At 67.3% G+C, this 55,320-nt stretch carries 54 protein-coding genes and 3 pseudogenes (1 of these 57 cut by a window edge); 7 read left to right on the forward strand and 50 right to left on the reverse strand.

Features of this window, described 5'->3' with window-relative positions; all coding sequences use genetic code 11:
- Together ppc and secG are read right to left on the reverse strand one after the other, a co-directional pair.
- Positions 1–2,078 carry the 5' portion of a phosphoenolpyruvate carboxylase gene (gene ppc, locus HCA61_RS23335; protein ID WP_169690570.1) on the reverse strand. 679 nt of this gene lie to the left of the window's left edge, so only the first 2,078 of its 2,757 coding nucleotides appear in the window; it begins with the start codon at positions 2,076–2,078; the stop codon falls past the left edge of the window.
- 46 nt (positions 2,079–2,124) lie between these two features.
- Positions 2,125–2,358, reverse strand: coding sequence for a preprotein translocase subunit SecG (secG, locus tag HCA61_RS23340; RefSeq protein WP_054720914.1), 234 nt, complete (start codon positions 2,356–2,358; stop codon positions 2,125–2,127).
- 210 nt (positions 2,359–2,568) lie between these two features.
- Here secG and HCA61_RS23345 point away from each other — a divergent pair, with 210 nt between their 5' ends.
- Positions 2,569–3,480 (forward strand): tyrosine-protein phosphatase, encoded by a 912-nt coding sequence (locus HCA61_RS23345; RefSeq protein ID WP_247274649.1) that lies wholly within the window; start codon positions 2,569–2,571, stop codon positions 3,478–3,480.
- A gap of 79 nt (positions 3,481–3,559) precedes the next feature.
- Here HCA61_RS23345 and tpiA read toward each other — a convergent pair whose 3' ends face one another.
- The 25 genes and pseudogenes from tpiA to HCA61_RS23470 all read right to left on the reverse strand — a co-directional run bounded on the left by tpiA (position 3,560) and on the right by HCA61_RS23470 (position 28,721).
- Entirely contained in the window at positions 3,560–4,345 is a 786-nt protein-coding gene (tpiA, locus tag HCA61_RS23350) for a triose-phosphate isomerase (protein WP_169690572.1), read from the reverse strand.
- 1 nt (position 4,346) lies between these two features.
- On the reverse strand, positions 4,347–5,558 hold the full coding sequence (locus HCA61_RS23355; protein ID WP_169690573.1) for a phosphoglycerate kinase: 1,212 nt from the start codon (positions 5,556–5,558) through the stop codon (positions 4,347–4,349).
- Between the two features lie 28 nt (positions 5,559–5,586).
- On the reverse strand, positions 5,587–6,603 hold the full coding sequence (gap, locus tag HCA61_RS23360) for a type I glyceraldehyde-3-phosphate dehydrogenase (RefSeq protein WP_169690574.1): 1,017 nt from the start codon (positions 6,601–6,603) through the stop codon (positions 5,587–5,589).
- A 140-nt stretch (positions 6,604–6,743) separates the two neighbouring features.
- Complete coding sequence (gene whiA / locus HCA61_RS23365) at positions 6,744–7,721, reverse strand: DNA-binding protein WhiA (RefSeq protein WP_206040498.1); 978 nt, start codon at positions 7,719–7,721, stop codon at positions 6,744–6,746.
- Positions 7,718–8,743 (reverse strand): uridine diphosphate-N-acetylglucosamine-binding protein YvcK, encoded by a 1,026-nt coding sequence (gene yvcK, locus HCA61_RS23370; RefSeq protein ID WP_247274651.1) that lies wholly within the window; start codon positions 8,741–8,743, stop codon positions 7,718–7,720. Before yvcK ends, whiA begins: the two co-directional genes overlap by 4 nt.
- On the reverse strand, positions 8,740–9,663 hold the full coding sequence (gene rapZ / locus HCA61_RS23375; protein WP_169690576.1) for an RNase adapter RapZ: 924 nt from the start codon (positions 9,661–9,663) through the stop codon (positions 8,740–8,742). The genes yvcK and rapZ overlap by 4 nt, the downstream gene beginning before the upstream one ends.
- 134 nt (positions 9,664–9,797) lie before the next feature.
- Positions 9,798–11,819, reverse strand: a pseudogene (gene uvrC / locus HCA61_RS23380) (excinuclease ABC subunit UvrC); the annotation flags it as partial.
- Between the two features lie 10 nt (positions 11,820–11,829).
- Positions 11,830–12,303 (reverse strand): PH domain-containing protein, encoded by a 474-nt coding sequence (locus HCA61_RS23385; RefSeq protein ID WP_169690578.1) that lies wholly within the window; start codon positions 12,301–12,303, stop codon positions 11,830–11,832.
- Complete coding sequence (gene ribH / locus HCA61_RS23390) at positions 12,300–12,782, reverse strand: 6,7-dimethyl-8-ribityllumazine synthase (RefSeq protein ID WP_169690579.1); 483 nt, start codon at positions 12,780–12,782, stop codon at positions 12,300–12,302. Before ribH ends, HCA61_RS23385 begins: the two co-directional genes overlap by 4 nt.
- Positions 12,782–14,032: a bifunctional 3,4-dihydroxy-2-butanone-4-phosphate synthase/GTP cyclohydrolase II gene (locus HCA61_RS23395; protein ID WP_169690580.1), complete on the reverse strand. Its 1,251-nt coding sequence runs from the start codon at positions 14,030–14,032 to the stop codon at positions 12,782–12,784. Before HCA61_RS23395 ends, ribH begins: the two co-directional genes overlap by 1 nt.
- Before the next feature lie 74 nt (positions 14,033–14,106).
- The gene (locus HCA61_RS23400; RefSeq protein ID WP_169690581.1) at positions 14,107–14,712 is read right to left on the reverse strand and encodes a riboflavin synthase; all 606 of its coding nucleotides are present in this window, start codon (positions 14,710–14,712) and stop codon (positions 14,107–14,109) included.
- A gap of 37 nt (positions 14,713–14,749) precedes the next feature.
- The gene (ribD, locus tag HCA61_RS23405) at positions 14,750–15,766 is read right to left on the reverse strand and encodes a bifunctional diaminohydroxyphosphoribosylaminopyrimidine deaminase/5-amino-6-(5-phosphoribosylamino)uracil reductase RibD (RefSeq protein WP_169690582.1); all 1,017 of its coding nucleotides are present in this window, start codon (positions 15,764–15,766) and stop codon (positions 14,750–14,752) included.
- Positions 15,763–16,446 (reverse strand): ribulose-phosphate 3-epimerase, encoded by a 684-nt coding sequence (rpe, locus tag HCA61_RS23410; RefSeq protein WP_169690583.1) that lies wholly within the window; start codon positions 16,444–16,446, stop codon positions 15,763–15,765. Before rpe ends, ribD begins: the two co-directional genes overlap by 4 nt.
- A 316-nt stretch (positions 16,447–16,762) precedes the next feature.
- Positions 16,763–17,260: an SgcJ/EcaC family oxidoreductase gene (locus HCA61_RS23415; RefSeq protein WP_206040475.1), complete on the reverse strand. Its 498-nt coding sequence runs from the start codon at positions 17,258–17,260 to the stop codon at positions 16,763–16,765.
- Positions 17,250–17,762: a MarR family transcriptional regulator gene (locus HCA61_RS23420; RefSeq protein WP_206040476.1), complete on the reverse strand. Its 513-nt coding sequence runs from the start codon at positions 17,760–17,762 to the stop codon at positions 17,250–17,252. Before HCA61_RS23420 ends, HCA61_RS23415 begins: the two co-directional genes overlap by 11 nt.
- A gap of 230 nt (positions 17,763–17,992) precedes the next feature.
- A complete protein-coding gene (locus tag HCA61_RS23425; RefSeq protein WP_169690584.1) occupies positions 17,993–18,922 on the reverse strand; it encodes a 1-phosphofructokinase family hexose kinase in 930 nt (309 codons plus the stop codon).
- A 69-nt stretch (positions 18,923–18,991) separates the two neighbouring features.
- Positions 18,992–19,537: a dihydrofolate reductase family protein gene (locus HCA61_RS23430; protein ID WP_169690585.1), complete on the reverse strand. Its 546-nt coding sequence runs from the start codon at positions 19,535–19,537 to the stop codon at positions 18,992–18,994.
- 94 nt (positions 19,538–19,631) lie between these two features.
- Positions 19,632–20,878, reverse strand: a pseudogene (locus tag HCA61_RS23435) (glycerate kinase).
- Positions 20,879–20,933: 55 nt separating this feature from the next.
- The gene (locus tag HCA61_RS23440; protein WP_240960035.1) at positions 20,934–22,349 is read right to left on the reverse strand and encodes an SLC13 family permease; all 1,416 of its coding nucleotides are present in this window, start codon (positions 22,347–22,349) and stop codon (positions 20,934–20,936) included.
- 86 nt (positions 22,350–22,435) lie between these two features.
- Positions 22,436–23,095 carry a response regulator transcription factor gene (locus HCA61_RS23445; protein ID WP_169690587.1) on the reverse strand — a complete coding sequence of 220 codons (660 nt, stop codon included), beginning with the start codon at positions 23,093–23,095 and terminating at the stop codon, positions 22,436–22,438.
- Between the two features lie 4 nt (positions 23,096–23,099).
- A complete protein-coding gene (locus HCA61_RS23450) occupies positions 23,100–24,665 on the reverse strand; it encodes a HAMP domain-containing sensor histidine kinase (RefSeq protein WP_169690588.1) in 1,566 nt (521 codons plus the stop codon).
- Positions 24,655–25,092: a hypothetical protein gene (locus tag HCA61_RS23455; protein ID WP_169690589.1), complete on the reverse strand. Its 438-nt coding sequence runs from the start codon at positions 25,090–25,092 to the stop codon at positions 24,655–24,657. Before HCA61_RS23455 ends, HCA61_RS23450 begins: the two co-directional genes overlap by 11 nt.
- A 139-nt stretch (positions 25,093–25,231) precedes the next feature.
- Positions 25,232–26,668, reverse strand: coding sequence for a transcription antitermination factor NusB (locus HCA61_RS23460; protein WP_169690590.1), 1,437 nt, complete (start codon positions 26,666–26,668; stop codon positions 25,232–25,234).
- Positions 26,665–27,588 carry a methionyl-tRNA formyltransferase gene (gene fmt / locus HCA61_RS23465; protein WP_169690591.1) on the reverse strand — a complete coding sequence of 308 codons (924 nt, stop codon included), beginning with the start codon at positions 27,586–27,588 and terminating at the stop codon, positions 26,665–26,667. Before fmt ends, HCA61_RS23460 begins: the two co-directional genes overlap by 4 nt.
- Before the next feature lie 152 nt (positions 27,589–27,740).
- On the reverse strand, positions 27,741–28,721 hold the full coding sequence (locus HCA61_RS23470) for an alpha/beta fold hydrolase (protein ID WP_169690592.1): 981 nt from the start codon (positions 28,719–28,721) through the stop codon (positions 27,741–27,743).
- 126 nt (positions 28,722–28,847) lie between these two features.
- On the opposite strand from HCA61_RS23470, the gene HCA61_RS23475 reads away from it, so the two are divergent.
- Positions 28,848–29,267, forward strand: coding sequence for an NUDIX domain-containing protein (locus HCA61_RS23475; RefSeq protein ID WP_169690593.1), 420 nt, complete (start codon positions 28,848–28,850; stop codon positions 29,265–29,267).
- Positions 29,268–29,272: 5 nt separating this feature from the next.
- On the opposite strand, the gene HCA61_RS23480 is transcribed toward HCA61_RS23475, so the two are convergent.
- The 17 genes from HCA61_RS23480 to HCA61_RS23555 all read right to left on the reverse strand — a co-directional run bounded on the left by HCA61_RS23480 (position 29,273) and on the right by HCA61_RS23555 (position 47,009).
- Complete coding sequence (locus HCA61_RS23480) at positions 29,273–31,291, reverse strand: primosomal protein N' (RefSeq protein ID WP_247274663.1); 2,019 nt, start codon at positions 31,289–31,291, stop codon at positions 29,273–29,275.
- A gap of 18 nt (positions 31,292–31,309) precedes the next feature.
- Positions 31,310–32,524 carry a methionine adenosyltransferase gene (gene metK / locus HCA61_RS23485; protein ID WP_169690594.1) on the reverse strand — a complete coding sequence of 405 codons (1,215 nt, stop codon included), beginning with the start codon at positions 32,522–32,524 and terminating at the stop codon, positions 31,310–31,312.
- A 160-nt stretch (positions 32,525–32,684) separates the two neighbouring features.
- Complete coding sequence (gene coaBC, locus HCA61_RS23490; protein WP_169690595.1) at positions 32,685–33,956, reverse strand: bifunctional phosphopantothenoylcysteine decarboxylase/phosphopantothenate--cysteine ligase CoaBC; 1,272 nt, start codon at positions 33,954–33,956, stop codon at positions 32,685–32,687.
- Positions 33,953–34,255: a DNA-directed RNA polymerase subunit omega gene (gene rpoZ, locus HCA61_RS23495; protein WP_169690596.1), complete on the reverse strand. Its 303-nt coding sequence runs from the start codon at positions 34,253–34,255 to the stop codon at positions 33,953–33,955. The genes coaBC and rpoZ overlap by 4 nt, the downstream gene beginning before the upstream one ends.
- Before the next feature lie 91 nt (positions 34,256–34,346).
- Complete coding sequence (gene gmk, locus HCA61_RS23500; protein ID WP_169690597.1) at positions 34,347–34,958, reverse strand: guanylate kinase; 612 nt, start codon at positions 34,956–34,958, stop codon at positions 34,347–34,349.
- Positions 34,959–34,963: 5 nt separating this feature from the next.
- Entirely contained in the window at positions 34,964–35,284 is a 321-nt protein-coding gene (mihF, locus tag HCA61_RS23505) for an integration host factor, actinobacterial type (RefSeq protein WP_054720859.1), read from the reverse strand.
- A gap of 399 nt (positions 35,285–35,683) precedes the next feature.
- Positions 35,684–36,526 carry an orotidine-5'-phosphate decarboxylase gene (pyrF, locus tag HCA61_RS23510; protein ID WP_169690598.1) on the reverse strand — a complete coding sequence of 281 codons (843 nt, stop codon included), beginning with the start codon at positions 36,524–36,526 and terminating at the stop codon, positions 35,684–35,686.
- On the reverse strand, positions 36,523–39,861 hold the full coding sequence (gene carB, locus HCA61_RS23515; RefSeq protein WP_169690599.1) for a carbamoyl-phosphate synthase large subunit: 3,339 nt from the start codon (positions 39,859–39,861) through the stop codon (positions 36,523–36,525). The genes pyrF and carB overlap by 4 nt, the downstream gene beginning before the upstream one ends.
- A complete protein-coding gene (carA, locus tag HCA61_RS23520; RefSeq protein ID WP_169690600.1) occupies positions 39,861–41,045 on the reverse strand; it encodes a glutamine-hydrolyzing carbamoyl-phosphate synthase small subunit in 1,185 nt (394 codons plus the stop codon). Before carA ends, carB begins: the two co-directional genes overlap by 1 nt.
- The gene (locus HCA61_RS26705) at positions 41,042–41,164 is read right to left on the reverse strand and encodes a hypothetical protein (RefSeq protein WP_277352060.1); all 123 of its coding nucleotides are present in this window, start codon (positions 41,162–41,164) and stop codon (positions 41,042–41,044) included. Before HCA61_RS26705 ends, carA begins: the two co-directional genes overlap by 4 nt.
- A 4-nt stretch (positions 41,165–41,168) precedes the next feature.
- Entirely contained in the window at positions 41,169–41,660 is a 492-nt protein-coding gene (locus HCA61_RS23525) for a transporter (protein ID WP_169690601.1), read from the reverse strand.
- Complete coding sequence (locus HCA61_RS23530; protein ID WP_169690602.1) at positions 41,660–43,015, reverse strand: dihydroorotase; 1,356 nt, start codon at positions 43,013–43,015, stop codon at positions 41,660–41,662. Before HCA61_RS23530 ends, HCA61_RS23525 begins: the two co-directional genes overlap by 1 nt.
- Positions 43,012–43,953: an aspartate carbamoyltransferase catalytic subunit gene (locus tag HCA61_RS23535; protein WP_169690603.1), complete on the reverse strand. Its 942-nt coding sequence runs from the start codon at positions 43,951–43,953 to the stop codon at positions 43,012–43,014. Before HCA61_RS23535 ends, HCA61_RS23530 begins: the two co-directional genes overlap by 4 nt.
- On the reverse strand, positions 43,950–44,567 hold the full coding sequence (pyrR, locus tag HCA61_RS23540; RefSeq protein WP_169690604.1) for a bifunctional pyr operon transcriptional regulator/uracil phosphoribosyltransferase PyrR: 618 nt from the start codon (positions 44,565–44,567) through the stop codon (positions 43,950–43,952). The genes HCA61_RS23535 and pyrR overlap by 4 nt, the downstream gene beginning before the upstream one ends.
- A gap of 216 nt (positions 44,568–44,783) precedes the next feature.
- The gene (gene nusB, locus HCA61_RS23545) at positions 44,784–45,308 is read right to left on the reverse strand and encodes a transcription antitermination factor NusB (protein WP_169690605.1); all 525 of its coding nucleotides are present in this window, start codon (positions 45,306–45,308) and stop codon (positions 44,784–44,786) included.
- Entirely contained in the window at positions 45,309–45,872 is a 564-nt protein-coding gene (gene efp, locus HCA61_RS23550) for an elongation factor P (protein WP_169690606.1), read from the reverse strand. It abuts the gene before it with no gap.
- 36 nt (positions 45,873–45,908) lie between these two features.
- A complete protein-coding gene (locus tag HCA61_RS23555) occupies positions 45,909–47,009 on the reverse strand; it encodes an aminopeptidase P family protein (RefSeq protein ID WP_169690607.1) in 1,101 nt (366 codons plus the stop codon).
- Between the two features lie 92 nt (positions 47,010–47,101).
- Between HCA61_RS23555 and HCA61_RS23560 the strand changes: the two genes are divergently transcribed.
- The 4 genes from HCA61_RS23560 (at position 47,102) to HCA61_RS23575 (ending at position 49,703) form a co-directional block, all read left to right on the forward strand.
- Complete coding sequence (locus tag HCA61_RS23560; protein WP_169690608.1) at positions 47,102–47,710, forward strand: B-4DMT family transporter; 609 nt, start codon at positions 47,102–47,104, stop codon at positions 47,708–47,710.
- A gap of 77 nt (positions 47,711–47,787) precedes the next feature.
- Positions 47,788–48,216, forward strand: a complete 429-nt coding sequence (locus tag HCA61_RS23565) for a helix-turn-helix domain-containing protein (protein WP_169690609.1) — start codon at positions 47,788–47,790, stop codon at positions 48,214–48,216.
- Positions 48,213–49,049 (forward strand): alpha/beta fold hydrolase, encoded by an 837-nt coding sequence (locus HCA61_RS23570; protein ID WP_169690610.1) that lies wholly within the window; start codon positions 48,213–48,215, stop codon positions 49,047–49,049. The genes HCA61_RS23565 and HCA61_RS23570 overlap by 4 nt, the downstream gene beginning before the upstream one ends.
- Positions 49,050–49,112: 63 nt before the next feature.
- Entirely contained in the window at positions 49,113–49,703 is a 591-nt protein-coding gene (locus tag HCA61_RS23575) for a TIGR03086 family metal-binding protein (protein WP_169690611.1), read from the forward strand.
- A gap of 4 nt (positions 49,704–49,707) precedes the next feature.
- On the opposite strand, the gene aroB is transcribed toward HCA61_RS23575, so the two are convergent.
- The 5 genes from aroB to HCA61_RS23600 all read right to left on the reverse strand — a co-directional run bounded on the left by aroB (position 49,708) and on the right by HCA61_RS23600 (position 54,448).
- Positions 49,708–50,817, reverse strand: coding sequence for a 3-dehydroquinate synthase (gene aroB, locus HCA61_RS23580; protein WP_169690612.1), 1,110 nt, complete (start codon positions 50,815–50,817; stop codon positions 49,708–49,710).
- Positions 50,814–51,374: a shikimate kinase gene (locus HCA61_RS23585; RefSeq protein WP_169690613.1), complete on the reverse strand. Its 561-nt coding sequence runs from the start codon at positions 51,372–51,374 to the stop codon at positions 50,814–50,816. The genes aroB and HCA61_RS23585 overlap by 4 nt, the downstream gene beginning before the upstream one ends.
- A gap of 5 nt (positions 51,375–51,379) precedes the next feature.
- Positions 51,380–52,567, reverse strand: coding sequence for a chorismate synthase (gene aroC, locus HCA61_RS23590; protein ID WP_169690632.1), 1,188 nt, complete (start codon positions 52,565–52,567; stop codon positions 51,380–51,382).
- Positions 52,568–52,706: 139 nt separating this feature from the next.
- Positions 52,707–53,822 carry an RNA-guided endonuclease TnpB family protein gene (locus HCA61_RS23595; RefSeq protein ID WP_169690614.1) on the reverse strand — a complete coding sequence of 372 codons (1,116 nt, stop codon included), beginning with the start codon at positions 53,820–53,822 and terminating at the stop codon, positions 52,707–52,709.
- Positions 53,819–54,448, reverse strand: coding sequence for a prepilin peptidase (locus tag HCA61_RS23600; RefSeq protein WP_247274674.1), 630 nt, complete (start codon positions 54,446–54,448; stop codon positions 53,819–53,821). The genes HCA61_RS23595 and HCA61_RS23600 overlap by 4 nt, the downstream gene beginning before the upstream one ends.
- 153 nt (positions 54,449–54,601) lie before the next feature.
- Here HCA61_RS23600 and HCA61_RS23605 point away from each other — a divergent pair, with 153 nt between their 5' ends.
- Positions 54,602–54,961 carry a DUF1622 domain-containing protein gene (locus tag HCA61_RS23605; protein WP_169690615.1) on the forward strand — a complete coding sequence of 120 codons (360 nt, stop codon included), beginning with the start codon at positions 54,602–54,604 and terminating at the stop codon, positions 54,959–54,961.
- On the opposite strand, the pseudogene HCA61_RS23610 reads toward HCA61_RS23605, so the two are convergent.
- Positions 54,948–55,223 (reverse strand): annotated as a pseudogene (locus tag HCA61_RS23610) (RNA polymerase sigma factor); the annotation flags it as partial. The gene HCA61_RS23605 and the pseudogene HCA61_RS23610 sit on opposite strands and share 14 nt — an antisense overlap.
- Between the last annotated feature and the right edge of the window lie 97 nt (positions 55,224–55,320).

Below are 55,320 nucleotides of genomic sequence, written 5' to 3' on the forward strand. Positions count from 1 at the left end.
ACCCGGTACGCCGCCGGTGCGTCGGCTCCGAGACCTTCGACATCGAGGAGCGTCGACTCGAGCGTGGCGGCGACGAGCGCCTCCAGATTTCTCCGGGCCAGAGCGGGATCACGATACTTCGCGGAGATCACCTCGCCCTGCTCGGTCAAGCGCAGTGACCCGTTCACCGCGCCAGGTGGTTGCGCGAGGATGGCGTCGTAGCTCGGGCCGCCGCCGCGGCCCACAGTGCCGCCCCTACCGTGGAACAGCCGCAGCCGGATTCCGGTGGCGCGCGCAGCATCCACCAGGTCCAGTTCCGCGCGATACAGCGCCCAATTCGCGGCGAGATAGCCGCCGTCCTTGTTCGAGTCCGAATAGCCGAGCATCACTTCCTGCACGCCGTCGTGCGCATCGACGAGGCTGCGGAACTCCGGGATGGCGAGCGCCGCGGTCAGGGTCGCCGCTCCCCCACGTAGATCGTCGATGGTCTCGAACAGAGGTATCACCTGGACGGTGCACCGTGGATAGCCTGCGTCGAGATCGAGCAGCCCGACTTCCTTGAGCAACACCTCCACTTCGAGCAGGTCCGAGACCGACGTGCACATGCTGATGATGTAGTGCTCGATCGCGGTGGGACCGATGCGGCGCACCGCAGCCGCAGCGGCACGAAGGATCGCGAGTTCTTTGGCGGTCTCTTCGGTCAGGTGCGCCTCGGGCGTGCTCAATGGCCGGCGGACGCGCAGTTCTGCGGCGAGCAGTGCGACCCGGGCATTCTCGTCGAGCTCCTGGTAGCGGTCGGTCACCCCTGCCCAGGCGAACAACTCGGCCACGACGCGTTCGTGGACCTCCGAGTTCTGGCGCAGGTCGAGCGAGGCGAGGTGGAAGCCGTACACCTCGACAGCCCCGCGGAGCCGGGCCAGGCGGTCATCGGCGATCACCGCGCTGCCCGCGCCGCGTAACGAGACGTCGAGGATTCCGAGATCGGCGAGCAACTGGGCCGGCCTCCCGTAACCCACCGGGTCACCCTCGACGGTGTCGGCGAGTTCGAGTCCCGGATGCAGGCGCGTCACGGTCGTGGAGAGCCGGCGACGGATGCCGCGGACCGCTCGGCGGTACGGCTCGTCGCAATGGGCAGGGTCGTTGTCGCCGGAACCCTCCGCGAGCGCCGTCAGCTGTTCGGTGACCGGAGTGATCCGAGCCGACATCGACAGTTCGCGCTCGAGCGCCGCGAGTTCGCCGAGGTGGTGGCGCAACGCCGTCGCGCTGGCCCTGTCGCATGCTGTCGCCACGACGTCGGCGTCGACGTTGGGGTTGCCGTCGCGGTCACCCCCGATCCACGACCCGGGGCGCACCAGGGGCTGGGTGAGGATCGCTGCACTGGGCCAGCGGCGGCGCAGTTCGCGGCGGATCTCGGTGTTGAGCTCGGGGACGACATCGAACAGCGCGAGTTCGTAGTACCGCAGACCGTTCTCGATCTCGTCGCTGATCCGTGGCCGCGACAACCGGATCAACGCCGTCTGCCACAGCGTCAGGATCTGGCGGTGCAGATCTTCGTCGAGTGGCTCACGCGCGTGCGCGTCGGCGGCCATGTCGCGGCGGCGCATGAGTTCGGTGACGGCAGTCTGCACGTCGAAGATGGTGCGGCGACGGGTTTCGGTCGGATGCGCGGTGATGACGGGAGCAACAAGCGCGGCGGCGAGGGCATCGGCGACGGTGTCCGGATCCAGGTGCGCCGCGTCGAGCCGGGCATAGGTCGCGGCGAGGGAGCTGTCCGGCGCTGGGTCGCCCGCATGGACGTGGACGGCGCGGCGACGTTCGCGGTGGAGATCCTCGGCAAGGTTCGCCAGCAGAGCAAAGTGACTGAAAGCGCGCACTACCGGAATGGCATCGGCGGTGGGGACCGCAGCGAGACGCGCGGCCAGCTCGGAGCGTTCCAGTTCGGAACGCCGGATCTGGAAGCTGGCGACACGTGCTGCTTCGACAAGACCGAAGATCTCGTCGCCCGCATGTTCTCGGACGACGGCGCCGAGGATGCCGCCGAGCAGTCGGATATCGTCGCGGAGTGGTTCGGTGGCCGAAGCCGGTGCGGTGTCGGTCATGCGCTCAGTATCCGCGGCCGGTTGCCGCTCCGCGAGCGCTACAGCGTCAGCTGAACTTGATCTGCAGCCCGATACCGAGGATCGAGATGACCCAGATGATGCCGACGAACAGGGTCACCCGGTCCAGGTTCTTCTCCGCGACGGTCGAACCGGACAGGCTCGATTGGACTCCGCCGCCGAACAGGCTCGACAGGCCGCCGCCCTTGGCACGGTGCAGCAGCACCAACAGGATCAGCAGGAGGCTGGTGGCGATCAGCAGGATGTCCAGGAACAGTGCCATGTCGGTGTTCAGTGCCCTTCGGCTGGTGGGTGACGTCGGCCGTCAGCTTACCCGGTGAGCGGATTCGCGCGGATCGTGGCACCCACGGCCACCAGAGTTGCTGTCCGCGGGCAACACCCTCCAAGAATCCAATTCTCTCTTCGAGAGTACACATTCTCGAAATTTGGATTTATGTTCGCTCGGAGTCATCTACCGAGCGAAAGGATCTGCGTGTCCAATTTTCAGAGCACCAGCCCCAACCACCGCGTCACACGTTCCGCTGCCGCGTTCGCACTGGCCTGCGTCCTCGCGCTACCCGGCACCGCCGCACTCGCGGCCCCGCTCGACGTTCCCAGCGGATCGACCGGACACAGCCACGACGACACATCAACCCCGACGCTCCGCCTCGCCTCAGTTGACAACTTCCGGGATGTGGCCGGGCCCGGCGGCGGCTACCCGGCCGCATTCGGGCTTCACGTCGAACCGGGCGTGTTCTACCGGTCGAACGCCCTGACCACCAGCGATGCAGATGCAGCAGCCCTCGACACTCTGGGAATCTCCGCGGTGTACGACCTGCGCACCGATCCCGAGATCGCAGACAAGCCCGACAGGGTTCCTACCGGTGCCGCATATGTGCGGCATCCTTTGCTGTCGGGAGATCTGAGTGCGACCGCGGACCTGAAGACGCCTGACGATGCACGCGAGTTCATGAGAGGCATCAATCGCTCCTTTGTGACGGACCCGGAGATTCGCGCCGAACTCGGCACGATGTTCACCGAGTTCGCCACCACCGACGGTCCCCAGCTCTTCCACTGCACGGAAGGGAAGGATCGGGCGGGCTGGACCGCTGCGATGCTCCTGTCCCTCGTCGGAGTCGACCGCGAAACGGTGTACGCCGACTACTTGCTCTCCAACGACTACTCGGCCGAACGTATCGAGGCGACACTCGCAGCGGCCACGGAGGCCCGTGGACCCGAGAAGGCCGCCGTGTACGCCCCGATGCTGGGGGTGGAGCGAGGATTCCTCGAGGCCGGATTCGACCAGCTCGAAGCGGATTACGGCACAGTGCACAATTACCTGCTCACCGGCCTGGGCCTGAGCCCTCAGACGATCGCGGCCCTGTCCGCGAAACTGGTCGCCTGACCCGACCGGCCACGAAAATGCCTGTGGGCGTGGGATCGTCACCGACCCCACGCCCACAGGCGTCACTACTGCGCCACTGTCAGAGCAGCGGGCCACCCGCTGCGATCGCAGAAAGCTGCGCGAACTCGTCGGCCTTGAGCGACGCACCGCCCACGAGACCTCCGTCGACGTCGGTCTGCGCGACGAGCTCACCGACGTTCTTGGCGTTGACGGAACCCCCGTAGAGGACACGGACAGACGCCGCGACCTCGGGCGAAGCCAACTCGGCGAGGGTCGCACGCACCGCGGCACACACCTCCTGAGCGTCGGCGGCCGAGGCCACCTTGCCCGTGCCGATGGCCCAGACCGGCTCGTACGCGACGACGATCTTGGCGATGTCGTGTGCGGACAGCCCGGCGAGCGAGCCCTTCAGCTGCTCGACGTTGTAGGCGACGTGGTTGCCCGCCTCGCGAACGTCGAGACCTTCACCGATGCATACGATCGGGGTCAGGCCGTGCGCGAGCGCAGCCTTCGTCTTGTCTCGGACGAGCTCGTCGGTCTCGCCGTGCAGGGTGCGCCGCTCGGAGTGGCCGACGACCACGTAGGTGCACCCGAGTTTGGCGAGCATTGCACCGGAGATCTCGCCGGTGTAGGCACCGGAACTCTGCGCCGACACGTCTTGCGCACCGTAGGTGAGCCCGATCTTGTCGCCTTCGATCAGGGTCTGCACCGAGCGGATGTCGGTGAAGGGCGGGATGACCGCGACATCGACCTTCTCCAGGTACTTGTCGGGGAGGGTGAACGCGATCTTCTGCACCAGTGCGATGGCCTCGAGGTGGTTGAGGTTCATCTTCCAGTTGCCCGCGATGAGCGGTTTACGTGCCATCTCATGCCTCCAGAACAGCGATGCCGGGCAGTTCCTTGCCCTCGAGGTATTCGAGGGAAGCGCCGCCACCGGTCGAGATGTGCGAGAACCCGTCGTCGGGCAGACCCAGCTGACGCACCGCCGCTGCGGAGTCGCCGCCGCCGACGACGCTGAACGCACCCTTGCCTGTGGCTTCGACGATTGCCTCGGCTACGCCCCTGGTGCCTGCCGCGAACTTGTCGAATTCGAACACGCCCATCGGGCCGTTCCAGAACACGGTCCGGGCCGCCGTCAGCAGCGACGCGAAACGCTGCACCGACTCCGGTCCGATGTCCAGACCCATCCACCCGTCCGGAATCTCGGCGACGGGAACGGTCTTCGCTTCGGCATCGGCGGAGAAACTGTCGGCCACCACCACGTCCTGCGGGATGTGGAGGACGTCGGCGAACCTGTCGAGCAGGCTCTTGCACGTGTCGATCATCGACTCCTCGAGCAAGGAGTTCCCGACGGAGATGCCCTGTGCAGCAAGGAATGTGAAGCACATTCCACCGCCGATGACGAGGGTGTCCACCTTCGGTGCGAGCGCTTCGATCACCGCAAGTTTGTCGGAGACCTTCGAACCGCCGAGAACCACCGCGTACGGACGTTCGGTATCGGTGGTGAGCTTGGCCAGCACCTCCACCTCCGCAGCGACGAGACCGCCCGCGTAGTGCGGAAGCAGCTTTGCCACGTCGTACACCGAGGCCTGCGCGCGGTGCACCACACCGAAGCCATCGGAGACGAACGCGCCGTCGTCCCCGACGAGTTCGACGAGCTCGCGGGCGAGCGCCTGACGCTGAGCCTCGTCCTTGCTGGTCTCACGCGGGTCGAACCGAATGTTCTCCAGCAGGAGGATGTCGCCGTCGGTCAGGCCCTCGGAACGGGCCAGGGCGTCCTGCCCGACGACGTCGCCGGCGAGCTGGACGTTGCGGCCGAGCACCTCACCGAGTTTCGCCGCGACGGGAGCAAGCGAGAACTTCGGATCCGGCTCGCCTTTGGGGCGACCGAGGTGCGCGGTGACCACAACCTTGGCGCCCGCTTCCGCGAGTGCTGCGATCGTCGGCGCAGACGCGAGGATACGTCCGGGATCTGTGATCGTCGCGCCGTCCAGGGGGACGTTGAGGTCGGAGCGCACGAGCACACCGCGCCCCTCCACCCCGGCGTCGAGCAGATCCTTCAGGGTCTGAACTGCCACTGTTCGGGTGTCCTGTTCGTGTGGGGTGTCAGAGCGACTTGGCGACGAGACCGATGAGATCGGCCAGGCGGTTCGAGTAGCCCCACTCGTTGTCGTACCAGGAAACGATCTTGACCTGATCGTCGATGACCTTGGTCAACGGCGCGTCGAAGATCGACGAATGCGGGTCGGTGACGATGTCCGACGACACGATCGGGTCGGTGTTGTACTTCAGGATGCCCTTCAGCGGTCCCTCGGCAGCAGCCTTCATCGCGGCGTTGATCTCGTCGACGGACGCCTTGGTGCGCAGGTTGGCGGTGAGGTCGGTGACCGAGCCGGTGGGGATCGGCACACGCAGTGCGTAGCCGTCGAGCTTGCCGAGCAGCTGCGGGAGGACCAGGCCGATGGCCTTGGCGGCACCCGTACCGGTCGGAACGACGTTCAGAGCGGCAGCGCGGGCGCGACGCAGATCCGAGTGCGGGGCATCCTGCAGGTTCTGGTCCTGCGTGTATGCGTGGACCGTCGTCATGAGGCCCTTCTCGATGCCGAAGCTGTCATCGAGGACCTTGGCGATCGGGCCGAGGCAGTTGGTGGTGCACGAGGCGTTCGAGATGATGTTCTGGCTGCCGTCGTACTTGTCGTCGTTGACGCCCATCACGACGGTGAGGTCCTCGCCCTTGGCGGGCGCGGAGATGATGACCTTCTTGGCGCCGGCGTCGAGATGGCCCTTGGCCTTGGCTGCGTCGGTGAAGATGCCGGTGGACTCGACGACGACGTCGACACCGAGATCGCCCCACGGCAGTGCGGCGGGGCCTTCCTTGATGGACAGAGCCTTGATCTTCTGGTCGCCGACGACGATGAAGTCGTCCTCGACACGCACGTCCTTGTCGAGGCGACCCAGGATCGAGTCGTACTTCAGGAGCGTCGCCAGGGTGTCGTTGTCGGTGAGGTCGTTGACCGCGACGATCTCGATGTCCGTGGTGCCGAGCGCCTTCTGCGCCTCGACAGCACGGAAGAAGTTACGTCCGATACGACCGAAGCCGTTCACGCCTACGCGGACAGTCACAGTGAAGCTCCTTTGCCCAGAATTTAAGTTTGCCCAGAATCCAAGATGAGTCTGCTGGTGTGACCACTACTCTAATGTGCGTGGTTCACCACTCGGGATCCGCCCTTGCGTGGCACGAATCACCACATCAGAGTGAAGCCCTAGGCTTCCTCGAGCAACTCCGCGGTCACCGCGGACTCGGTGTCGGGGACCCCGATTTCCTTCGCACGGCGATCGGCCATGGACAGCAGCCGTCTGATCCGACCGGCGACAGCGTCCTTGGTCATCGGCGGGTCCGCGAGTTGACCGAGTTCCTCGAGCGATGCCTGTCGGTGCTGCACCCGCAGCGTGCCCGCTGCCGCGAGATGATCCGGTACGTCGGCGCCGAGGATGGCCAGTGCCCGCTCGACCCGGGCAGCCGCCGCGACCGCGGCTCGCGCCGACCGCCGCAGATTCGCATCGTCGAAGTTCGCGAGCCGGTTGGCGGTCGCACGCACTTCACGCCGCATTCGACGCTCTTCCCAGATCAGCCGGGTGTCCTGCGCGCCCATGTGGGTCAGCAGCGCACCGATTGCCTCACCGTCGCGCAGTACGACGCGATCGGCACCGCGGACCTCACGTGCCTTCGCGGTGATCCCGAGACGACGGGCAGCACCCACCAGGGCGAGCGCTGCCTCCGGTCCGGGGCAGCTGACCTCGAGAGCCGAGGAGCGGCCCGGTTCCGTCAGTGAGCCGTGCGCAAGGAACGCACCGCGCCACGCTGCGGCGGCATCGGACACGCTGCCGCCGACCACCTGCGCGGGCAACCCCCGCACCGGCCGACCGCGGTTGTCGAGCAGCCCGGTCTGCCGTGCGAGTGCCTCACCGTCCTTGCCGACCCGCACCACGTAACGCGAACTCTTGCGCAACCCGCCGGCACCGAGTACGAGTACCTCCGCCTGATAGCCGTACAGCTCGAAGATCTCCTTGCGCAACCGCCGCGCGATCGACCCGAGATCGGCCTCCGCCTCCACGACCACACGTCCCGCGACGATGTGCAGACCGCCCGCGAACCGCAGCAATGAGGACACCTCGGCCTTGCGATTGCTGGTGCGGGTGACGACGAGCCTGCTCAGCTCGTCCTTGACCTCCGCTGTCATTGCCACGAGACGATCTCCCTTCCGCCACCGCCCACGGAACTGCTGTGTCCGTGCGGCGTGGTCAGATACTGTCCGAGCGCCCTCGCCAACTTGGCAGGGTCGTGCCGATGGGTGCCGGGTTCTGCGACGTCGACGAAGTCGACCTCGGCGCCGAAACCGGTCGCGGCGCGCCGAAGGTGCTCACGTTCGCGTCCGACGGGTACCGATGCTTCGTCGACGACGACCTTGTCGACGCGGAAGTCCGGCGCGTGCTGTGCCAGAACGTGCAGGTGACGTTCGGCGGAGAACCCGGCGGTTTCGCCTGGTTCGGCAGCCAGGTTGAGCACCAGCACCTTACGGGCGTTCGTGTGGATCAGGGCATCGTTGAGGTCCGGGACCAGCACGTGCGGGATGACGCTCGAGAACCACGAGCCCGGCCCGAGCACCACCATGTCGGCATCGCACACCGCATCGAGCGCCTCGGGACCGGCGGGTGGGTTGGCCGGGATCAGCCGCACACGCCGCACCTTGCCGGGTGTGGTTGCGACCGCGACCTGCCCGCGGATACATCGGCTCGCCCGCGGGTCTGCTTCGAGGCCGGAGACGTCTGCCTCGATGTCGAGCGCAATCGGTGACATCGGCAGGACCCGGCCACGCACCTGCAGGAGGCGACCCACGGCATCGAGGGCGGCGACAGTGTCGCCCAATACCTCGGTCAGGCCCGCGAGGATCAGGTTGCCCACCGAATGCCCGGCAAGGGCGCCGGTGCCACCGAAACGGTGCTGCACGGTCTGCGTCCAGATATCCACCTCGGCATCGGCGGCAGACATCGCGGCGAGCGCCATCCTCAGGTCGCCGGGGGGGATCACGCCGAGCTCGGCGCGCAGCCGGCCCGACGACCCGCCGTCATCGGCGACGGTGACGACAGCCGTGACCCGGTCCGTGAGCCGGCGCACGGCGCGCAGCGTCGCGAACAAGCCGTGTCCCCCGCCGAGTGCCGTGATCGCCGGACCGGTCGGAGAATCTCCCAGATAGGTACTCACTCGCGCCCCAAATCACGATGCACCACGTGCACGTCGAGTCCGGGTTCGCCGCTCAATCGACCCGCGAGGGCTTCGGTCATGGCAACGCTGCGGTGCTTGCCGCCGGTACAACCCACCGCGATGGTCATGTACCGCTTGCCCTCGCGCCGATACCCGGCGGTCGTCAGTTCGAGCATCCGCTGGTAACTGTCGAGGAACTCCGGTGCGCTCTCGTGGGACAGGACGTAGTCGCGCACCGGAGCATCGCGGCCCGTCTGTGGACGCAGGTCGGGAACCCAGTGGGGGTTCGGGAGGAAGCGCACATCGCATACGAGGTCGGAGTCCATCGGCAGACCGTACTTGAAACCGAATGATTCGACGGTCACCTGAATGGTGTCGGAAGTCGCGTCTCCGAAGGCCGTTTCGATCTTGCGACGCAGTTCCGGCCCCGTCAGCGCGGACGTGTCGACGACGAGGTCGGCCGCTGCCTTCACCGGTGCGAGTTGTCCGCGTTCGGCCGCGATCCCGTCGGTGAGGGTGCGGTCGGCGGTGTCGGACTGCAAGGGATGACTGCGACGGACCTGCTCGAACCGTCGGACGAGCACGGCATCCGTCGCCTCGAGGAACAACACACGGGTCTGGACCGGCCGCGCAGCCAGTTCGTTGACGACCTGACCGAGATCGCCGGTGAACAGACGGCTGCGCACATCCATGACGATGGCCAACCGTTCGAGCGGTGGCTCGGCGCGAACCGCGAGATCGATCATGGAGATGACCAACTGCGGCGGAAGATTGTCGGCGACGAACCATCCGAGGTCTTCGAGCGCGGTGGCTGCGGTGCTCATCCCGGCCCCGGACAGTCCGGTGATGATGATCACCTCGGCGCGGGGTGCGGCACCGTCGCGACTCGATCCGATGGTGTCACTACCGACATCCGTCATTGCTGCGACTCCGCTCGTATTTCCGACACGCCGACTGTGTCATCATTGCCCACCGGCGTGTCTCCTGCATCCGGACCGGGTTCCGGAGTCGAGTCGGGTAGGGACGTCGAGACGCCGCTCACCATCTCGGCACGGAGGGCGTCGTGCACGGTCTGCGCGGTTGCGCGACCGATCCCCGGGACCGCCGTGATCTCCTCGACGGTGGCCAGGCGCAGTTTCGCGACCGACCCGAAATGCATCACGAGCGCTTTTCGCCGCGTGTCGCCGAGGCCCCGGATCCCGTCGAGCGCGGACGCCGTCATGCGCTGCGAGCGTTTGCTGCGGTGGTAGGTGATCGCAAACCGGTGTGCCTCGTCGCGCACTCGTTGCAGCAGGTACAGCGCCTCGCTCGCGCGCGGCAGAATGACCGGGTCGTCCTCTCCGGGCACCCACACTTCCTCGAGGCGTTTGGCGAGACCGATCACGGCAACGTCGGTGATACCGAGATCATCGAGGACTTCCGCGGCCGCCGCCACCTGTGGCGCACCGCCGTCCACCACATACAGGTTCGGTGGGTACGCAAAGCGGCGCGGTCTGCCGGTGGCCGGGTCGAGCGCGGCCTCCGGTGCTGCGTCACCACCGTCACCACCGCCCTCGCCGGTCGCGGCGTGCGCGACGTCGCGGTTGTGACGGAGGAATCGGCGGCGCGTGACCTCGGCGATCGAACCGACATCGTCGGATCTGCCCTCACCGGCAGCTTCCTTGATCGCGTAGCGCCGATAGTCGGATTTGCGCGGAAGCCCGTCTTCGAAGACCACCAGTGATGCAACGACATCCGTGCCCTGTACATGGCTGATGTCGACGCATTCGATGCGCAGCGGCGCCGAATCGAGGTCGAGGGCCTCTTGAATACCCTGTAATGCCGCCGACCGAGCGGTGAAATCGCCGGCCCGCCGCAGTTTGTGCTGCGTCAACGCTTCCTTCGCGTTGCGCAACACCGTCTCGGCGAGCGCCTTCTTGTCGCCGCGCTGTGGTACGCGCAGCCGCACCGGCCCGCCCCGGAGACCCGACAACCAGCGACTCATCTCGTCCGGGTCCGGTGGCAGCACCGGAACCAGGACTTCACGTGGCACCGCGCTCGCAGCGCGGTCGCTGTCGGCGGCGGTGGTGACCGCAACCTCCTCGCCGTAGAACTGGGTGAGGAACTGTTCGACGAGCAGCGACAATTCTTCGTCGCGTTCGGCATCGTCGGATCCGGACGGCCGCGCGTCACGGTCCGCCGGGCGGTCGACGACGTCGCCGGACTTCTCCACAACCCAGCCACGTTGACCGCGGACGCGGCCACCGCGCACGTGGAACACCTGGACGGCGACCTCGAGATCGTCGCCGGCGAACGCGACGAGATCGGCGTCCGTTCCGTCACCGAGCACCACGGCCTGCTTCTCGAGCGCCTTCCGCAGCGCGCCGAGGTCGTCGCGCAGACGTGCGGCGAGCTCGAAGTCGAGTTCCTCCGAGGCATCGTGCATTCGTTTCTCGACCTCGCGGACGAGCCGGTCGGTGCGACCGGCGAGAAAGTCACAGAAGTCGTCGACGATCCGGCGGTGTTCGTCGGCATCGACCCGACCGACACAGGGAGCCGAGCACTTGTCGATGTAACCGAGCAGGCACGGCCGCCCGATCTGCGAGTGTCGTTTGAAGACGCCTGTCGAGCAGGTACGGGCGGGGAACACCCGCAACAACAGGTCGAGGGTCTCCCGGATCGCCCACGCATGCGAGTAGGGGCCGAAGTAACGCACACCTTTTCGTCGGGGACCGCGGTAGACGAACAGTCGCGGGAACTCCTCCCCCACGCTCACGGCCAGCATCGGATACGTCTTGTCGTCGCGATACCGCACGTTGAAGCGCGGATCGAATTCCTTGATCCAGTTGTACTCGAGTTGCAGCGCCTCGACTTCGGTGCGCACCACCGTCCACTCGACGCTGCCTGCGGTGGTGACCATCTGCCGGGTGCGCGGGTGCAATGAGGAGACGTCGGCGAAGTACGAATTCAAACGCGAGCGCAAGCTCTTGGCCTTGCCGACGTAGACGACCCGGCCGTGCGGGTCGCGGAATCTGTACACCCCCGGCTCCGTGGGGATGGTGCCGGGGGCGGGGCGGTATGTCGAGGGGTCGGGCACGACGTCCAGGCTAGCCGTCGGCGCCGACACCCCGGCCGTACCGTGCTTCTATCGCACGAAAGCGCTCCAAGGCGTCGACAGCGTGTGCACCGTCGCGGGCCTGCACCGCGACCACGGCCAGATACTCGTCGTCGGGAAGTTCGAGATGAGCCCAGGGCGCGTCGTGCGGAAACGAGATTCCACGCACGTGACTCCAGCCGAAATGCTTCTCCTGGAACATGTTCCGAATCGAGATACCGCTCGCGCCTACACGCAGCCGGGGGCGGGTGAACAGCAGTACCCCGGCCGCGACCACAAGTCCGATCAGGACCATCGCGATCTGGTCGGCGACCCGCAGGTGCACACCGGTGTCGCCGCCCGACCGCAGGACCACGGCCGCACCGATGTGTGCGACCACCAGGAACCCGGCGATGATCTGCGCCGCCCGGGTCATCTTGCGTGCGCGAACGTCGAGTTCCCACTCGGTGTCGGTCGCTGCTGTCACCGCGCTGCTCCTCGGAGCCGTCGCAGAGTCACGGCGGTGTCGAGTGCGGCTGCACATGCCTGGCCGCCTTTGTCCTCGATCGAATCCGGCAGCCCGGCACGGTCGAGTGCCTGCTGCTCGGTGTCGGTGGTGAGCACACCATTGCCGACCGGTGTGCCCTCGTCGAGGGCGACGCGGGTCAATCCGTAGGTCACGGCGTCGCACACGTACTCGAAGTGCGGGGTGCCGCCGCGGATCACGACACCCAACGCGACCACGGCATCGTGGGTGCGGGCAAGTTGCTGCGCGACCACGGGCAGTTCGATCGCACCTGCGACACGTTCGACGGTGATCTCGGTGATCCCGGCGTCCACGGCGACTCGGTGAGCCCCGGCGATGAGCGCATCGGAGATCGTAGTGTGCCAGCGGCCCGCGACGATCGCCACACGCAGACCGGCGGCATCCGCGAGTTGCAGGTCGGGCAGCCCTTCACAGCTCATCAGGCGTCACCGGCTTCGTAGTCGTCGAGTCCGATCAGGTCGTGACCCATCCGGTCGCGCTTGGTACGCAGGTAGGTGAGATTCTCCGAGTTGGCACGCAGCGGCATCGGGACACGCTCGGTGATCTGCAGTCCGTATCCGTCCAGCCCGACCCGCTTGGCCGGGTTGTTGGTCAGCAACCGCATCGATGCGATACCGAGATCTACGAGGATCTGCGCGCCGATGCCGTAGTCGCGTGCGTCGGCGGGCAACCCGAGTTCCAGGTTCGCGTCGACGGTGTCGGACCCCGCATCCTGCAGCTGATAGGCCTGCAGTTTGTGCATCAGCCCGATGCCACGGCCCTCGTGCCCACGCATGTAGAGCACGACACCGCGCCCCTCCGCGGCCACCATCTCGAGTGCCGCGTCGAGTTGAGGACCGCAATCGCAGCGCAGCGATCCGAACACGTCACCGGTCAGGCATTCGGAGTGCACGCGTACCAGCACGTCTGCGCCGTCACCGTCGGGTCCGGCGAGGTCACCGCGGACGAGTGCGACATGTTCGACCTCGTCGTAGATGCTCTGGTACCCGACCGCGGTGAAGTCACCGTGCCGGGTGGGGATACGGGCCTCGGCGACCCGCACCACGTGCTTCTCGTGCTTGCGGCGCCACGCGATGAGATCCGCGATGGAGATCAGGGCGAGGTCGTGTTCGTCGGCGAACACCCGAAGCTCGTCGGTGCGGGCCATGTGGCCCTCGTCCTTCTGCGACACGATCTCGCAGATCACGCCTGCCGGGCGCAGATCTGCCATTCGGGCGAGGTCGACGGCCGCCTCGGTGTGGCCGGGGCGTCGCAGGACGCCCCCCTCCTTCGCGCGCAGCGGCACGACGTGGCCCGGACGCGTGAAGTCCAGCACGGTCGAGTCGGGGTCGGCGAGCAGCCGCATCGTGGTGGCACGGTCGGACGCCGAGATGCCGGTGCCGATACCTTCCTTCGCGTCGACGGTGACCGTGTACGCGGTACCGTGCTTGTCCTGGTTCGTGGAGTACATGGGGGGCAGACCGAGCCGGTCGCAGTCGTCACCGTCGAGCGGCACACACAGATAACCGGAGGTATAGCGCACCATGAACGCCACGAGTTCGGGAGTGGCCTTCTCCGCAGCGAAGATGAGGTCGCCCTCGTTTTCACGGTCTTCGTCGTCGACCACGACGACCGCCTTACCGGCGGCGATGTCGGCGACCGCGCGCTCGATGGTGTCGAACCTCGTCACTTGCCCTGACTCCAAATCTTCTAGTCGGACGACTCGTGCTTCGCGTCCACTGTCCTGTTCCACAGTACGACCTCTCACCGAGCGTTCTGCAGTCGCTCCACGTACTTCGCGATCACGTCGACCTCGAGGTTGACGGTGGTACCCGCCTCGGCGCCACCGAGCGTGGTCAGCGACAACGTCGTCGGGATCAGTGAGATCTCGAACCATTCGTCGCCGGGTTCGCCGCCGAGCGCCGACACCGTCAGCGACACACCGTCTACCGTGATCGAACCCTTCTCGACGACATACCGGGCGATGCTCGCAGGCAACGAAATCCGGACCACCGTCCAGTTCTCGGACGGCGTGAGCAAGAGCACGGCTCCGGTACCGTCGACGTGGCCCTGAACGATGTGCCCGCCGAGACGACTGTTCACCGCCGCCGCGCGTTCGAGGTTGACGCGGCTGCCCGCAGTGAGACCTTCGAGGCTCGAACGGTTCAATGTCTCCTGCATCACATCCGTGGTGAAGGAGTCGGTGTCGACCACGTCGACGACGGTCAGGCACACACCGTTGACCGCGATCGAGTCGCCGTGTTTGGCGTCGGCTGTCACCACCGGCCCCCGCACAGTGAATCGAGCAGCATCCGCGAGGTCTTCGCGCGCCACGATTTCACCCAGTTCTTCCACGATGCCGGTGAACACGGTCGGCTCCTTCACTCCCGGTCCGGGACCGGGTTCGTCAGTCCCGGTCCGGGACCAGGGTCATGAGGACATCGGCGCCGACGGTCTCGACGCGCTCCCGACGAAACCGTAGCGCCTCGGTGATCGTGGTGACGCCCGCGTCCTGCACAGCGGCGGTGCCGTCTCCGAGCACGACCGGCGCGATGTAGGCCTGGATTCGATCGACCCGGCGGGCCGCGAGGAATGCCCCCGCGAGACGCGGGCCACCTTCGAGGAGCACGTCGGGGTGATCGGCGAGCGCAGCAAGGACCTCGTCGACGTCGTGGGTGCGCAGCACCAGGGTGGGCGCGCTGTCGTCGAGCACTCGCGCATCGGTGGGAAGGTCGCTGAACCCGACGACCACACGCAAGGGCTGATGGGGCGCGAGATCACCGTCGGGCAGACGCGCGGTCAACCATGGGTCGTCGGCGAGAACGGTGCCGGTGCCCACGACGATCGCGTCCAGTCTGCTGCGTTCGTCGTGCACGCGTGTGCGGGCGTCCGCTCCGGAGATCCACTGGCTGGTGCCGTCGGCGGCCGCGCTGCGCCCGTCGAGCCCCGCCGCGTACTTCCAGGTCACGTGCGGCCGGCCGGTGCGTTGCCGATGCAGCCACGTGCGAAGTGAGCTGTTGGCCACACTGTCCGCGCCGAGACCTTCGTGGACCGCCACGCCTGCGCCACGCAGGGTGTCTGCGCCGCCCCCGGCAACCGGGTTCGGATCTGCGATCGCGTAGTGCACTGTCGCAATGCCGGCATCGATCAAAGCTTGTGCGCAGGGTCCGGTACGACCGGTGTGGTTGCAGGGTTCGAGGGTGACGACGGCGGTTCCGCCACGCGCCCTGTCTCCGGCGGCCGCCAGGGCGCGCACTTCGGCGTGGGGACCGCCGGGCGGTGCAGTGGCCCCCACTCCGACGATTCGACCGTTCGCGTCGACGATGGTCGCGCCCACCGGCGGATTGGGGCTCGTCGTCCCACGCACTGCTTCCGCGGCGTCGAGCGCGAACTGCAGCGCTTCGGTGAGTTCCGGCGCGATCACGGCGCGAGGGTCAGGTGCGCGGAGGCCTTCCCTGCCTGCGCGCGCAGTTTGCGCACCGCGTCTGCGGGATCCTCCGCGCCGTAGACCGCAGAACCTGCGACGAAACAATCGACACCGGCCTCGGCAGCGGCCTCGATGGTATCGGCGTTGATCCCCCCGTCGATCTCCACGAGAAGGCGCAGTTCACCGGAATCCACCAGTTTCCGGACCGCGCGGGCTTTGCCGAGCACGTCGGGGATGAAGGACTGCCCACCGAATCCCGGTTCGACACTCATCACGAGAAGCGTGTCGAACTCTTTCAGGATCTCGAGATACGGCTCGATGGGGGTGCCGGGCTTCACAGACAGTCCGGCCTTACCACCTGCGGCGCGGATATCCCGCGCGACAGCGATGGGATCGTCCGTGGCCTCGGCGTGAAACGTGACGTTGTGCGCGCCGGCCTCGGCGTACGGCGGCGCCCACCTACCCGGATCCTCGATCATCAGATGACAGTCGAGAGGGATGTCGGTTGCCTTCAGCAAGGACTGCACGATCGGCAGGCCGAGAGTCAGGTTCGGTACGAAATGCGCGTCCATGACATCGACATGCAACCAATCGGCGCCGGCGACGGCCTGGGCCTCGTCGGCGAGGCGTGCGAAATCCGCGGACAGGATGGAGGGGGCAATCATCGGGTGGGCCACATCGGTCGAGTCTAGTGCGCGCGATGACGTCCGTGTCGGTGCGGGCTACACACCGAATCGGGGACTTTCTGCCCTGGTCAGCGTGCCGACAGGATGGTTTCCTGAAGGAAGGTCAGGGCACTGTGCCCGCTACCGCGGGTAATCCGCCGAACTCGGCGAGGTGCCATCCGGCCTTGTCCACCGCACTATCTCGGTCGCGGTCGCCTCAGCGCCGCAGGGGGGTGCTCCGGTGATGGCGACCGCGGTGCGGTCGCAGAGGAAGCGCGCTCCGCACCGAGGATCGCATCGGTCGACGACACGACGCACGCAACGCCGATCAGGCCGGCACGCCGGTGGGCTGCGCGCGCCCCAATCCCACCGCACGAGTTGCCTGCACCAAGGAGCGGGCCGCTCGCGCGGCGAAGGAATCCGACACCGGAATCCGCACCGGACGAATCCGGCCATTATGGATCGCCGTGAACAGCCAACCCTCCGCGGTTCGAACCGCAACGATGGTGTTGCGGGTCAATCGCCGTTTCGGTGGTTGCGACCGCCATGCAACGACGACCGAACCGGTGCCGTACAACAGCGCGACATCGTCACCGAGGTGACGTATCGAGTCGATCTCGCCGACCAGGGCGCTACCGAACAGCACACCTCGGAACAGCGCGTCGTGGGATTCGATAACCGCGCCGCGCCCGATGATTCGGGTGCCGTCGAACGAGACATAGTCGCAATCCTCGCTGAAGCACGCGCCGTAGGCCTTCGCGTCGCCGTCGGTCCACGCTCGGCACATCCGATCGAACAGATCCCTGAGCTGTGCATCATCGGTCATGATCTTTCTCCTTTGCTCTCGATATCGCTTCGGTCCGCATGATCGCGACCCTCCGGTACGAGAATTCGATGCTGCGGGAGAGGAATTCGGCAATGGTGGCGAGTTCGTGATCGTCGAATCCCGCGACCAGACCGGCCGCGTCGTCTCGGATGCTGCCGAACACCTCGGCGATCTCGGGCGAGGCATCGAACACCGGACGCAGGATCTGCTTGCGCCCGTCACGAGGGTCGGGCTCACGTGTCAGGTGCCCCGCCTTCTCCAGCCTCGCGACGACCCCGGTGACCGCGCCGGTGGTCAACCCTGTGATCGCCGCCAACTCACTGCCGGTCATCGCACCCCTCTCGTACAGCAGATCGAGGCACTTGTGGTCGGTGGGACCGAGCCCGAGCCGTTCGGCGACGGCGTGATGAAACAGGACTGTGGCCGTGCTCAATCGACGGGAGAGATCACTCGTGACCACGTCCGCCAGATCGTCGCGGCCCTCCCACATCGACCTGTTCACGTCACTCCCCTTCGTTTTCGCTTAGAATCTAAGCTACTTTCTAAGCGGGTTTACGACAAGGGCGGAGCGCTCGCGAACGCCGTCGGCTTCCGGGACTTTCCTCTCGTCACACGGGTTTCCTCAGGTCGTCGAGGTGCGGAAACCCACAGACATGGGCGAAACTTCGAGCACTCATGGACACGGCGAACCAGTGGGGCCGTCGCGTTCGACCCGAAGCGGCGCCGTCGAAATCACAGACCGCGGGCGAGCGCGTCGAAACGATCGATGTCTTCGCGGCGGCAGACGTGGCTGCCCGCCGTCAGCAAGGCGGCGGAGCCGCAGGCAATTCCCAGCGCCAATGCGTCACGCAGCGGCCGGTCCTGCAACAATCCCACGACAAGCCCGGCGACCATGCTGTCACCGGCACCGACCGCGCTGCGCACCTCGACGTCGAGGGCAGGCACCTGCACGACCTCGGCGGCGGTGACCATGATGGCTCCGTCGGCGCCGAGCGACACCACGACGATCTCCGCGACACCACGGTCGACGAGTTCGCGGGCCGCGGCGATCCGGTCGTCCGAGGTAGGGAGGTCATGACCGACCCATTCGCACAGTTCGTCCAACGACGGTTTGACGAGAAAGATCCCCGACTCGATGCTCGTGAGGGCGTCGCCCGACGAGTCGAGGACGAACCGCGCACCGGCGTCGCGGGCGGCCTCGGCGACCCTCCGCACGAAGGTGCCCCGCACGCCGGGCGGGAGGCTCCCGCTGGCAACGACGTATTTCGCGTCTTTCGCCACCTTGGTCAGCGTGGCGAGGCACTGTTCCTGTTCCGCAGCGGTCAGTTCTGGGCCGGGCGTGACGAACCGGTATTCGAGCCCACTCGTGCGGTCGATCGCCGTGAAGCATTCCCTGGTGTCGTCGACGATGGGCACGATGTGTTCTTCGACGTCGTCGTCGTCGAGCAGACCGCTCATCTGCTCGCCGCGCGCACCCCCGGCCGGATACACCGCTGCGGCCGACGCACCGAGTACGCGGGCGACCTTCGCGACGTTCACCCCGCCCCCGCCGGCGTCGTAGAACGGCTCGTCGCACCGGAGTTTGCGGGTGTGCACCACGTGGTCTGTGAATGTGGTGACATCGAGGGCCGGGTTCATGGTGAGCGTGACGATGTCGGGCATATGCGAACCTTATGAGCAGAGATGCGCACACGTCGACTCACGTCGCGGGAGACCGCGCGCTCCTATCGATCAGGCGGTGTAGCGCAGCAGGGAGACGCCGTTCCGGAAGCCTCGGGCCTCGATCAACTGGAGGCCGGTTGCCTCGTACCCGTCGGGGAACAAACGTCTCCCCCGACCTTGGACAATGGGATAAACGAACAGTCGGTACTCGTCGACCAGACCGGACTCGATCAGGCCGTGGGTCAGCATGATGCTGCCGGTGACGACGATGTCTTGGCCTTCCTGTTCTTTCAGGGCCGCAACCCGGGCAATCCAGTCGCCGGTGAGCACGGTCGAGTGCTGCCATCGGGGATCGGCCAGCGTCGACGAGACGACGTATTTCTCGATGCGGTTGAGTTCGTCGGTTATCCCGGTGTGGTCGTCGGTCTGCTCTGGCCAGAAGCTGCGGAAGTCCTCGAAGGTTCGCCGACCCAGCAGGATCGCGTCGGAGTCTTCGGACTGTGAACGGGTTGCGTCCAGCAGTTCCGGGTCCTGACCCATCGGATCGAACCAGTCGCCGAGCATCTCGATGGCGCCGTCGAGGGTGATGTTCTGGGTGATCGCGAGTGTCCTCATGTCGAATTTCGACCTTTTCGGGACTGCAGAATCATCGCTGCTGCAGGGCTGCGGATCGGGAATCCGTCGAATCCGGCATCCTGCTCTGTGCGCGTCAGGCTGCGGTCACCGCGGCCACCCGGCGCTTGTTCTTCTTGCCTCGTCCCCTGTTCCGGCATGCGACAGCGGAGCCGAGCATGAGCAACCGCATGGACCGGGCAGCGGCGTCGACCAGCAGCTCGTGTCCGTTGGCGACGGCCTCTTCGAGTTTCATCGGGACGGGGATAATCGACGCAATCGCGCCGATCCCGACGTCGTGCACGTCCGGGGCGCCGCGGCCGAGCGACCCGGCGAGCGCGAGCACCGGAACCCCGACCTGCTGAGCGCGCCGCGCGATCTCGGCGGGCACCTTGCCGTGCGGCGTCTGGAAGTCGATGCTTCCCTCCGCGGTGATGATCAGGTCGGCGCGGGCGACGAGACCGTCGAGGTCGATGCCGGACAGTCCGCTGTCGAGCAGCACGTCGAAACGGGATGCGATACGTGCCCCGGCGAGCGCTGCGAGTCCCGCGCCGAGCCCGCCGGACGCCCCGGTTCCGGGACCGGTCCGGATATCGAATCCAGGAGTAGTGCAGTGTTGTTCGAGCACCTCCGCCCACCTGCTCAGCGCGGCGGAGAGTTCGTCGACCTGCGTGGGAGTCGCGCCCTTCTGGGGACCGAACACGCGGGCGACCCCCTGCGGCCCGCACAGCACATTGTGGGTGTTGCAGGCAAGGACGATCTCGGCATCAGCGAGGGCCGGGTGCAGGGCGTCGAGGTCGAGTCGATCGGCTCGCACAAGGTGGCGACCGCCGTCGGGAAGATCATGTCCGTCCCGGTCGAGGATCCGAACGCCGAGTGCGCGCAGGGCGCCGGCGCCGCCGTCGCTGGTTCCGGAGTCACCGCATCCGACGACGATGCGGCGGATCCCGTCGTCGAGCACAGCGGCGATGAGTTCGCCGACACCCCGGGTGGTGGTCGCACCGGGTCGCGGCGGCTGCCGGGCACAAGTCGCAGGCCGGCAGCCGAAGCCATCTCGACCACTGCGGTGCCCGCGGAGGCACCCCCGAGTCGCGCCCACTGCGCGACCACGGGCTCGCCGACAGGGCCAGTGACCGTGGCCGGAACGAGAGTGCCTCCGGTGGCCGCCGCGAGGATCGCGGCGGTGCCCTCCCCTCCGTCCGGGATCGGAACGGTGTCGACGGCGACGCCGGGCAGCGCCCTCCGGACCCCGATCGCGATCGCCGACGCAACAGAAGGTGCGTCGAGACTCTCCTTGAATCCGCTGGGTGCGACAAGAATTCGGTGCGGAACCTTCAATGCCATTACGCCACTCCTATCGGTGAGGGGAGAACAATTCAGAGGGTGACCACGGGTGGAATCACGGGAACAGCGGCATGCCGAGCAGCGGCCACACGAACCAGGCGAACAGGAGCACAAGCACGGCGCTGAGTGGGCCGAGAACCGCGGACAACCACAGCAGGTCCCTGCTCGTGTAGGTGGGGACCTCCGGCACCGACGAGAACAGCGTCACCGGTTTCGCGGAACTGGGCAATGTCAGACAGAAACCGGCTGCGGCGGTCGAAATGAATGCTGCCGCAAGAGGATCGACGCCTACCGTGGGTGCGAGTGCCACAACCACGGGAATGAGCACCGCCGACCGTGCCGAACGCGACTGGATCACCAGGTGCGCGGCGGTCGAGATCACGACGACGACCACGACGAACAGCGGTCCCGCTGCCGCACCGCGTGAGGTGAGCGGACCGAACGCGGTGGTTGCGAGCCAGTCCGCGGCGCCGCTGGTGGTGAGCGCGGTGCCGATCGACAGGGTCGCGGCCATGAAGAGCAGCAGTGTCCACGGCACGGTTTTCAGCGCGGCACCGAGCTTCACGGAGCCGTAGCGCGGTGAGGTTGCCACGAGCGCGCCGAGCAGCGCCACCACAGCAGGATGGATGCCATGCAGCGGCTCGGTGCACCACTGCACAATCACAACGGCGAGCAGCAGCGCTGCCCGGGACTCGGCGACGGTCAACGGACCGGTCACCGGAGTCGAGGACTGCGCACCGATGTCCTCGGCAGTGATCGACAGGCCCCGATGACGGTCCTCCGCGTCGGTGAACATCCAGAGCACCACTTCCGCCGCAGCATGCGACGAGACGATCGCCAGGGGCAATCCCAGCAGCATCCACGTCGCGAATTCGAATCCGCTGCCGGTCGCGGTGGTGACGATCCGGCTCGTGATCAGGTGTGCACCGGCGCCGAGCAGCGATGCCACGGCCGACAGCAGTATCACCGTCGGGAACAGCAGCGCCAGGGCACGCACCAGCCGGGGGCGGTCCGCCAGGACGGTGGCAATCGCGACGAAGACCGGCAACACGAGCGCCGCACGCCCCGAAGTCGACGGTACGGCGAACGCCGACACCACCAGCGCCGCGGTCACCAGGTGGATCAGAGCCCGTGGGGTTCGCGCGCCGGTGACGAGGAACGCGGCGCCGCGGGTGGCCAGCCCGGAGGAGGCAACGCCTGCGGCGATGACGAACGCCGACATGAGCAGCCACACGATGTCGTCGCCGAGCGCGGCGAACAGCGCATCGGCGTCGGTGACTCCCACGGCGGTGAGGGTCGCGGCAGCACCGAGCGCAATATAGGTGTCGTCGACACGGGTGAAGATCCACAGCCATACCGCAATCACGAACACGATCAGGGTGAGTGCGGCGTCCGCGCTCAGAGCGACATCGGTGCGGGCGAGATACACGATGCCTGCGCATGCGACGAACAGGACGACAAGGGCTGACAAACGACCCGGGGTCGGCAGGTGCCGCTCCCGCCGAGGTGAGCGCGGCGAGGTTGTCGGCGCGCGCGGTGGTGTGGTCGCGAAGTACGTCATCGCAGCCGATACCCCGCTCCGCGGATCGTCTCCACCCGGTCGCCGCCGATCTTGTTGCGTAACGCGCGCACGTACACATCGACGACGTTGGAGGCCGGGTCGAAGTCGTAGCCCCACACGTGCCCGAGGATCTGTTCACGGGAGAGCACCTGGCCGCGATGCCGCAGGAACACCTCGAGTAGGGAGAATTCGCGGCTGGTGAGGTCGACTGTGGCGCCACCGACCTCGACGCGGCGGGTACGGAGGTCCAGTGCAAGATCGCCGTCGCCCAGTACCGACGTCGGATCGGTCGCGCCGACGTCACCGATCCGCAGCCGGATCCGTGCGAGGAGTTCGGCGAACTGGAACGGTTTGCTGACGTAATCGTTGGCTCCGCCTTCGAGCCCTGCGACGGTGTCGGTGACGCTGTCGCGTGCGGTGAGCACTATGACCGGAGTCCGGACCCCTTCGCCCCTGAGCCGGTCGAGCACGGTGAACCCGTCCATCTTGGGCAGCCCGATATCGAGGATGACCAGGTCGAACGCGTCACTGCGGGCCAGCAGCAGCGCCGTCTCCCCGTCGCCCGCATGGGTGATGGTGTAGCCGGCGGCGCGCAGCCCCTTATCCAGGAAGGCGACGATCCGTGGGTCGTCCTCGGCGATCAAGATGCGGCTCAATGGATTACGGCCTCTCCAAGGTCGGAGCTGATACGGGCTCGCGGGGGCCCGGCTCGGTGTGTTCACGGTGGCCGGTGGCGTGGACGCGCGCACCGGGACCGTCCACAGGGAGGTCGATACCGAAAGTGGCGCCCTCTCCCGGGATGCTGTCCACCCACACCGAACCGTGGTGGGCGTCGGTGATGGCCCGCACGATCGCCAATCCGAGTCCCGCACCGCCACGTTCGGGTGCCGGCCCGTCGACGTCGGCAGGGCCGGGGTTACCACGCCGGAACCGCTCGAAGATGCGACTCGCGTCCTCCGGTGCCACACCGGGACCGGTGTCCTTCACCCACACCCGGAACAGACGATGCCCGTCATCGACGACGAAGGCAGATCCGAGCTGGATGACGTCGCCGGCGTGAGTGTGGGAGACCGCGTTGGTGGCGAGCTGCAACGCGGCCTGGGTGACACGCTGGCTGTCGATGTCGGCGACCCCCTCTGCCACTTCCATGAGCTGCCAGTCGCGGGTTCCGAGCATCTGTGCCTTGGCTTCGATGTCGAGTGTCAGGTCGGTGACGTCCACGTCGCGGCACGTCACGAAATCGGGGCGTTCGGCCTTGGCAAGCACAAGCAGGTCGCTGACGATGCGGGCCATGCGATCGAGCTCGTCCTCGACGAGGCGAAGAGTCGCGGCGCGGGTGGTGGCATCGGTGGTTCGGTCGAGTTCCATCACTTCGAGGTGCCCGCGGATCACGGTGATCGGCGTGCGCAATTCGTGTCCGGCGTCGTCGACGAACCGTTGCTGGGTTGCGTGAGCCTGTTCCAAGCGATCGAGCATCGAGTTGAAGGTTTCGGCGAGCGCAGCAATATCGTCGCGCCCGTGGACGGGCACCCGACTCGTGAGGTCTTTCTCTCCGATCGACGCGGCGACCTCGCGCACCTGCCGGATCGGGGCGAGGATCTGGGCAGCGACAAGCCAGCCGATGACTGCGGTGAGTCCGAGTCCTCCGACCGCGACGAGCGCGATGGTGCGGATGGTCTCGCCGACCTGCGCTCGTTGTTCGGCGGTGAACACCGCGACGATGAGCGCGCCGTCGTCGCTACCCGAGGTGACGTCGGAACGGGCCCACCGTACCCGGCCGCCCGGGGCGTCGATGACGCCCGAACTGGTAGGTGTGGCAAGCATCTGGTCGAAGAGATTTCCGTCCTCGGTCAGGCCCGGCGGCAGGTCCGGCCTGTCGAGGGCGATACGCCGATCGAACAGCAGGTCACCACCGACGACCCCGACGATCACCTCACCTTCCGAGGTGTGTTGCCGGTTCAGGTACACCTCGAGCATCCGGTCCACGCTGGTGAACGGCGCGGCGGTGGTCGGGTCGACACCGACGGACGCGAAGGCGCGGAACTCGTCGATCTCCTGGGTGATGTCGGCGTTCGCGTCGTGGTCGACATCGTTGAGCAGCAACGCGCGGGCCGTGACAACGACCGACACCAGCGCGACGGCGGTGGTGAGGAGAATCCAGGTGAGGATGCGCCAGCGGGCAGGCAGGGCCGACCCTCGCGATGCAACCACCTCATCACTCGCCATCGTCGTCCCAGTCATCATCCTCGGTGTCGTCGTCCCAATCGTCATCGTCCCAGTCGTCGTCCCATTCCTGTGCGGGAGCGGGTAGCGGCTGACGTTGCACATCGGAGATCTGAGGTGTGGGAGGCGCCGTGTTCTCTGCCGTCGGCGCGACAGGTTCGACCGTAGGAACCGGACCGGGACGCACCGCCTCCGGGCCCGGCGCGTCGGTTTCCTCTGCGCCGTCACCGGGTGACTGCGACTGCGGTCCGCGCACGCGGGGAGCGTCGTCGGTCCTGCCGGGGTCGCGGGGATCGACCGACACCGTGATCGAAGCGTTGCCCACGTCCGGGGACCCGGCATGGCCGCCGAGTAACTGGCCCGCCCATGCGAGGCCCGCCGGAATCACCAACAGGGCTACCAGCGCAGAGATCCGCTTCACGATTGCCATGACCACAATGTTCTGGCCTCGGCGTGAACAGTTCGTGAAGCGAAGATGAGAGAGTCTTCATCTTTCGACACTCGTCGTGGTTGCGCCCGACCCGTGCCACCAGGCCCAACGGTCACCGGACAGCACGGTCGGGAGCCGGCTACTCCACCGGCTTACGCAGTGCCGCCATGAACATCGCGTCGGTGCCGTGCCGATGCGGCCACAGCTGCACGCCCGGCCCTGCACCGAGTTGCGGCACCCCCGGGACGAGTTCGCGGGTGTCGAGTTCTTCGACCCCGTAGCGGCGCACCGCGTCGGCGACGACCGCCACCGTCTCGGACACGTGCGGCGAGCACGTCGAATACAGCACGACACCGCCCGGACGCAACAATCCGATCGCAGATGCGAGAAGTTGCTTCTGCAGGCGCACCAGGTCGGCGACATCGCCAGGTCGGCGGCGCCACCGCGCCTCGGGCCTGCGGCGCAACGCCCCGAGCCCGGTGCAGGGCGCGTCGACGAGGATACGGTCGTAGCCGGGTTCGAGACCCGGTTCGCGTCCGTCCGCCACATGCACGGTGACCGGCAGACCACGAGCGGTCTTGCGAACCAGGTCGGCGCGGTGTTCGACCGGTTCGACGGCATCGACGGTGAACCCGTCGAGGTCGGCGAGCGCACCGAGCAACGCGGCCTTGCCACCCGGTCCGGCGCACAGGTCGAGCCAGCGTCCACCGTCGTCGCCGGTGAGCGGAGCCAGGGTCAATGCCCGGGCGACGAGTTGGCTACCTTCGTCCTGCACGGCGGCCATGCCTTCGCGGACGGGTTCGAGCCGGCCGGGGTCGCCGTGGTCGAGATGCACCGCGTACGGCGACCACTTGCCTTGTTCCCCACCGGTGATGAGCGCGAGTTCTTCGGCGGTGATGATCCCGGGGCGTGCCACGAGGTGCACGATCGGGCGGGCATCGTCTGCAGCGAGCACCTCGGCGAGCTCCCCGGCGTCCGGGCCGAGTGCATGCGCGAACGCCTGCGCTATCCACACCGGGTGTGCGTGGCGGAACGCGAGGTGTCCCACCGGATCCCGGTCCGCGTCCGGAGCGAGCCGTTCGACCCATTGCCCCTCTGTCTGCTCCCCCACTCGCCGCAGCACCGCGTTGACGAATCCTGCTCGGCCCTGGCCGAATTCGGCGCGGACCAGATCCACACTGGTGGCGACAGCAGCGTGATGCGCGACGCGAGTCCGCAGCAGCTGGTAGGCACCCAGGCGCAGCACATCGAGCAGCGCACCGTCGATCTCGTCCACAGGACGCTGCGCGGCGGACTCGATGACCGCGTCGAGCATCCCCTGAGCGCGGCACGCACCGTACGTGAGTTCCGTTGCGAGCGCTGCGTCGCGGGAATCGAGTTTACGTTCACGCAACAGCGCGGGAAGGACGAGGTTGGCGTAGGCGTCACGGTCCCGGACCGCGCGCAGCACGTCGCGCGCGGCGGTGCGCGCGGGATCGACCGCGGACTGCGATGGGCGGCGGGCCTGACGCGGTTTCGGGTTGCGATCGCCGGTTCCTTTTCCGGGACGCCGTGCGGGCCTGCGGGATTCGGTCACTGTGCACTCACTTCGGTGTCGAGGCGGGCGCCGCGCGCCCAGTCAGCGGCGGCCATCGCCTTCTTGCCGGGTGGCTGGACGGTGCCGAGCCGGACGGCGCTGGTTGCCGTCCCGATGAACAGGCCGTCCTTCCGGGCGAGAAGCTCGCCGGGTTCGAGAGTTTCGTCCGTTACGGTGACGGGTCCGAGCTTCACACGCAGGTCACCGATCATGGTCCACGCGCCGGGTGCCGGGCTCACGGCACGAATGTGGCGGTCGACGACGTGCGCGGGATGCGTCCACGTGACCCGGGCCGCGTCGACTGTGATCTTCGGGGCCAGCGAGACTCCCTCGGAGGATTGGGGTACGGGGCTGAGTATGCCGTCGGCGATACCGTCGAGGGTCGATTCGAGGAGGATCGCTCCAGCGTCGGCGAGGCGGTCGAGAAGGTCACCGGCCGTGTCGGTGGGGCGAATGGTCTCGGTGACCACGCCGTAGACGGGACCGGTGTCGAGGCCGGCCTCGAGCCGGAATGTGCTCGCGCCGGTGATCTCGTCGCCTGCGGCGAGTGCGGCCTGTACCGGTGCGGCGCCGCGCCACGCCGGGAGCAGCGAGAAGTGCAGGTTGACCCATCCCTGGGCGGGGATGTCGAGGACGTCCTGCGGGATCAACGCGCCATACGCGACGACCGGGCAGCAGTCGGGTGCCAGCTCGGTCAGTCGGGTCACGAACTCGGGGTCGCGCGGTGAGCGCGGGGTGAGCACCTCGATGCCGTGCTCGTCGGCGAGCCGGCCCACGGCCGACCGGACGGCTTTGCGACCGCGGCCTGCGGTGGTGTCGGGGCGGGTCACCACAGCCACGACCTCGTGCCGGTCGGATTCGATCAGTCGGCGAAGCGACGGGACAGCAGGCTCGGGTGTGCCCGCGAAGACGACGCGCATGTCAGCGGACCACCGCTTCGACTCGAGGTGGTGCGGAGGGGCGGGGTCCGGTCGGACGTGTCACGAATACTGCTCCCGAATCTCGACGACGATGATTCCCACAGTCTAGGGAGTCGACGGGTGGCAGATCGGAGCAGCCGACTGTCGGCGACTCAGAAGTTGCTCTGGATGATCATCTCGGGGATGCCGGTGCCCAACGCCACGGGAACACACTCGCCGAGACCGTATCGGTCCGGATCCAGAGCATGCCGAATCAGGGACAGCGCGAACGGGTCGTAGACCATGTTGAAATGCCCGGTCAGGTTCTGCGGGCACAGCTCCTGGATCACGTAGTTCAGTGCGCCACCGCTGCGCAGTGCGACGTTGCCGGAAGGCTGGATCACCTCGTCGACATTCGTGCCGATCGTCGTGTACTGCACTCCGGGCACAGTATCGGTGGGGGTGTTGACCTCGGCGAGCAGCTCCGAGCCCTCGAGTTGCTGGACGAGCGCTTCGGAGAACGACTCCTGTGCGATCTCCAACGCTCCGGGTACCAGCGCGGCAGCGGCACCGAGACCGTAGAAGGTTCCTCCGTAGCTCGGCGACGCGACACCTACCCAGCGGTCGACGAACTCGGCGCCGCCGAGTTCGTTGATGTAGTAGCGGGCGACGGTGGCGCCCTGCGAATAGCCGACGAGGTCGACCTCGTCGGTACCGGTGGCCGCGCGTACGGTGTCGACGAATCCGCCGAGCTGAGCGGCGCTGACACGGATGTCTCCGGTGCCGTACTCCTCGTCGCCCGCGGCGAGGCCGTAGTCCAGGACGAACACGCACCAACCGGACTCCGCGAGCAGTGGAGCGAGAGCAGCGAAGTCCGAGTAGCTGTTGGAATCGGTGCCGTGTGCCAGGATCACCGGCTTCGGATGTTCGCTCGACGGTCGGCAGGTGAAGTCATTGGCGCCGGCGGGCGCTGCACCCCGGTGAGTCTCGGCGTACTCGGCAGCCTCTGCGTGAGTGCGAACTACCGGACCGGGGGTCGAGGGCACGAAAGCGGTGGAGCTTCCGGCGGGTTGGGCACCCGCTGGACCTGCGACGAGAGCGAGGCTGCACAGCGCACCCACCACGGCCGCACCCACCGTCCGATGTGTCCGCACAGCGGCTTCCTTCCTCTGAACCCGACCCGACACAATTGTGACCTGAAACAGTGGAGCTGTCTCGCCGACATGAGATTCCACGGAGAGAGAGATGGGTCACCCGCGGGGCGCGGCTAGCATGTCGGGGTGGCAACGACCGGAGTGATCACCGTCAGTGCAGTCGTGTTGCGCAATGCGGAAGGCTCGTCGGTATTGACCGTCCGCAAGCGCGGAACCGATCGCTTCATGTTTCCCGGCGGAAAGCCCGAACCGGGTGAGACGGCCGCCGAAACGTTGATCCGTGAACTCGACGAGGAACTCGGCGTACGTCTCGACCCCGACGCCCTGCGACCGCTCGGAGTGTTCCGGGCCGCGGCCGCCAACGAAGCCGGTTTCGAGGTCGAGGCCACCGTGTTCGCACATCCGACGGTGCCGATCGGGGGGCCGGCCGCCGAGATCGACGAGGTGCGCTGGCTCGACCTCGGCCTCGACGACATCCCGGACGACATCGCGCCACTGACCGCACAGATGCTTCCCGCGCTGCGGGCCGATCTGCACGGGCACTGATCCCGTCAGCCGATCTTCGGCGGGTCCATCTGGACACGCAGCGGCCCATTCGCTCGGCGTGCTGTGCGGGTCGCCTGCGCCTGCCGCAACGCCAGACCGAGTTCCCGTCCACGGTTGCGGGCAACCCGGATGAGCATGCGGTGCACCTCGTCGGGTTCCGGATCGTCGGCGCTGAACGGCAGCCGCTGACCGGGCGGTAACGGAACCGGTCCCAGCACCTCGGCACCGTCGGGCAGATGTGTGGCCGCGATCAGTTCGGCCACCGCCGTCGCTCCCCCGTCGATCGCGGCCATGTGCACGGCGGGCGGGAAACCGACCTCTGCGCGCTCGGCGACTTCGTTGCGCGCATGCCCGACCGGATCCCAGCGCACCAGCGCCTGCACGGTCGGGATCCCGGAATCCGCGACCACGACAACCTGACCGCCGTCCGAGAACGACCGCACCAGCGCCGACGCAGTGAGCCACCGGCGCATCGTCTCTTCTGCGGCCCTCAGGTCGGCGCGGCCGAGCAGCGCCCAACCGTCGAGCAGCAGCGCGGCGCCGTATCCTCCGGGCACCACAGGTTCCGCACCGACGGTCGACACCACCAGAGCGGCACCTTCGGGTGCCGTGGCCTTCACCTCCGAGCCTCCCGACGTCACGACCGGCACACCGGGAAACGCTCGACCCAACTCCTCGGCGGTGCGTCCTGCTCCGACCACCACCGCGCGCAATGACCGAGCACCGCACGCATGACACCGATGGGTGGCGTCGGCAACACCGCACCACCGGCAGGCCGGCACCGCCGCCCCGTCGGGTCCACCGGCCGACGGCAACGCCAGGGGCCCGTTGCAGCGGCGGCACCGAGCGGGTGCCCGGCACTTACCGCACGCCAGAGCCGGGACATAGCCGCGACGCGGTACCTGCACCAGCACACCGTGCCCCGCAGCGAGCGCGGAACGGGCCGCCGCGAACGCGATCGCGGGGAGGCGGGCTGCTCGGGCCGCAGGATCACGAGCCAATGCCTGATCACTGTCGGCGAGCGCGGTGACCTTGGGTGCGCACGCGCGCAGCAGCTCACGGGACGGGATCAGATCATGTGCCCATCCGGCCTCGACGAGCGCCTGGGTCTCGGCGGTGCGCGCGTGCCCCGCAACGACGACCGAAGCACCCGTGGCGTGGGCGCGCAGCGCCGCAACCTCTCGGGTGTGCGGGTAGGGCGAACGTGGTTCGCAGTGTAGGTCGTCGCCGTCGTCCCAGATGACGAGCAGTCCGAGCCGCGGTGTGGGGGCGAACACGGCGGCGCGAGTCCCCACCACGATGCGGGCCGAGCCGCGCAATGCGTCCAGCCAGCGTCGATAACGCTGCGCGGGACCGAGACCGGCCGCGAGACCCACGACGTGTTCGGTCCCGGCAACTTCGATGCACGCGGACAGGACCCGGTCGAGGTCACGCTGATCGGGGACGACGAGCACTGCCGCGCGGTCATCGGACGCGACGACTGCCGCGAGCTCGGCGAGTCGTCGCGGCCAGTCGTCGCCGGGAAGTACCTGCCACGCGGCACGAACGGCACGACCGGCGCCGAGCGCTTCGAGAAAGTTGGCCCCATGTCGGTAGCGGGCCCACGCCGCGTGATCGATCTCGGGCACCGGGGGCACCGCGGTGACGCGGGTGGGTTCGGCTTCGACTCGGGCGTGTCTCGGCGGGACCGCGAGTCGCAAGACGTCTGCGCGGGTCCCGGCGTAGCGCGTGGCGACCTCGTCGGCGAGTCCGACGATCTCCTCGGTGAGGACCACTTCCCCGGACACCACGCGATCGAGCCAGCCCAGTTTGCCCGGATGATCACTCGTCGCGACGCGGGACAGCAGGAATCCGTCGACGAGCCGCCCTGCGAACCGCACGCGGACGCGGACGCCCGGTCGGGCGTCCGCGTCGAACTCGTGCGGGATCAGGTAGTCGAATTCGCGGTCGAGGTGCGGCAGCGGAAGCAGCGGAAGCACCCGCGCGACCGGGTCGACTTCGGCAGCGCGTCGTGGCTCGGCCACCGCTACCCGATCCCCGGGTTACAGACCGGCGGCCGCGCGGAGCTTCTCGGCGCGGTCGGTGCTCTCCCAGGGCAGGGAGATGTCGGTGCGACCGAAGTGGCCGTACGCGGCGGTCTGCGCGTAGATCGGCCGCAGCAGGTCGAGGTCGCGGATGATCGCGCCGGGGCGCAGATCGAACACCTCCCCGATGGCCTGCTGGATCTGTGCGGGATCGGTCTTCTCGGTGCCGAAGGTCTCCACGAACAGCCCGACGGGTGCGGCCTTACCGATAGCGTACGCGACCTGCACCTCGATGCGGTCGGCCAGGCCGGCGGCGACGGCGTTCTTCGCGACCCAGCGCATGGCATAGGCGGCCGAACGGTCCACTTTCGACGGGTCCTTGCCGGAGAACGCACCGCCGCCGTGGCGTGCCATGCCGCCGTAGGTGTCGACGATGATCTTGCGGCCGGTAAGCCCTGCGTCGCCCATCGGGCCGCCGAGCACGAACGACCCGGACGGGTTGACCAGCAGCCGGATGTCGGAGGTGTCGAGCTGCGCGAGGTTGGGGTCGGCCAGCACGGCATCGACGACATGGGTGCGCAGGTCGGGGGCGAGCAGGTTGTTCAGATCGATGTCCGCGGCGTGTTGCGTGGAGATGACGATGGTGTCGAGACGAACGGGGATGTCGCCGTCGTACTCGATGGTGACCTGGGTCTTGCCGTCCGGCCGCAGGTACGGGAGTACACCGGTCTTCCGGACCTCGGTGAGCCGTCGGGCGAGCCGATGCGAAAGGGAGATCGGAAGGGGCATCAGTTCGGGGGTGTCGGAGCAGGCGTAGCCGAACATCAGGCCTTGATCGCCGGCTCCCTGCAGGGCCACCTCGTCGTCGGTCAACGTGCCCGTGCGTGCTTCGTGGGAGACGTCGACGCCACCCGCGATCTCCGGCGACTGCGCGCCGATTGCGATGTTGACGCCACACGAGTTTCCGTCGAATCCCTTGGACGACGAGTCGTATCCGATCTCGAGGACACGGTCACGCACGATCTTGGGGATGTCTGCGTAGGCGGAGGTGGTGACCTCACCGACGACATGAACCTGTCCGGTGGTCACGAGGGTTTCCACCGCCACGCGCGAGCGGGGATCCGCGGTGAGCAGCGCGTCGAGGACGGAGTCGCTGATCGCGTCACAGATCTTGTCCGGATGTCCTTCTGTCACGGACTCACTGGTGAAAAGACGACCGCCGGTCTTGCTCACAGAACTCCCTCTCGCCTGTTGGATGTAGCGCTGAACCGTACCTGGTGGAACACGAATGCCGATGATCGGGACACATCCGACCACGTGCCGACGCTACTGCTCCCGGAGCGTCGGCGCGAGTGCTGAAAATCACTCGAGCACATTGCCGGATGGGTTGCGATCAACTCGGCGGGGGAAGCAGCGGACGCAAGGCGTCGAGCACGCGACTGGCCATGAGGGCCTTCGAGCCGTGCGCGAGTGCGGTCTCCGAGCCGTCCGCCGCGAGCAGCCACCCGTCGTTGTGATCGACTTCGAAGGCCTTACCGTCGCCGACCGCGTTGACCACGAGCAGGTCGCACCCCTTGCGGGCGAGCTTCGCGCGGGCGTAGGTGAGCACATCGCCCTGTTCGTCCCCGGTCTCAGCAGCGAACCCGACGATGACCGTCTCGGCCGACAGGCTGCCGTCGCTGCGGGACTGCACCAGACCTGCGAGGATGTCGTCGTTCTTGGTCAGGGCGATCGAGTCCGGCTCCCCCGCACCTTTCTTGATCTTGCTGCTGGCGAAGGTTGCGGGACGGAAATCCGCGACGGCCGCCGACATGATCACGGCGTCGGCGCCGACGGCGTGCTTGCCAACGGCATCGCCCATCTGCTGTGCGGTCTGGACCCTCACCACGTTCACCGCAGCCGGATCGTCGAGTCCGGCGACCGCCCCCGCGACGAGGGTGACCTCGGCGCCGCGCTGCGCGGCGAGGCGCGCGAGCGCGTAGCCCTGCTTACCGGAGCTACGGTTTCCGAGGAAACGCACCGGATCGAGCGGTTCACGGGTACCGCCGGCCGAAATCACCAGGCGGCGACCTGCGAGGTCGCGGGGCAGGGCGTCCGCGCGTTCGAGGAGCAATGAGGCCAGCGCGAAGATCTCATCCGGTTCGGGCAGGCGCCCGGCTCCGGTGTCCTTGCCGGTCAGTCGTCCCGACGCGGGCTCGACGACGATGCTGCCGTGTCGGCGCAAGGCGGCGACGTTCTCGACCGTGGCGGGGTGTTCCCACATCTCGGTGTGCATCGCGGGCACGAACATCACCGGGCAACGCGCAGTAAGCAGCGTCGCGGTCAGCAGATCGTCGGCGCGTCCGGTAGCGGCACGCGCCATCAGGTCCGCGGTCGCGGGGGCCACCACGACCAGATCGGCTTCCTGACCGAGCCGCACGTGCGGCACCTGCGGCACATCGGTGAACACGCCCGTATGCACGGGGTTCCCGGAGAGCGCTTCGAAGGTGGCACGCCCGACGAACTCCAGAGCGGATTCGGTCGGCACGACACGAACCTGGTGCCCGGCCTCGGTGAGGGCGCGGATCAGCGCACAGGATTTGTAGGCGGCGATCCCACCGGCAACCCCGACGACGACGCGACGGCGCCCGGAGTCCGGGACGCCGTCGACAGCCGGAGCGTTCACTCGCCTTCGGTGTGCTCGAGCAGATCCGAGTGGATCTCGCGCATCGCGATCGACAGCGGCTTCTCCTGCAGGCCCGGCTCGACGAGGGGGCCGACGTACTCGAGGATGCCGTCGCCGAGCTGGTTGTAGTAGTCGTTGATCTGGCGGGCACGCTTGGCCGCGTAGATCACCAGCGCGTACTTCGAGGACGCACGCTCGAGCAGCTCGTCGATCGGCGGGTTGGTGATACCCAGCGGGGTGTCGTAGACCGGGAGGGCGTCGCCCGCCAGGTCGGTCGCGGCTGCCTGAATGCTGCTCACTCGGTGTTCTCCTGAGTATTGGCGGGAATGAAAACTGTGGCGGATGCGCCCCGAACCGCAGTCGGCCGAGGGGGTCGGTCGCGAACGTCGGCTAGGTAGCGCGGGATCCGACCAACAAGGATACCAACTCCGCGCAAGCGCGGTCGACATCATCGTTGACGATCACCGTGTCGAACTCGTCTTTCGCCGCGAGTTCGGTGCGCGCGGTCTCGAGTCTGCGAGCCACCACGTCCTCGGATTCGGTGCCTCGACCGGTCAGCCGCTCGACGAGCACCTCCCAACTGGGTGGTGCAAGGAATGCGAGTGTGGCCTCGGGCATCGCAGCGCGCACAGCGCGTGCACCGGCGAGATCGACCTCGACGAGTACGGGCCGGCCGGCGTTCAGCGCTTCCTCCACCGGCGCGGCAGGCGTTCCCGATCGTTGCAGGCCACCATGGATGTCCGCCCATTCGAGCAACTCGCCGTTGTCGATCATGCGATCGAAGGCATCCCTGGTGACGAAGTAGTAGTCGTGTCCCTCGACTTCGCCGGGTCGCGGATCGCGGGTCGTCGCCGACACGCTGAACAGCAGATCCGGTACAAGGGTGCGCAGAACGCGCACGACAGTCGACTTCCCGACGGCGGAGGGGCCGGCCAGAACGACCAGCCGACCCCTTCGCGTCTCGGGTGCGCTGTCCGACACAGGTTGTGCGTCAGCTACCACGGTGCTCAGGCTTCGAAATCGAACCTGGCAAGCAGTGCCTTGCGCTGGCGATCACCGAGTCCGCGCAGACGGCGGGTCGGAGCGATCTCCAGTTCGGTCATGATCTCCTGCGCCTTGACCTTGCCGACCTTCGGCAGTGCCTCGAGCAGGGCAGACACCTTCATCTTGCCGAGGATCTCGTCGTTCTCGGCGTCAGCGAGCACCTGCTTGAGGTCGGTGCCGCCACGCTTCAGGCGCTCCTTGAGCTCTGCCCGGGCACGACGGGCAGCAGCCGCCTTCTCCAGAGCAGCGGCGCGCTGCTCGTCAGTCAGCTGGGGAAGGGCCACGGTTCCTCCGTCTCATCGTTGGAAAACAGTCTTCGACCGCTGTAACCAGCGGCGATAGCGACCGTACTCACGCGCGCCGACGATTGCGAACCCGACCCCCGCCGTTCCACTCGAAAATCCGTGCGGTAATGCACGCGGATCCCGCAGCGCGGAACTCGCAGGTCGCCGCGCCGCCGGAACGGCCGTCCTCTCCCCTGTCGACGAAGAACCGCAGGTGAGAGGCATCTGCAACGGCGTTCACCCGGTCCCGGCAGCACGCGCACCAGGTCGCCGTGAATCGAGCGCGGGTACCTCGAAGCACCGGACGAAAAAAATCTGTGCCCTGCGCGTGTCGCGCAGGGCACAGAGCTGCGAAAAGGCGTGCACCGTGCATGTTCGGCCCGCGGGCCGGCCCGGCGCTCAGGCCCGGAGGAACGCGAACCCGTCGACGGTGCGCGCCACCGCGTCACGCAACGCCGCGACGGATGGCCCCGCTCGCAACACTTCACGTGAGACGTTCGGCACCACCCACCCGAGCGCATCACCGGCGAGACGACGCACGTCGTCGGCGGTCCCTCCCTGCGCGCCGACTCCGGGCATCAGAATCGGTCCGTGCAGCGCACTCAGGTCCGGAGCATCGGTCAGGGTCGCTCCGACCACCACACCCACGGACCCGAGAGTGTCGGCGCCGGCGTTGCGTCGGGCGGCCTCGTCGACCATCACCTGCGCGACGGTCCGGCCGTCGTCCACCCGGGCTCGTTGCACTTGGGCGCCCTCCGGGTTGGAGGTCGCGGCGAGCACGAACACCCCGCGCTGGGTCTGTGCAGCGAGCTCCAGGGCCGGAGCGAGCGCGCCGAAGCCCAGGTAGGGCGATACGGTCACCGCGTCGGAGCGCAGCTCAGAGCCCTCGGCGAGCCAGGTGCGTGCGTACGCGTCCATGGTCGAGCCGATGTCGCCGCGTTTGGCGTCGGCGAGCACCAGGGTGCCCGAACTCCGCAGTGCCTCGAGGGTGCGTTCGAGGACAGCGATTCCCGCCGACCCGAAGGCCTCGAAGAACGCCACCTGCGGCTTCACCAGCGCAACCGAGCCGAACGCCTCGACGCACCGTTCGCTGAACGCCTCGAGTCCTGAGACATCGACGGTCAGGCCCCATTCGGTGAGCAATTGCGGATGCGGATCGATGCCCACGCACAGCGGCCCACGCTCGGCCATTGCCGAGGCGAGCCGCTTCCCGAACGGCGTGCCTGCTGCGTGCTCGGTCACTGTGCTGCGCTGTCGCGCAGCCGCGCCTGCAGACGCTGGATCGACGCGACCCCGATGTCCCCGCGCAGAGCTGCCTCGATGCCCTGGATCGCGGCCGACGCGCCCTGCACGGTCGTGACACACGGAATGTTGGCCGCGACCGCCGCACTGCGGATCTCATATCCGTCGACGCGCGGACCGGAGTTGCCCCACGGGGTGTTGATCACCATGTCGACGTCGCCGGCCCGGATGCGGTCGACGATGTCCAGCGCGCCCTCGGGTCGTTCCTCCCCCGACACCTTGTACACCTGCTCGCACGGGATGCCGTTGCGACGCAACACTTCCGCGGTACCGACGGTGGCCATCACATGGAACCCGAGGTCCGCGAGCCTCTTCACCGGGAAGATCATCGACCGCTTGTCCTTGTTGGCGAGCGAGACGAACACCACTCCGGAAGTCGGCAGCGGACCGTATGCGCCGGCCTGGCTCTTGGCGAACGCGGTGCCGAAGTCGTCGTCGATGCCCATGACCTCGCCCGTCGACTTCATCTCGGGGCTGAGGAGGGTGTCGACGCCGGTGCCATCGGCCCGGCGGAACCGATTGAAGGGCAGCACCGCTTCCTTGACCGCGACCGGGGTGTCGAGCCGGGTGTCGCTGCCGTCGCCGGTTGCGGGCAGGATGCCCGACGCGCGCAGTTCAGCGATGGTCTCACCGAGCATCACCCGTGCACACGCCTTGGCGAGCTGTACCGCGGTCGCCTTCGACACGAACGGCACCGTGCGGCTCGCGCGGGGGTTCGCCTCGAGGACATAGAGGATGTCGTCCTTGAGGGCGTACTGCACGTTGAGCAGACCCTTGACCCCGATGCCCTTCGCGAGCGCTGCCGTCGAGCGGCGGACGTTGTCGATGTCGGCGCGGCCGAGAGTGATCGGAGGCAGCGCGCACGCCGAGTCGCCGGAGTGGATGCCGGCCTCCTCGATGTGCTCCATGATGCCGCCGATGTACACCTCGGTCCCGTCGCACAGCGCGTCGACATCGATCTCGATCGCGTCGTCGAGGAACCGGTCGACCAGCACAGGCCGATCGTCGGAGATCTCGGTGGCGTTCTCGATGTAGGTGGCGAGTGATTTCTCGTCGTAGACGATCTCCATGCCGCGTCCGCCGAGGACGTACGACGGGCGCACCAGCACGGGATATCCGATTCCGGCGGCGATCTCGCGTGCGCCGTCGAACGTGGTGGCGGTTCCGTACTTCGCGGCGGGCAGGTCCGCCTCGTCCAGCACACGACCGAATTCGCCGCGGTCCTCCGCGAGGTCGATGGCCTCCGGGCTGGTGCCGACGATCGGGACGCCCGCATCCTTCAGGCGGCGCGCCAGTCCCAGCGGTGTCTGGCCGCCGAGCTGCACGATCACGCCCTCGACCGTGCCGGATTCACATTCGGCGCGATACACCTCGAGCACGTCTTCGAAGGTCAGCGGCTCGAAGTACAGACGATCGGCCGTGTCGTAGTCGGTGGAGACGGTCTCCGGGTTGCAGTTGACCATGACGGTCTCGTACCCGGCCTCCGACAGGGTCATCGCCGCGTGCACACACGAGTAGTCGAACTCGATGCCCTGGCCGATGCGGTTCGGACCGGAGCCGAGGATCAAAACCTTCGGCCTGTCCGGCTGGGGGGCGACTTCGGTCTCCGCCGCGGGGTCCAGCTCGTAGGTCGAGTAATGGTACGGGGTCTTCGCCTCGAACTCCGCAGCACAGGTGTCGACGGTCTTGTACACGGGGTGGATGCCGAGCTCTCCGCGCAGCGCCCGCACGTCGTCCTCGGACCGGAACTGCGCGGGACGCAGCTCCGCAATCTGCCGGTCGGAGAACCCGTGGTGCTTCGCATACCGCAGCTCGGTCGCGCCGAACTCTTCAGCCGAGCGCACGTGCTCACCGAGCTCGATGATCTGCTGGAACTGGTCGAGGAACCAGGGGTCGATCTTGGTGGCGTCGAACAGTTGCTCGACGGTCGCCCCGAGATCGAGTGCGCGCGCGATCTGGTAGAAGCGCCCGTCGGTGGGGGTCTTGATCGCCTCGAGCAACTCGTCGAGGGTGCCCTCGACCTCGGGGCCGGTCCAGAACCCGGCGCGCTTGGTTTCGAGCGAGCGCAATACCTTGCCGAAGGCCTCGGTGAAGTTGCGGCCGATGGACATCGCCTCTCCCACCGACTTCATCGTGGTGGTGAGGGTGCCGTCGGCACCCGGGAATTTCTCGAACGCGAACCGCGGCGCCTTGACCACGACGTAGTCGAGCGTCGGCTCGAAGCAGGCCGGGGTTTCCTTGGTGATGTCGTTGACGATCTCGTCGAGCGTGTAGCCGATCGCGAGCTTGGCAGCCATCTTCGCAATCGGATAGCCGGTCGCCTTCGAGGCGAGCGCCGAGGAGCGTGACACGCGCGGGTTCATCTCGATGACGACCAGGCGCCCGTCCCGCGGGTCCATCGCGAACTGGATGTTGCAGCCGCCGGTATCGACACCGACTTCGCGCAGGATCGCGATCGACAGGTCGCGCATCGCCTGGTATTCGCGGTCGGTCAGCGTCATCGCGGGGGCGACGGTCACCGAGTCACCGGTGTGCACACCGACCGGGTCGACGTTCTCGATCGAGCAGACGATGACGACGTTGTCGCGCCCGTCGCGCATCAACTCGAGTTCGTACTCCTTCCAGCCGAGGATGGACTCCTCGATCAGGACGTTCGCGGTCGGTGACGCAGCGAGACCACCGCCGGCGATACGTTCGAGGTCGGCTTCGTCGTAGGCCATGCCGGAGCCGAGGCCGCCCATGGTGAACGACGGCCGGACCACGACGGGGTACCCGAGGTCGGCGACGGTCGCACGTACCTCGTCCATCGTGTAACAAACTGCCGACCGGGCGGATTCGCCACCGCACTTGGCGACGATGTCCTTGAACTTCTGCCGGTCCTCGCCGCGCTGGATGGCGTCGAAGTCGGCCCCGATGAGTTCGACGCCGTACTTGTCGAGAATTCCTTGCTCGGACAACGCGACCGCGGTGTTCAGTGCGGTCTGTCCGCCGAGTGTCGCGAGCACCGCGTCGATGGGGGTGCCGTTCGCCGCCTCGGTCGCGAAGACCTTCTCGACGAATTCGGCGGTGATCGGTTCGATGTAGGTCGAGTCGGCGAATTCCGGGTCGGTCATGATCGTCGCGGGGTTCGAGTTGACGAGCGAGACCCTCAGGCCTTCCTCGCGCAGCACCCGGCAGGCCTGGGTGCCCGAGTAGTCGAACTCACAAGCCTGACCGATGACGATCGGACCTGAGCCGATGACCAGGACGTGGGAGAGATCGGTACGGCGTGGCATCAGTTCTTCTCTCCCTCGAGCATGCGGGTGAAACGGTCGAACAGGTAGGCGGCGTCATGCGGTCCGGCAGCCGCTTCCGGGTGGTACTGAACGGAGAACGCGGAACCATCGGTGAGCTTGACACCCTCGACGGCACCGTCGTTGGCGCACGTGTGGCTGACCACCGCACGACCGAACGGGGTATCGAACTCTTGGCCGGCTTCTCCTTCGAGCGCGAACCCGTGATTCTGTGCGGTGATCGCGATGCGACCGGTCTCGTGCTCGACGACCGGGATGTTGATGCCGCGGTGGCCGAACTTCATCTTGTAGGTGCCCAGCCCCAGCGCGCGACCGAGGATCTGATTGCCGAAGCAGATACCGAACAGCGGCAACCCCTGTCCGAGTACCTCCTTGGTCAGGTGGACCGCCCCGTCGGCGGTGGCCGGGTCGCCGGGCCCGTTCGACAGGAACACGCCGTCGGCCTTCAGGTCGAGGATGTCGTGGAGCGTCGCGGTGGACGGAAGCACGTGGACGCGGATACCGCGCTGCGCGAACATGCGCGGCGTGTTGGTCTTGATGCCGAGGTCGATCGCTGCAACAGTGAAGCGCGGTTCACCGCCGGTGGGTTCGACGACGTACCCGCTGGTGGTGCTCACTTCCCCGGCGAGATCGGCGCCGAGCATCGACGGCTGACCCTTCACGCGGTCGACAAGGGTGTCGATGTCGAGGTCGTCGCCCTTCCACACGAGCGCATCACCGGAGAACACGCCGGCGCGCATCGAACCGCGAGTGCGTAGGTGCCGCACGAGTGCGCGGGTGTCGATCCCCGCGAGTCCGACGACGTGCTGCCGCTCGAGTTCGTCCTGGAGCGAGCCGGTGGCACGCCAGCTCGACGTACGGCGGGACGGGTCGCGGACCACGAATCCCGCCACCCAGATCTTCGACTCGGCGGAATCTCCGGTCGGGCCGACCGACTCGTTGTCTTCCTGGTTCCAGCCGGTATTGCCGATCTGCGGCGCGGTGGCCACCACGATCTGGCGGTGATAACTGGGGTCGGTCAGAGTCTCCTGGTATCCGGTCATGCCGGTGCTGAAGACGGCCTCACCGAGGGTCTGGCCGACGGCGCCGAAAGGGACGCCGCGGAATACGCGTCCGTCCTCGAGAACCAACACTGCGGTGCCACCACCGAATGTTCTGCCGCTCATGCGTTGTCTCCGTTCTGTTCGACCTCACCAGAGCCGGCCGCATGGGCTGAATTCTCGCGTGTCGTGATCGTCGTGATCGTCATCGTCGTCGTGATCGTCATCGTCGTTGTGATCGTCACAGTCCTATGAATTTTCGTTCTCTTCGCGGGTCCAGGCCGGATACACCGACTTGTCATCGCCGCGGAATCCGGTGTCGATCTCGGTGCCCGAGGGCAACTCCCAACGGATCACCAGGACGCCGTCCTTGGTCATCACCTTCCCCGCCAGTCCCCGTTCGGTTCGGATGGCGCGGATCGAGTCCTGCGGAATCCAGATGGGCGTCTCACCGCTACGCCGCAACAGGATGCCTTCGGTGTGGCGGCTCAGTTCCGATTCTGCTCGGTGCCCGAGGTCACCGACCGCGATGCGATCCTGCCAACTCGGGGCGAGAGTGCTGCCGACGTACAGACCGGTGCTCGGGGCGATCAGTTCGCTGCCGAGATCGTCGGGCAGCGTGGGCAGCTCACCGACGACGTCGGCCTGCCGTCGGGCGCGACCACGCCAGCCCTTCCACATGAGCAGGACCAGCACCACCCACAGTGCAGCGAAACCCAGAGTCAGCAGAATGCGGTCCATCACAGCACTCCTTCGCCGCCGCGCCGCGGGAACACCGCACCGTCACGGGCAGTGATGCGCCCGCGCAGCACAGTGGCCGTGACCTTGCCCGGCAACGTCATCGCTTCGTAGGGAGTGTTGTGCGAGATGCTCGCCAGATCGGGCCCGCTGACAGTCCACTCGGTGTCAGGGTCGACGAGTACCACGTTGGCAGGTTCACCGACTTCGAGGGGCCGGCCCTGATCGTCGAGACCGACGATCTGCGCGGGTCGCTCGCTCATCACCTTCGCGACACCGCGCCAGTCGAGAAGGCCCGGGCGCACCATCGTCTCGATCACGATCGACAGGGCCGTCTCCAGCCCCAGCATGCCCGGGCGGGCCTGGGAGAACTCACAGCACTTGTCCTGTTCCGCGTGCGGGGCATGATCGGTGGCCACACAGTCGATGATTCCCGCAGCCAGACCGCGACGGAGCGCTTCCACATCGGAGCGTTCACGCAGCGGCGGGTTGACCTTGTTCACTGCGTCGTAGGTCTCGAGCCTCGAGTCGTCGAGCAGCAGGTGGTGGGGGGTGACCTCGGCGCTGATCGAGATACCTTGCCCGCGAGCCCATTCGACGAGCGCGACCGTGCCCGCCGTGGAAGCGTGGCAGATGTGCACGCGCGCCCCGGCGTCGCGGGCGAGCAGCGCGTCGCGCGCGACGATCGATTCCTCTGCGGCGCGCGGCCAGCCTGCCAGGCCGAGTCGCGCGGCGGTAGGTCCTTCGTGGGCGACCGCACCGACCGTCAGGCGCGGCTCTTCTGCGTGCTGCGCGATGAGTACCCCGAGCGAGCCCGAGTACTCGAGCGCACGCCGCATGATCAGCGGGTCGTAGACGCATTTGCCGTCGTCGGAGAACATCTTGACCTGGCCGACGCCCGCGGCCATGGTACCCATCTCGGCGAGCTGCTTGCCCTCGAGTCCGACGGTCACGGCCCCAACCGGGTGCACGTCGACGAGGCCGCATTCCTGGCCGCGGCGCCACACGTGGTCGGTGATGACCACCGAGTCGGCGACCGGGTCGGTATTGGCCATGGCGAAGACAGCGGTGTAACCGCCGAGTGCAGCTGCGGCCGAGCCCGTCTCGATCGTCTCGGTGTCCTCTCGACCGGGTTCGCGCAAGTGGGTGTGCAGATCCACGAACCCGGGCAGCATGATCTGTCCGGTTCCGTCGAGGACGGTCGCGTCGGCGGGCGCTGCGACGGTGGTGCCGATCTCGAGGATCAGTTCGTCACCGAGCAGGATGTCGACCGGATCCCCTTCGCCGTAGAGCCGGACGTTGCGGATGAGCACCTGCGGCGTCACCGGGGTATCTCCTGTTCCTGAAGGATGGGTCATGACAGCTCCCCTTCCGCGCCGACGAGCAGCCGGAAGAGCACCGCCATACGGACGTGCACACCGTTGGTGACCTGCTGGAGGACGGCGGTCTGCGGTGCGTCGGCGACCGGGAATCCGATCTCCATGCCGCGCAGCATGGGGCCTGGGTGCAGCACCACGGCGTGCTCGGGCAGCATCGCGGCACGCCGGGCGTTGAGTCCGTAACGGATCGAGTACTCACGCGCGGACGGGAAGAACCCACCGTTCATGCGTTCGGCCTGCACGCGCAGCATCATGACCGCGTCGAGTGCAGGCAGTTCGGCGTCGAGCGAGTCCGCGACGGTCACCGGCCACGTTTCGACCCCGACCGGAAGCAGCGTGCGCGGGGCGACGAGCACGACCTCCGCACCGAGCATGCTCAACAGCAGCGCATTCGATCGGGCGACGCGGCTGTGCAGGACGTCGCCGACGATCGCGATGCGGCGGCCCTCTACCGAGCCGAGCCGCTGGCGGATCGTCAGAGCGTCGAGCAGCGCCTGGGTGGGGTGTTCGTGGGTGCCGTCGCCGGCATTGATCACTGCTGGACCCGATCCGGATTCGTTGGTCCACTCCGCAATGCGGTGCGCGGCACCGGATGCGGGATGCCGGATGATCAGGGCGTCCGCACCGGCAGCGTGCAGCGTCAAGGCGGTGTCGCGCAGCGACTCTCCCTTTGCCACCGACGAACTCGATGCGGACACGTTGATCACGTCCGCGCTCATCCATTTGCCGGCGACCTCGAAGGAGACGCGCGTACGGGTGGAATTCTCGAAGAACACGGTCATGACGGTGCGGCCCCGCAACGTCGGCAGTTTGCGGACCTCACGCCCGAGCAGTGCCTGTTCGAAGCGTTCGGCATCGTCGAGAAGCTCGGTCGCGGAATCCCGGGACAGGTCCGCGATGGAAAGCAGATGCTTCACGAGGTCTTGCCTCCCGAGATCTCCACGGCATCGCGGCCGTCCTGTTCGTCGAGCAGCACGCGGACGTCTTCGGTGCGCGCGGTCGGGACGTTCTTCCCGACGTAGTCGGCGCGCAGCGGCAGTTCACGATGCCCGCGGTCGACGAGCACGGCCAGCTGCACGGCGTCGGGCCGACCGAGGTCGCGCAACGCATCGAGGGCAGCGCGCACCGAACGTCCGGAGAAGAGCACGTCGTCGACGAGGACGACGAGAGTGTGGTCGACGCCGCCTTCGGGCACCGAAGTGCGTTCGAGGGGACGGTGCGGCTTGGTGCGCAGGTCGTCGCGGTAGAGGGTGATGTCGAGTGATCCCACGGGGACACGCACACCGGAGAATTCTTCGATTCGGTCTGCGAGGCGGTGTGCCAGTGTGATGCCCCGGGTCGGGATCCCGAGCAGGACGACGCGGGGTGCGCGGTCGTCGGAGGCATCCAGTGCGGTCTTCTCGATGATCTGATGCGCGATGCGCGCGATGGTCCGGCCGACATCAGCGGCGGACAACAGTTCGCGGGCCTGCGCGGACACGTCGGGTGTCGACTCGGGTGCAGCTGTGGACCTGTCCTCGGACATGGCCATGCAGCGACCTCCTTCTCCGCCTCACTGGACGGGTCGTTAAAGGATGCCTGACGGTCAATGAGCCTATCAGCGGCCCGACAGCACCCGGCCTCGTTCACGGGTGAAGCTCAACACAGCCACTGCAGCAACGTCGGCCGCCGACACATACGAAACGTGTGAGCGGGCCCGCCAGGAGACCTGACGAACCCGCTCACACGGAACAGCTGAGGAGGCCTGTCAGGACCGGTCGGCGCCTGCCGCGTCGCCGCCGGAGCCCGATTCCTCGGTGGCCGGACGGACCGAGGTGGCCGCAGCCGCCGCACGCACCTGGTCGGCGAGCGTCACGATCTGACCGAGCACACCGTTGATGAACGCCGGCGAGTCGTCGGTCGAGAGCTGCTTGGCCAGCTCGACGGCCTCGTCGACAGCGACCACCGGCGGCACATCCGTGGTATGGAACAACTCCCAGACCGACAATCGCAGGATCGCGCGGTCCACGGCAGGCAGACGGTCGAGAGTCCACTCGTGCAGATGGTCGGCGATCGTGCGGTCGATCTCGTCGAGGTGCTCCGCGACCCCGCGAATGATTGTCTGTGCATAAGGCGGCACCGGTGCAACCTGGTCGTCGCGGACTGCGAGCGCGACCCGGTCGGCCGCGAGGTCGACGGGATGCGTGTCGCGGGCTTCCGCCTCGAACAAGAGGTCGACGGCGCGTTTACGCGCCTTGTGACGAGCCCCGAGCTTCTTCTGGGTACCGGACACTCAGGAGTTCACTCGTCCCAGGTAGTTCCCGTCGCGGGAGTCGACCTTGAGCTTGTCACCGGTGTTGATGAACAGCGGGACCTGGATCTCGGCGCCGGTCTCGAGAGTCGCGGGCTTGGTGCCGCCGGTGGAGCGGTCACCCTGCAGACCGGGGTCGGTGTGCTTCACGACGAGCTCGATCGTGACGGGAAGCTCGACGAACAGCGGAATATCCTCGTGTGTCGCCACCTGGACCGGCATGTTCTCGAGCAGGAACTTCGCGGCATCGCCGAGCAGTTCGGGCGTGATCGAGATCTGGTCGTAGGTCTCGCCGTCCATGAAGACGTAGTCGGTGCCATCGTTGTACAGGTAGGTCATGTCGCGGCGGTCGACCGTGGCGGTCTCGACCTTGACACCGGCGTTCCACGTCTTGTCGACAGTCTTGCCCGACGTCACGTTCTTGAGCTTCGTGCGCACGAACGCCGGGCCCTTGCCCGGCTTGACGTGCTGGAACTCGATGATCTGCCAGAGCTGGCCTTCGATCTTCAGAACGAGACCGTTCTTGAAATCACTGGTGTCAGCCACTTATTTCGCGTCTCCTAGAGTCGGGGGGGACCGCCCTTACACGACGGTCAATGTCTTGGCGGTGAGCGTCAACAGCTCCGGAGACTGCTCGCGCACCACGAGCGTGTCCTCGATCCGCACGCCTCCGCGCCCCGGGAAGTACACACCCGGCTCGACGGTCACCGCCGCACCGGCGACAAGTGTACCGGTCGCGGCGGCACCGATTCCCGGCGCTTCGTGGATCTCGAGGCCGACACCGTGCCCGAGACCGTGCAGGAACAATTCCGCGTGGCCGGCCTCGGCGATGACCGAGCGGGCCGCCGCGTCCACAGCAGCGCACTCGATACCCGGTGCGAGAGCTTCGCGACCTGCGCGTTGGGCCCGCAGGACCACGTCGTAGACATCCCGCTGCCAGTCGGCCGCACGGTCGAGGATGTAGGTGCGGGTCATGTCGGAGTGATACCCGCCCACCTGCGCACCGAAGTCGAATTTGACGAAGTCTCCGGACGCGAGGATCGCACCGGTCGGGCGATGGTGCGGTACCGCAGAATTGGCACCGGCCGCGACGATCGTCTCGAATGAGATGCCGTCGGCTCCGTGCTCGAACATGCGCCATTCGAGGTCGCGCGCGACCTCCTTCTCGGTGCGGCCGGGCCGCAAGCCCCCAGCGTCGATCAGATCGGCAAGCGCCCGATCCGCGGCACCGCACGCCTGCCGGAGCAGGTCGATCTCGTGTTCGTCCTTGATCATGCGCAGTTGCTCGACGAGGCGGGGTGCGGCAACGAACGAGACGGCAGCGTCGAGGCCATCCCATTCGGCACGGTCGTCGACGGTCACGATATGACTTTCGAAACCCCAGGACCGGTTCGGTCCCCGCCCTGCGGCACTCACCAGGTGGACTGCCGACGCGCGGGCGATCTCGGCGCGCAGATCGGGGACCTGCTCGGCCACCTGAGACAGGTAGCGTCCGTCGGTGCAGATCAGGGTGCGAGACTCGTCGGCGTCCTCATCGGTCGACACGAGCAGGGCTGCGTTGGATCCGGTGAATCCGGTCAGATACCGGATATTGAGCAGATCGGTGACCAGCATGGCGTCGAGGCCACGTTCGGCCAGGAGTCCGCGCAGGGCCGCGCGGCGGGAAGCATGATCAGCGGGCATGGTGTTCAACGTACCGCGCAGTTCAACCTACCGCGCAGAGGGAATGTGGGCCCTGACACACTTCCGCTGTGGCAGGCGTTACTCTCGGGTACATGAAATCCTGGTTACTTCGCGGGCTCGGGCTCGCCGTGGTCCACGTCGTCGTGCGTGTCCTGCTCGGTGCCGCACTGATCCAGTGGCCCCTGCAGGGCTCGGTCCTGCGGTGGGCCGGGCTGGTCGTGGTCATTCTTGCGGCGGTGGCATGGGCCGGTCTCGACGGCATTCGCGACCGTCGCGCCCACCCGGACCCGGACGACGGCGACGACCTGACGATGCGGTGGCTCGCCGCAGGCGCGGTCACCGGCCTGGTCGGCGGCTTCGTCACCTGGCTGGTCGACACCGTCACCGCAATTCCGGTGGGAGTGAAGTCGCTGTTCTTCGAACTGACTTCCGGTGCCGCGTTCACCGTGCTGCTGGTGTTCCTTCCGGCGATGGTCGCGGTCGGAGTCGGGCGGTACCTGGTCCGGCACGACAAGCCCGGCGACGAGGACTGGGCCGATCATTCGAACCGTCCGGAACGCGAGCACGCGATGGCCGCACAGGGCGCTTCCACCGCAGATTCGACCCGCGACACCGCCGCGACGGAAGCCTGGCGCAATGAGGAGGCACCGACAGAGGTGTTCCCGGCGGTCGATCCGACAACCCGCAACCGCGACGCCTGACTCGAGCACCTGATTTACTCAAACAACCCTATCGTTCCCTATTGATACATGAAGATAGGTAACGATAGGGTTGTTTCATGTCTGAAGTTCTCTATTCGGTGGACCAGGTCGCCGAGCGCCTGGGGCTGCACGTCCGCACCGTCCGCACCTACGTGCGTGATGGGAAACTCCCCGCGGTACGCATCGGCAAGCAGTACCGGATCGCCCACGAAGATCTCGAAGCGTTCACCGGACGACCCGTGCCACCACCGCTCCGCGACAGCACCCCGCCCGAGCGGCACAGTGAGGTGTCGAGCATCGTCGAGATCGACGCCGTCGACCCCCACACCGCCTATCGCCTCAGCACCCTTCTCACAGCATCGGTGGCCCAGCGCGACGACAGCCCGGCATTGCGCCTCGACACGGTCTACGACGAACAGCGCGGGCGCATGAAGGTCGTCATTCTCGGCGGCCTCGCCGACACCGCACGCCTGCTCGAATCCGTCGAGGCGGTGCTCGACTCGTGAGCACCATCTACCGATCCGAGGCGGGTGGACGCCGGATCGTGCAGCGCTACCGCGAACACCTCAGCACGTGGCCCGTACCCGCCGAGCACCTGCTCCTCGACACGCGCCAAGGCGAAACCTTCGCCCTCGCATCCGGTCACCTCGATGCACCACCCGTGCTGTTGTTGCACGGATCCGGTGCGAATTCGTCGACATGGCGGGAAGATATCGCGTCCTGGTCCAGGAGTTTCCGTGTGTTCGCGGTCGACATGGTCGGCGAGCCCGGCCTGAGTGCCCCGTCCCGCCCCCGCCTCGACACCGAAGACGTCTCCCAGTGGCTCGACGATGTCCTCGACGGACTCGGCCTCGCCGCGACCGCGCTGGTAGGAATGTCACTCGGCGGGTGGAGCGCGCTCGACTACACCCTCCGCCGACCGGAGCGGGTCACCCGGCTGGCACTGCTGTGCCCGGGCGGAGTCGGACGGCAAACCACCGGACGAGTCGCGCTGACCGCGGCGCTGGGTCTGTTCGGCCGATGGGGTCGACGCCGGTCCGCGGCGCGGATGACCGGCCTCGACCCGAACGATCCCGTCGTCGACGAGATCCTCGCTACCTTCGCGACCTTCCGGCCCCGCACCGAGCGACTCCCGGTTTTCGACGACGCTGCGCTGGCCGGCATCGGTGTACCGGTGCTCGCCGTGGTCGGCGACCGCGACCTCATGTTCGACTCCGCCGACACCGCGACACGACTCGAACGCGCCCTGCCCACCGCACGTGTACACGTCCTGTCCGGCGTCGGACACGCGATTCTCGGCCAGACCGACACGGTTCTCGAATTCCTGCGAGAGCCCTGACCGCGCTCAGTTTCGCGCTCGCCCGTGGTCAGTACAGCCAGAACCACTGGCCGAGGAGGAACCATGCCCGAAATGCTCGACCTGTCCCCCGCCGCCGACCGGATGGCCGATGTCCTCGAGAACATCGACGACGCTCACCTGGATCGGCCGACTCCCTGCGACGGCATGCCGGTCCGGGTTCTCGTCGGCCACGTACTGGGGCTGTCACTCGCATTCGAGGCCGCCGCCCGCAAGGATCTCGGCTTCGCCGACAGCACGCCGTCGCCTGGCACGGACGCACTCCCCACCGATTGGCAGGCACTCGGTCGCGAGCGTCTCGACGCACTCCGGCGGGCGTGGCGGGACCCGGCCGCGTGGTCGGGCCCCACCCGAGCCGGCGGCCTCGATCTACCCGGCCACATCGCGGGACTCGTCGCGCTCGACGAACTCGTCGTACACGGCTGGGATCTCGCCGTCGCTACCGGCCGGTCGTACGCGTGCACACCATTCGAGATCGCCGCGTGCACAGCGTTCGCCGAGTCGATCACCGACGAGCAGCGCGACGCCGGTGGCCTGTTCGGTCCCGCGGTACCTGTTGCGGATCGCGCCTCGGATCTCGATCGATTGATCGCACTGACCGGCCGCGACCCGGCCTGGTCGCCTGACGGCAGCTGACGAACTACAGCAGAACTGTGCCTGCGTCCGCCGTGCCCTGCCGAGCCACCTCGGAATAGGCAGCCGCCAGCAGTGACGGATCCGGACCCTCGAGCCGACCTGGCTTCGCAAGTCCGTCGAGCACCACGAACCGCAGCAGGCCAGCGCGGTTCTTCTTGTCGGTCTGCATGCCCGCAAGCAGATCACCGAACGCATCCGACGCATACGTCGTGGGCAGACCCACCGATTCGAGGATTACGCGGTGCCGGTCGGCGGTAGCGTCGTCGAGACGCCCCGCGAGCCTGCCCAACTCCGCGGCGAACACCAGACCGACCGACACCGCCGCGCCGTGACGCCACTTGTACCGCTCGCGTCGCTCGATGGCGTGACCGAGTGTGTGGCCATAGTTGAGAATCTCGCGCAGGCTCGATTCCTTGAGATCCGCCGCCACGACCTTCGCTTTGACCTCGACCGACCGTCGAATCAACTCGGGCAGGACGGACCCGGCCGGGTCGAGCGCGGCCTCCGGATTCTCCTCGATCAATTCGAGGATCACCGGATCTGCGATGAATCCGGTCTTGATGACCTCGGCCAGCCCCGCGATTATCTCATTGCGCGGTACCGTCTCGAGGGTCGCGAGGTCGACGAACACCGCCGACGGCTCGTGGAACGATCCCACGAGATTCTTGCCCGCCTCGGTGTTGATGCCGGTCTTACCGCCCACGGCGGCATCGACCATGGCGAGCAGCGTCGTCGGAATGTGGTAAACCCTCACACCGCGCATCCAGGTTGCAGCCACGAACCCCGCGAGGTCGGTGGCGGCGCCACCACCGAGGCCGACGATCGCATCCGAACGAGTGAGGCCGATTTTTCCGAGCACCTCCCAGCAGAAACCGGCAACGGCAAGTTCCTTGCCGTCCTCGGCATCCGGAATCTCGATGCGATGCGCGTCGATGCCGGTCTCCGCCAGCGCTTCCCGCACCGCTTCCGCGGTAGCTGCCAAGGTCGGCTGGTGGAAGATCGCGACAGTGCGAGTACCGGCCAGGGTCTCGACGACATCGCCGAGCAGTCCACGTCCGATGACAACCGGGTAAGGCTGGGAGGTTTCGACGTCGATGCGTACCGGTTCGGTCACGGTGTGCTGCTCCGATTCTCTTCGCTGGTCATGTTGTTCGAGTTCTCTTGCACCGAATCGAGTTTGGCGAGCACCTGCTGGACGACGCGACCTGGGCTCCGGCCGTCGGTGCGCACCCGGATCGTCGCCGACTTCCGGTAGAGTGGCCGCCGCCTCCGCATCAGATCGCGGTACTTCTGCGCAGGATCCCCGCCGTTGAGCAGAGGCCGGGTGGTGTTCGTCCCGGTCCGACGCAAGCCTTCCGCGACGCTGAGTTCGAGGTAGACCACCGTGTGTCCCGCCAGCAGCTCACGGGTCCGATCCGACAGAATCGCCCCACCACCGAGTGACACCACCCCGTCGTGCGAGGCAAGAGCCGCTGCGACGACCTGCTCCTCTATCCGGCGGAACTCCGGTTCTCCGTCCTCGGCGAAGATCTCCGGAATCGTCCGTCCCGTGACACGCTCGATTTCGACATCAGTGTCGAGCAGCGGCACATCGAGCGCCTGGGCGACCCGTCGCCCGATGGTGGATTTCCCGGCCCCCGGGGGTCCGATCAGGACTGCACGCGGCACCATGGCTCTCACCGCGGCGGACGCGCCGCGATCCCCTTCAAGTAATGGTCGACGTTGCTCACGGTCTCGGCCAGCGAATCGCCACCGAACTTCTCGAGCGCGGCCTGCGCGACCACGAGGGCGACCATCGCTTCGGCCACCACACCCGCAGCGGGCACAGCACACACATCGGAGCGCTGATGGATCGCGACGGCTTCCTCACCGGTGCTCATATCGATCGTGGACAGGGCACGCGGCACCGTCGAGATCGGCTTCATCGCCGCGCGCACGCGCAGTGCCTCACCGTTGGTCATGCCGCCTTCCAACCCACCGGCGCGGTTGGTCGACCGAATCACTCCGTCCGGGCCCGGCACCATCTCGTCGTGGGCGGCGCTGCCGCGGCGACGCGCGGTTTCGAAGCCGTCGCCGACCTCCACGCCCTTGATGGCCTGGATACCCATCAGTGCAGCGGCGAGGCGGGAGTCGAGACGCTCGGCGCCACTGACGAACGACCCGAGGCCCACCGGCAGCCCGTGGACCACGACCTCGACCACACCGCCGAGGGTGTCACCGTCGCGCTTGGCGGCTTCGATCTCGCTGATCATCGACTCTTCGGCCGCCTTGTCGAAGGCGCGAACGGGGCTCGCGTCGATCGCGTCGAGGTCTGCACCCGACGGCCCCGGGCCGACGTACGGATCGGAGGCACCGATGGAGATGACATGAGAGACGACCTCGGCGCCGAACACCTGGCGCAGGAAGTTGCGGGCCACAGTTCCGGCAGCGACGCGGGCAGCGGTCTCGCGCGCGCTCGCGCGTTCGAGCACCGGGCGGGCGTCGTCGAAGCCGTATTTGAGCATGCCCGAGTAGTCGGCGTGACCCGGGCGGGGACGGGTCAGCGGTGCATTGCGGGCCTGCCCTGCGAGCAGGTCCGGGTCGACCGGGTCGGCAGCCATGATGGTTTCCCACTTGGGCCACTCGGTGTTGCCGATCTCGACGGCGACGGGGCCGCCGAGTGTGTGCCCGTGCCGGACACCTCCGATGATGGTGACCTTGTCGGCCTCGAACTTCATGCGCGCGCCGCGTCCGTAACCGAGGCGTCGCCGAGCGAGCTGCTCCGAGATGTCGTTCGACGTCACCTCGACACCAGCAACCATGCCCTCGAGCATCGCAACGAGGGCGGGACCATGGGATTCTCCGGCAGTTATCCAGCGCAGCACGCATCCATCCTTCCATGGTCCCCGGGTGAGTTGTGACGCCACCCTGTTGACGTCCTCCCGGCCGAGAACAACCGGGATTCCTACCGCAGCGCTACACGCCACGTGGGTGGGTTCCTGTTTCATCGAGCCACGCTCCCCACTAAGCAGGAAGACTTACCGTCTCTCCGCAGGCGTTTCGCCTCTCCGCCCGTCCAGCGGCGAGGATGTTTCGTGCTGCATTGACATCGCGATCGTGGACCACACCACACCCCTGACAGGTCCACACCCTCACCGACAACGGCTTCGGTCCGTCGACCCGCCCGCACGCCGAGCACAGCTGCGACGACGGAAACCAGCGGTCCACCTTCACGAACACCCGCCCATACCGGGCTGCCTTCTCCTCCAGCATGCGGGTGAACATGCCCCACCCGGCATCGTGCACCGACTTCGCCAACCGCGTCCGCGCCACACCCTTCACGCACAGATCCTCGACGAACACCGCTTGATTTTCGCGGACGATCGCCGTGGAGTGTTTGTGCGCCCAATCTCTGCGGGCATCGGACACCTCGGCGTGGGCCTTGGCCACCCGGATGCGGGCTTTGGCACTGTTCTTGCTGCCCTTCTCCTTGCGAGACAGACTCTGCTGCGCCCTGCGGAGTCTGCGTTCGGCGCGTCGGAAGAACCTCGGGGACTCGATGACCTTCCCATCCGAGAGCACCGCGAACGCGGCGAGCCCGAGGTCGATCCCCACCTCGGTGTCGCACTCCGGCAGCGGCTCGTCGGTGGTCTCCACCACGAACGACGCAAAATAGCGGCCTGCCGCATCCTTGATGATCGACACACTCGACGGCTCCGACGGCAACTCCCGTGACCATGCCACCTTCACCTCGCCGACCTTCGCGATATACAGCTTCCGGTTGTCCCGGATACTGAACCCGTTGCGGGTGAGTCGGATCGTCTGCCGGTTGTCCTTGCGGGACCGGAAGCGCGGCGCCCCGATCTTGCGGCCCTTCCGCTTACCGGACAGTGAGTCGAACCAGTTCCGGTACGCGCGCCGCGCGTCCTGACATGCCTGCACCAACACCACCGACGCGACCTCGGCCAGCCACGCCCGCTGCGGGGTCTTCTTCGCCTCGGTGACCACCTGTTTCTGCACGTCGGTGTCCGAGATTTTCACCCCGGCCGCATACGCCTCCTGCCGGGCGCGCAACGCATCGTTGAACACCACCCGCGCGCATCCAAACGACCGGGCTTGCGCCGAAGACAGTGTGGTCAACCGGCGGACAGTACTGCGAGCACCGTCGCGACACACATCGACGGACCATGCGGCAGCACCGTCGACGTGAAAGGCCGCCCGCCCGACGAAGGCCGCTCGATTCGTCGCCACAGCAGCACGAGCACTCCGGCAACGGCGGTCAGCAGCGGGGGGAGCAGCAGCGTGATTGTCAAAGCCTGCGCGCCGGCGACACCCGCGGCGCCGCCCAGTCCGATCGCGAGTTTGACATCGCCGGCGCCCAGGGAACGCGGGGAGAGAAGATGCGCGGTGAGCATCACCCCGGTCAAGAGCGCAGCGCCGACCGCGGCCGCGCGGCCGTGCCCCGCGCACACCCCGATCGCCACGACCGCCAGTCCCCCACCGAGGGTGAGCACATTGGGAAGCCGTCGCACCAGCAGATCGACCCCACTGCAGCTCACGCACCACCACATCAACAATGCGAGGGCAGCTGCTGCGGGCCACGTCGCCGCGGTGGCGAGGGCGCCGCCGGTGGCGCACGCGATCTCGCATGCGCCGCGCCACGGCTCGGCTCCGGACAGTCGCGCCGTGAGCTTCCGCACGCACACGCCTACCATCGCTCCGAGCAGCGCCATCATCACTACGGGCATCACGACTGCGGTGAACACACTCGCAGCATGGGCCGTTCACGCCGACCGTAGGTGCCACCGGTCGCGGAATCGTCGAATCTGTGGATCGATGCACCTCCTGTGGACAACTCGACATGCAAGCATGAGCGGGTCGGTCGTTCCGGTTTTCCCGGCTGGGAGGGAGTTTCACTGATGCAGGTGGCAGAACTTCTCGAGCACGTGGGATCCGCGATCGATGTCGTCGGTGTCGCGTGCATCGTTCTCGGCGCGACAGTGTCCACCTGGATTGCGTTGGATTCGTGGCGGCGCAGGAACGGCGCGAAGATATACGAACCCTATCGACGAAATCTCGGGCGCTCCATCCTGCTCGGACTCGAGTTCCTGGTCGCGGCCGACATCATCAAGACCGTCGCGGTCACTCCCACGTTCACGTCGGTCGGGGTGCTCGCGATCATCGTCCTCATCAGGACATTCCTCAGCTGGTCGCTCCAGCTCGAGATCGAAGGCCGGTGGCCATGGCAGAAGGAGAAGCCCGCCGTCACGGCGAGCTGAGATCGTCGCGGCGGCGCAGCAGGAACTGTCGTTCGACGTCGTTTCCGGTCTGTTCGGCCGCGAGGGTGTACTCGGCCGCAGCCTCCGTCCTGCGGCCGAGGCGTCGCAGCAGATCGGCGCGCACGGCGTGGGCCACGTGGTAGCGGTCGAGTGCGAGTGTGTCGACGATCTCCAAGGCGACTGCCGGGCCGTCGACCTCTGCCACCGCAACCGCGCGGTGCAGCGCGACGACGGGCGTGGGCGCGACCGAGTACAGCTGATCTTGACTTCCTCCTCCGCGTGAACACGGAGGATTCCTACGCAGCCTCACCAGGTGGTGAGGTCTGTTCGGCGGGTTCCTGCTTCACCGGGTCCGCGCA

It is taken from the genome of Rhodococcus sp. HNM0563 (assembly GCF_012726195.1).
In the GTDB taxonomy this organism is placed as follows: domain Bacteria; phylum Actinomycetota; class Actinomycetes; order Mycobacteriales; family Mycobacteriaceae; genus Rhodococcus.

Bases quoted from the DNA above. Each gene is read 5' to 3' on its own strand.
- secG (WP_054720914.1), bottom strand. From the start codon at position 2,358: ATGGCACTGTTCCTGGACATCCTGCTGATCGCCACCAGCCTCCTGCTG.
- pyrR (WP_169690604.1), bottom strand. From the start codon at position 44,567: ATGGCCATGTCCGAGGACAGGTCCACAGCTGCACCCGAGTCGACACCC.
- HCA61_RS23525 (WP_169690601.1), bottom strand. From the start codon at position 41,660: ATGGACCGCATTCTGCTGACTCTGGGTTTCGCTGCACTGTGGGTGGTG.
- HCA61_RS23555 (WP_169690607.1), bottom strand. From the start codon at position 47,009: ATGCCCGCTGATCATGCTTCCCGCCGCGCGGCCCTGCGCGGACTCCTG.
- HCA61_RS23430 (WP_169690585.1), bottom strand. From the start codon at position 19,537: ATGAGGACACTCGCGATCACCCAGAACATCACCCTCGACGGCGCCATC.
- HCA61_RS23560 (WP_169690608.1), top strand. From the start codon at position 47,102: ATGAAATCCTGGTTACTTCGCGGGCTCGGGCTCGCCGTGGTCCACGTC.
- HCA61_RS23530 (WP_169690602.1), bottom strand. From the start codon at position 43,015: ATGACCCATCCTTCAGGAACAGGAGATACCCCGGTGACGCCGCAGGTG.
- HCA61_RS23605 (WP_169690615.1), top strand. From the start codon at position 54,602: ATGCAGGTGGCAGAACTTCTCGAGCACGTGGGATCCGCGATCGATGTC.
- fmt (WP_169690591.1), bottom strand. From the start codon at position 27,588: ATGCGCGTCGTCTTCGCGGGCACACCCGAGCCTGCTGTCCCGTCGCTT.
- tpiA (WP_169690572.1), bottom strand. From the start codon at position 4,345: ATGGCACGTAAACCGCTCATCGCGGGCAACTGGAAGATGAACCTCAAC.
- carB (WP_169690599.1), bottom strand. From the start codon at position 39,861: ATGCCACGCCGTACCGATCTCTCCCACGTCCTGGTCATCGGCTCAGGT.
- HCA61_RS23425 (WP_169690584.1), bottom strand. From the start codon at position 18,922: ATGCCCGACATCGTCACGCTCACCATGAACCCGGCCCTCGATGTCACC.
- ribH (WP_169690579.1), bottom strand. From the start codon at position 12,782: ATGAGCTGTGAAGGGCTGCCCGACCTGCAACTCGCGGATGCCGCCGGT.
- whiA (WP_206040498.1), bottom strand. From the start codon at position 7,721: ATGACAGCGGAGGTCAAGGACGAGCTGAGCAGGCTCGTCGTCACCCGC.
- HCA61_RS23415 (WP_206040475.1), bottom strand. From the start codon at position 17,260: ATGACCGATGATGCACAGCTCAGGGATCTGTTCGATCGGATGTGCCGA.
- carA (WP_169690600.1), bottom strand. From the start codon at position 41,045: ATGAGCGGCAGAACATTCGGTGGTGGCACCGCAGTGTTGGTTCTCGAG.
- HCA61_RS23575 (WP_169690611.1), top strand. From the start codon at position 49,113: ATGCCCGAAATGCTCGACCTGTCCCCCGCCGCCGACCGGATGGCCGAT.
- HCA61_RS23565 (WP_169690609.1), top strand. From the start codon at position 47,788: ATGTCTGAAGTTCTCTATTCGGTGGACCAGGTCGCCGAGCGCCTGGGG.
- HCA61_RS23585 (WP_169690613.1), bottom strand. From the start codon at position 51,374: ATGGTGCCGCGTGCAGTCCTGATCGGACCCCCGGGGGCCGGGAAATCC.
- HCA61_RS23450 (WP_169690588.1), bottom strand. From the start codon at position 24,665: ATGGCGAGTGATGAGGTGGTTGCATCGCGAGGGTCGGCCCTGCCTGCC.
- rapZ (WP_169690576.1), bottom strand. From the start codon at position 9,663: ATGACGGATGTCGGTAGTGACACCATCGGATCGAGTCGCGACGGTGCC.
- HCA61_RS23455 (WP_169690589.1), bottom strand. From the start codon at position 25,092: ATGGCAATCGTGAAGCGGATCTCTGCGCTGGTAGCCCTGTTGGTGATT.